This is a genomic window from Natrarchaeobius chitinivorans (assembly GCF_003841505.1).
GTDB lineage: Archaea > Halobacteriota > Halobacteria > Halobacteriales > Natrialbaceae > Natrarchaeobius > Natrarchaeobius chitinivorans.
In genome coordinates, this window is the sequence record NZ_REGA01000017.1 from 1 (window position 1) to 56757 (window position 56757).

At 63.7% G+C, this 56757-nt stretch carries 53 protein-coding genes and 2 pseudogenes; 18 read left to right on the forward strand and 37 right to left on the reverse strand.

Translation table 11 applies throughout. From position 1 onward, the window contains the following. Positions 1 to 187, reverse strand: a pseudogene (locus EA473_RS16560) (IS6 family transposase); the annotation flags it as partial. 50 nt (positions 188 to 237) lie between these two features. Between EA473_RS16560 and EA473_RS16565 the strand changes: the two are divergent. Further along, positions 238 to 849 (forward strand): TRAP transporter large permease subunit, encoded by a 612-nt coding sequence (locus EA473_RS16565; RefSeq protein ID WP_124196765.1) that lies wholly within the window; start codon positions 238 to 240, stop codon positions 847 to 849. A gap of 213 nt (positions 850 to 1062) precedes the next feature. Here the strand turns inward: EA473_RS16565 and EA473_RS16570 are convergent, their stop codons facing one another. The 8 genes from EA473_RS16570 to EA473_RS16600 form a co-directional block, all read right to left on the reverse strand. Then, positions 1063 to 1692 carry an HAD family hydrolase gene (locus tag EA473_RS16570; protein ID WP_124196766.1) on the reverse strand — a complete coding sequence of 210 codons (630 nt, stop codon included), beginning with the start codon at positions 1690 to 1692 and terminating at the stop codon, positions 1063 to 1065. Positions 1693 to 1735: 43 nt separating this feature from the next. Continuing rightward, a complete protein-coding gene (locus EA473_RS22380; RefSeq protein ID WP_165875309.1) occupies positions 1736 to 1888 on the reverse strand; it encodes a hypothetical protein in 153 nt (50 codons plus the stop codon). A 50-nt stretch (positions 1889 to 1938) separates the two neighbouring features. After that, on the reverse strand, positions 1939 to 2328 hold the full coding sequence (gene lwrS, locus EA473_RS16575; RefSeq protein WP_124196767.1) for an LWR-salt protein: 390 nt from the start codon (positions 2326 to 2328) through the stop codon (positions 1939 to 1941). A gap of 7 nt (positions 2329 to 2335) precedes the next feature. Next, positions 2336 to 2617 carry a 4a-hydroxytetrahydrobiopterin dehydratase gene (locus EA473_RS16580; RefSeq protein WP_124196768.1) on the reverse strand — a complete coding sequence of 94 codons (282 nt, stop codon included), beginning with the start codon at positions 2615 to 2617 and terminating at the stop codon, positions 2336 to 2338. A 74-nt stretch (positions 2618 to 2691) separates the two neighbouring features. Next, on the reverse strand, positions 2692 to 4020 hold the full coding sequence (gene hemA / locus EA473_RS16585; RefSeq protein ID WP_124196769.1) for a glutamyl-tRNA reductase: 1329 nt from the start codon (positions 4018 to 4020) through the stop codon (positions 2692 to 2694). Continuing rightward, the gene (locus tag EA473_RS16590; RefSeq protein ID WP_124196770.1) at positions 4017 to 4676 is read right to left on the reverse strand and encodes a precorrin-2 dehydrogenase/sirohydrochlorin ferrochelatase family protein; all 660 of its coding nucleotides are present in this window, start codon (positions 4674 to 4676) and stop codon (positions 4017 to 4019) included. Before EA473_RS16590 ends, hemA begins: the two co-directional genes overlap by 4 nt. A 27-nt stretch (positions 4677 to 4703) precedes the next feature. Then, positions 4704 to 5846 (reverse strand): siroheme decarboxylase subunit beta, encoded by a 1143-nt coding sequence (ahbB, locus tag EA473_RS16595; RefSeq protein ID WP_124196771.1) that lies wholly within the window; start codon positions 5844 to 5846, stop codon positions 4704 to 4706. A 43-nt stretch (positions 5847 to 5889) separates the two neighbouring features. After that, a complete protein-coding gene (locus tag EA473_RS16600; RefSeq protein WP_124196772.1) occupies positions 5890 to 6306 on the reverse strand; it encodes a DUF5778 family protein in 417 nt (138 codons plus the stop codon). A gap of 161 nt (positions 6307 to 6467) precedes the next feature. On the opposite strand from EA473_RS16600, the gene uppS reads away from it, so the two are divergent. Next, the gene (gene uppS / locus EA473_RS16605) at positions 6468 to 7439 is read left to right on the forward strand and encodes a polyprenyl diphosphate synthase (protein WP_124196773.1); all 972 of its coding nucleotides are present in this window, start codon (positions 6468 to 6470) and stop codon (positions 7437 to 7439) included. A gap of 198 nt (positions 7440 to 7637) precedes the next feature. Here uppS and EA473_RS16610 read toward each other — a convergent pair whose 3' ends face one another. The 4 genes from EA473_RS16610 to EA473_RS16625 all read right to left on the reverse strand — a co-directional run bounded on the left by EA473_RS16610 (position 7638) and on the right by EA473_RS16625 (position 10795). Continuing rightward, positions 7638 to 8267 carry a hypothetical protein gene (locus EA473_RS16610; RefSeq protein ID WP_207890205.1) on the reverse strand — a complete coding sequence of 210 codons (630 nt, stop codon included), beginning with the start codon at positions 8265 to 8267 and terminating at the stop codon, positions 7638 to 7640. Positions 8268 to 8273: 6 nt separating this feature from the next. After that, positions 8274 to 9623: an RNA-guided endonuclease TnpB family protein gene (locus tag EA473_RS22385; protein WP_165875310.1), complete on the reverse strand. Its 1350-nt coding sequence runs from the start codon at positions 9621 to 9623 to the stop codon at positions 8274 to 8276. Positions 9624 to 9693: 70 nt separating this feature from the next. Then, on the reverse strand, positions 9694 to 9903 hold the full coding sequence (locus EA473_RS16620) for a hypothetical protein (protein ID WP_124196774.1): 210 nt from the start codon (positions 9901 to 9903) through the stop codon (positions 9694 to 9696). Between the two features lie 286 nt (positions 9904 to 10189). Next, positions 10190 to 10795 (reverse strand): undecaprenyl diphosphate synthase family protein, encoded by a 606-nt coding sequence (locus tag EA473_RS16625; RefSeq protein ID WP_124196775.1) that lies wholly within the window; start codon positions 10793 to 10795, stop codon positions 10190 to 10192. Between the two features lie 164 nt (positions 10796 to 10959). Between EA473_RS16625 and EA473_RS16630 the strand changes: the two genes are divergently transcribed. After that, the gene (locus tag EA473_RS16630; protein ID WP_124196776.1) at positions 10960 to 12291 is read left to right on the forward strand and encodes a DUF92 domain-containing protein; all 1332 of its coding nucleotides are present in this window, start codon (positions 10960 to 10962) and stop codon (positions 12289 to 12291) included. A gap of 119 nt (positions 12292 to 12410) precedes the next feature. Here the strand turns inward: EA473_RS16630 and dnaG are convergent, their stop codons facing one another. Together dnaG and EA473_RS16640 are read right to left on the reverse strand one after the other, a co-directional pair. Next, complete coding sequence (gene dnaG / locus EA473_RS16635) at positions 12411 to 13784, reverse strand: DNA primase DnaG (RefSeq protein ID WP_124196777.1); 1374 nt, start codon at positions 13782 to 13784, stop codon at positions 12411 to 12413. 426 nt (positions 13785 to 14210) lie between these two features. Next, positions 14211 to 15170, reverse strand: a complete 960-nt coding sequence (locus EA473_RS16640) for an ArsR/SmtB family transcription factor (RefSeq protein ID WP_124196778.1) — start codon at positions 15168 to 15170, stop codon at positions 14211 to 14213. A gap of 196 nt (positions 15171 to 15366) precedes the next feature. Between EA473_RS16640 and EA473_RS16645 the strand changes: the two genes are divergently transcribed. The 3 genes from EA473_RS16645 to EA473_RS16655 all read left to right on the forward strand — a co-directional run bounded on the left by EA473_RS16645 (position 15367) and on the right by EA473_RS16655 (position 17946). Next, positions 15367 to 15648 (forward strand): DUF3311 domain-containing protein, encoded by a 282-nt coding sequence (locus EA473_RS16645; protein ID WP_124196779.1) that lies wholly within the window; start codon positions 15367 to 15369, stop codon positions 15646 to 15648. Next, on the forward strand, positions 15645 to 17114 hold the full coding sequence (locus tag EA473_RS16650; RefSeq protein ID WP_124196780.1) for a sodium:solute symporter family protein: 1470 nt from the start codon (positions 15645 to 15647) through the stop codon (positions 17112 to 17114). The genes EA473_RS16645 and EA473_RS16650 overlap by 4 nt, the downstream gene beginning before the upstream one ends. 214 nt (positions 17115 to 17328) lie before the next feature. Next, a complete protein-coding gene (locus EA473_RS16655) occupies positions 17329 to 17946 on the forward strand; it encodes a hypothetical protein (protein ID WP_124196781.1) in 618 nt (205 codons plus the stop codon). A 34-nt stretch (positions 17947 to 17980) separates the two neighbouring features. Here the strand turns inward: EA473_RS16655 and EA473_RS16660 are convergent, their stop codons facing one another. Then, positions 17981 to 18700, reverse strand: coding sequence for a zinc ribbon domain-containing protein (locus EA473_RS16660; RefSeq protein ID WP_165875311.1), 720 nt, complete (start codon positions 18698 to 18700; stop codon positions 17981 to 17983). An 824-nt stretch (positions 18701 to 19524) separates the two neighbouring features. Between EA473_RS16660 and EA473_RS16670 the strand changes: the two genes are divergently transcribed. Beyond that, the gene (locus EA473_RS16670; protein WP_124196782.1) at positions 19525 to 20433 is read left to right on the forward strand and encodes an HFX_2341 family transcriptional regulator; all 909 of its coding nucleotides are present in this window, start codon (positions 19525 to 19527) and stop codon (positions 20431 to 20433) included. Positions 20434 to 20511: 78 nt separating this feature from the next. Here EA473_RS16670 and EA473_RS16675 read toward each other — a convergent pair whose 3' ends face one another. From EA473_RS16675 to EA473_RS16685, 3 genes are all read right to left on the reverse strand, one after another. Continuing rightward, positions 20512 to 21303 carry a sensor domain-containing protein gene (locus EA473_RS16675; RefSeq protein WP_124196783.1) on the reverse strand — a complete coding sequence of 264 codons (792 nt, stop codon included), beginning with the start codon at positions 21301 to 21303 and terminating at the stop codon, positions 20512 to 20514. A 90-nt stretch (positions 21304 to 21393) separates the two neighbouring features. Then, entirely contained in the window at positions 21394 to 22227 is an 834-nt protein-coding gene (locus EA473_RS16680) for a DUF4097 family beta strand repeat-containing protein (RefSeq protein WP_124196784.1), read from the reverse strand. 87 nt (positions 22228 to 22314) lie between these two features. Next, complete coding sequence (locus tag EA473_RS16685; protein ID WP_124196785.1) at positions 22315 to 25641, reverse strand: MMPL family transporter; 3327 nt, start codon at positions 25639 to 25641, stop codon at positions 22315 to 22317. Positions 25642 to 25940: 299 nt separating this feature from the next. Between EA473_RS16685 and EA473_RS16690 the strand changes: the two genes are divergently transcribed. After that, on the forward strand, positions 25941 to 28766 hold the full coding sequence (locus EA473_RS16690) for a valine--tRNA ligase (RefSeq protein ID WP_124196786.1): 2826 nt from the start codon (positions 25941 to 25943) through the stop codon (positions 28764 to 28766). A gap of 79 nt (positions 28767 to 28845) precedes the next feature. Here EA473_RS16690 and EA473_RS16695 read toward each other — a convergent pair whose 3' ends face one another. Both EA473_RS16695 and EA473_RS16700 read right to left on the reverse strand, forming a co-directional pair. Beyond that, positions 28846 to 29385 carry a hypothetical protein gene (locus EA473_RS16695; RefSeq protein ID WP_124196864.1) on the reverse strand — a complete coding sequence of 180 codons (540 nt, stop codon included), beginning with the start codon at positions 29383 to 29385 and terminating at the stop codon, positions 28846 to 28848. Positions 29386 to 29440: 55 nt separating this feature from the next. Continuing rightward, positions 29441 to 30160: a DUF1405 domain-containing protein gene (locus tag EA473_RS16700; protein ID WP_124196787.1), complete on the reverse strand. Its 720-nt coding sequence runs from the start codon at positions 30158 to 30160 to the stop codon at positions 29441 to 29443. A 173-nt stretch (positions 30161 to 30333) separates the two neighbouring features. On the opposite strand from EA473_RS16700, the gene pdxS reads away from it, so the two are divergent. Then, positions 30334 to 31242, forward strand: a complete 909-nt coding sequence (gene pdxS, locus EA473_RS16705; protein ID WP_124196788.1) for a pyridoxal 5'-phosphate synthase lyase subunit PdxS — start codon at positions 30334 to 30336, stop codon at positions 31240 to 31242. Between the two features lie 154 nt (positions 31243 to 31396). Here the strand turns inward: pdxS and EA473_RS16710 are convergent, their stop codons facing one another. The 5 genes from EA473_RS16710 to EA473_RS16730 form a co-directional block, all read right to left on the reverse strand. Beyond that, entirely contained in the window at positions 31397 to 31744 is a 348-nt protein-coding gene (locus EA473_RS16710; RefSeq protein WP_124196789.1) for a hypothetical protein, read from the reverse strand. Between the two features lie 3 nt (positions 31745 to 31747). Continuing rightward, a complete protein-coding gene (locus EA473_RS16715; RefSeq protein ID WP_124196865.1) occupies positions 31748 to 32629 on the reverse strand; it encodes a homoserine kinase in 882 nt (293 codons plus the stop codon). A 158-nt stretch (positions 32630 to 32787) separates the two neighbouring features. Continuing rightward, positions 32788 to 36570 (reverse strand): methyl-accepting chemotaxis protein, encoded by a 3783-nt coding sequence (locus EA473_RS16720; RefSeq protein WP_207890206.1) that lies wholly within the window; start codon positions 36568 to 36570, stop codon positions 32788 to 32790. A gap of 160 nt (positions 36571 to 36730) precedes the next feature. Continuing rightward, the gene (locus EA473_RS16725; protein WP_124196790.1) at positions 36731 to 37996 is read right to left on the reverse strand and encodes an MFS transporter; all 1266 of its coding nucleotides are present in this window, start codon (positions 37994 to 37996) and stop codon (positions 36731 to 36733) included. Between the two features lie 201 nt (positions 37997 to 38197). Beyond that, on the reverse strand, positions 38198 to 38794 hold the full coding sequence (locus EA473_RS16730) for a DUF6149 family protein (protein WP_124196791.1): 597 nt from the start codon (positions 38792 to 38794) through the stop codon (positions 38198 to 38200). A 317-nt stretch (positions 38795 to 39111) separates the two neighbouring features. Here EA473_RS16730 and EA473_RS16735 point away from each other — a divergent pair, with 317 nt between their 5' ends. The 4 genes from EA473_RS16735 (at position 39112) to map (ending at position 43636) form a co-directional block, all read left to right on the forward strand. After that, positions 39112 to 40347 carry an NAD(P)/FAD-dependent oxidoreductase gene (locus EA473_RS16735; protein WP_124196792.1) on the forward strand — a complete coding sequence of 412 codons (1236 nt, stop codon included), beginning with the start codon at positions 39112 to 39114 and terminating at the stop codon, positions 40345 to 40347. Positions 40348 to 40549: 202 nt separating this feature from the next. After that, positions 40550 to 41893 (forward strand): NrfD/PsrC family molybdoenzyme membrane anchor subunit, encoded by a 1344-nt coding sequence (gene nrfD, locus EA473_RS16740; RefSeq protein WP_124196793.1) that lies wholly within the window; start codon positions 40550 to 40552, stop codon positions 41891 to 41893. A 135-nt stretch (positions 41894 to 42028) separates the two neighbouring features. After that, positions 42029 to 42541, forward strand: a complete 513-nt coding sequence (locus EA473_RS16745) for an acyl-CoA thioesterase (protein WP_124196794.1) — start codon at positions 42029 to 42031, stop codon at positions 42539 to 42541. Between the two features lie 195 nt (positions 42542 to 42736). After that, positions 42737 to 43636: a type II methionyl aminopeptidase gene (gene map / locus EA473_RS16750; RefSeq protein WP_124196795.1), complete on the forward strand. Its 900-nt coding sequence runs from the start codon at positions 42737 to 42739 to the stop codon at positions 43634 to 43636. A 249-nt stretch (positions 43637 to 43885) separates the two neighbouring features. On the opposite strand, the gene EA473_RS16755 is transcribed toward map, so the two are convergent. Further along, positions 43886 to 44086 (reverse strand): DUF7835 family putative zinc beta-ribbon protein, encoded by a 201-nt coding sequence (locus EA473_RS16755; RefSeq protein WP_124196796.1) that lies wholly within the window; start codon positions 44084 to 44086, stop codon positions 43886 to 43888. Positions 44087 to 44407: 321 nt separating this feature from the next. On the opposite strand from EA473_RS16755, the gene EA473_RS16760 reads away from it, so the two are divergent. Both EA473_RS16760 and EA473_RS16765 read left to right on the forward strand, forming a co-directional pair. Then, positions 44408 to 44947, forward strand: coding sequence for an HIT family protein (locus EA473_RS16760; protein ID WP_124196797.1), 540 nt, complete (start codon positions 44408 to 44410; stop codon positions 44945 to 44947). Between the two features lie 125 nt (positions 44948 to 45072). After that, a complete protein-coding gene (locus EA473_RS16765; RefSeq protein ID WP_124196798.1) occupies positions 45073 to 45303 on the forward strand; it encodes a hypothetical protein in 231 nt (76 codons plus the stop codon). 94 nt (positions 45304 to 45397) lie between these two features. Here EA473_RS16765 and EA473_RS16770 read toward each other — a convergent pair whose 3' ends face one another. Together EA473_RS16770 and EA473_RS16775 are read right to left on the reverse strand one after the other, a co-directional pair. Then, on the reverse strand, positions 45398 to 46651 hold the full coding sequence (locus EA473_RS16770) for a tRNA (N(6)-L-threonylcarbamoyladenosine(37)-C(2))-methylthiotransferase (RefSeq protein WP_124196799.1): 1254 nt from the start codon (positions 46649 to 46651) through the stop codon (positions 45398 to 45400). 174 nt (positions 46652 to 46825) lie between these two features. Beyond that, positions 46826 to 47845: an AI-2E family transporter gene (locus EA473_RS16775; RefSeq protein WP_124196800.1), complete on the reverse strand. Its 1020-nt coding sequence runs from the start codon at positions 47843 to 47845 to the stop codon at positions 46826 to 46828. Between the two features lie 115 nt (positions 47846 to 47960). Between EA473_RS16775 and EA473_RS16780 the strand changes: the two genes are divergently transcribed. Together EA473_RS16780 and EA473_RS16785 are read left to right on the forward strand one after the other, a co-directional pair. Then, a complete protein-coding gene (locus EA473_RS16780) occupies positions 47961 to 48695 on the forward strand; it encodes a DUF547 domain-containing protein (protein ID WP_124196801.1) in 735 nt (244 codons plus the stop codon). A 294-nt stretch (positions 48696 to 48989) separates the two neighbouring features. Further along, positions 48990 to 49805, forward strand: a complete 816-nt coding sequence (locus EA473_RS16785; RefSeq protein WP_124196802.1) for an HNH endonuclease — start codon at positions 48990 to 48992, stop codon at positions 49803 to 49805. Between the two features lie 113 nt (positions 49806 to 49918). Here the strand turns inward: EA473_RS16785 and EA473_RS16790 are convergent, their stop codons facing one another. The 5 genes from EA473_RS16790 to EA473_RS16810 all read right to left on the reverse strand — a co-directional run bounded on the left by EA473_RS16790 (position 49919) and on the right by EA473_RS16810 (position 53975). Beyond that, positions 49919 to 50647 (reverse strand): nucleoside phosphorylase, encoded by a 729-nt coding sequence (locus EA473_RS16790; protein ID WP_124196803.1) that lies wholly within the window; start codon positions 50645 to 50647, stop codon positions 49919 to 49921. A gap of 144 nt (positions 50648 to 50791) precedes the next feature. Continuing rightward, positions 50792 to 51094, reverse strand: a complete 303-nt coding sequence (locus EA473_RS16795) for a HalOD1 output domain-containing protein (protein ID WP_124196804.1) — start codon at positions 51092 to 51094, stop codon at positions 50792 to 50794. 109 nt (positions 51095 to 51203) lie between these two features. After that, positions 51204 to 52085: a carbohydrate kinase family protein gene (locus EA473_RS16800; protein ID WP_124196805.1), complete on the reverse strand. Its 882-nt coding sequence runs from the start codon at positions 52083 to 52085 to the stop codon at positions 51204 to 51206. Between the two features lie 36 nt (positions 52086 to 52121). Continuing rightward, complete coding sequence (locus EA473_RS16805) at positions 52122 to 52943, reverse strand: DUF63 family protein (protein WP_124196806.1); 822 nt, start codon at positions 52941 to 52943, stop codon at positions 52122 to 52124. A 48-nt stretch (positions 52944 to 52991) separates the two neighbouring features. Continuing rightward, on the reverse strand, positions 52992 to 53975 hold the full coding sequence (locus EA473_RS16810; protein ID WP_124196807.1) for a ribose 1,5-bisphosphate isomerase: 984 nt from the start codon (positions 53973 to 53975) through the stop codon (positions 52992 to 52994). A 71-nt stretch (positions 53976 to 54046) separates the two neighbouring features. Here EA473_RS16810 and deoC point away from each other — a divergent pair, with 71 nt between their 5' ends. After that, complete coding sequence (gene deoC / locus EA473_RS16815) at positions 54047 to 54691, forward strand: deoxyribose-phosphate aldolase (protein WP_124196808.1); 645 nt, start codon at positions 54047 to 54049, stop codon at positions 54689 to 54691. Positions 54692 to 54733: 42 nt separating this feature from the next. Here deoC and EA473_RS16820 read toward each other — a convergent pair whose 3' ends face one another. The 3 genes and pseudogenes from EA473_RS16820 to EA473_RS16830 form a co-directional block, all read right to left on the reverse strand. Then, complete coding sequence (locus EA473_RS16820; protein ID WP_124196809.1) at positions 54734 to 55921, reverse strand: NAD-binding protein; 1188 nt, start codon at positions 55919 to 55921, stop codon at positions 54734 to 54736. A gap of 72 nt (positions 55922 to 55993) precedes the next feature. After that, positions 55994 to 56424 (reverse strand): annotated as a pseudogene (locus EA473_RS16825) (type II toxin-antitoxin system VapC family toxin). Continuing rightward, positions 56421 to 56696, reverse strand: coding sequence for a hypothetical protein (locus EA473_RS16830; RefSeq protein ID WP_124196810.1), 276 nt, complete (start codon positions 56694 to 56696; stop codon positions 56421 to 56423). The pseudogene EA473_RS16825 and the gene EA473_RS16830 overlap by 4 nt, the downstream one beginning before the upstream one ends. Between the last annotated feature and the right edge of the window lie 61 nt (positions 56697 to 56757).

Here is a 56757-nt window from a genome sequence, read left to right on the forward strand (position 1 = left end):
TCCAAATTGCGCCGTGAGAACGGTCAACGCCGAGTAATTCGAGGACTGCAACGACCTCCCGAACCGACAATCCCATCGAATGCAGACGCACCGCGAACACCCTGACGGGTGTCGGGGTGCGCTCGTTCTCCCAAACCTCATCACAATCCACGTCTAAGGTCTCTCTGAGCAGGTTGGCGAGTTGCATTGGACACTTCTCGCCACCACCTGCTCGTTCCTCAAACTCTCATCTAGACAGTGCCCTCCGGGGGTGTCCTCATTATAGCGGCAATTCTCGGGATGATCGTTTGCATATTACTGGGTCTTGGAATGCCGACGACTGCCGCATACACGATCGTCGCGTTGCTGGTCGCTCCCGTCTACGTCAACGAATTTTTCCTGCCGGAGCTAGCCTCTCACTTCTTCGTCTTCTACGCGGCCATTTTAGCTGGTCTGACGCCCCCAATTGCGACATGCGTCGCTGTCGCTTCCGGTATCGCGAAATCGGGCTTCTGGAAAACCTGCGCCGAGGCCATCAAAATCGCGGGTCCACTCTGGATAATTCCGTTCTCGTTCCTGTATCATCCGTATTTCGTCGATGGTAATTTCAGTTCAGCCACACTCATTCTGGCAGGGATAATCCTTGTCGGATCTGTCTCGGTTATTTACGGTCTCAACTATCCCTTCACGTACCGGACGCACACGAATCTCCTCTTTCGAACGTTTTTCGTGGTGTTCGGAGCGATCACTATAGTACACCCGTCAACCTATATACAGGCCCTGGGAATCGGAGCAGTGATTGTATTGACGGCTCTACATAGGTCGAGTACGTTCATCAAGCCAAAAGCAATATCGAAAGAAGGCGTGTGACTAATTTCGACGCCAATTCGTTTTACCTTTCTCCTTCTAACTGCGTATCGAGCAAATCCGTTCGGAAGTGATGGAAAACGAGACACAGATCCATGATGAATAGGATGAACTAGACGCTGCTCGTAGAAATTTTGTCTTCCCGTTGATGAGTCGAAGCCACTCGAGGTCGTCACCTGTAGTGACGGGCTTTCGTGCTCCCTGAACCAACTTGTATTATGGTAGTTCGTCGAACGACTGGACGCGGTAATCGCCGAGGACGCACTGGCCGCGACGGTCGTGTCCGACGCGCTCGACGTGGATGGCGTCGAGTCCGGCGTTCCAGGCCGCGCCGACGTCGTTCGCGCCGTCGCCAGCCAGCACGCCGCGGTGACCGTTGTTCGCGACACCGAGATCGGCCATCACCGACTCTACCGGCTCCGGGTCTGGCTTCCAACCGGTCTGTTCGGTACAACAGAGGCGGGCGTCGAACCAGTCGCCGATACCGACGTTGTCGAGGACGGGTCCACAGAGGAACTCCTGACAGTGGGTGACCAGTCCGATCGGCGCGTCGAGGTCGGCGACGAACTCGGCGTCGTCGTGGAGGTAAGTCTGTTCCGCCCGGACGAGCGGATCCTCCTCGGCGTGAAACGCCTCCCAGAACTCGAGCGGGTCGATTCCCCACGCCTCGAGTTGGCGATCGCGGGACCCGGTCAGGCCGTTCCAGATGATGTCCGCCTCCTGATCGGTAAACTCGCGACCGATCCGGTCGCCGACGCTGTCGAACACCTCCCGGGTGTACGACCACTCGACGTCGACGAGCGTCCCGTCGAGATCGAGCAGCCAGAAGTCGTATTCGGACACCATTGGGGACACAACAGTACGGTGTTCTCGAGTAAATGTCTGTCGGTCAGTCGAACAGGTCGGGCAGTCTGAGGACGGACTCCCGGTCGCCGATATCCGTCCGCCGCCAGCGCTGATACCCGTTCGCCGCCAGCGCTGATACCCGTTCGCCGCCAGTATCGACGCCCGATGCCGGTCGCCGATCCGGCTGGCGATTCACGCTTTCGGTCGACCGAACCGGCCGACTGCGACCTCGAGAACCGGGCGGCATCAATCCGCCTCGGTATCGACGACCCGAATACTCGAGCCGAGGTATTTCGTGAGCACTTCCGAAACTGCGTCGGCGTTGAACGGCTCGAGATCGTCGGCAATCGCCGCTTTCAGCGTCTCGAAGTACTCCTCGTCGACCTGAAGTTCGCGGAAGGAAACGGATTCGACGGGGAGGTCGAGCCACTCCTCGGCGAGTTGGCGGCCGTGTTCTTCGTCACCGACCTCGCCCCGCCAGAGCGTGTTTCGGAAGAACAGCCAGTCGCCGGTGCCCGGTTCGGCCGCCTCCAGAAAGACGGTGACCGTCGTCTCCGCCGTGTTCGGATCGAGAGAGACGAACTCCCGTGCGGGCTCGAGTCGAACCTGTGCCGTGAACACGTACTGTCCGTCCATCTCCGATTCAGGCGTTTCGTTCGGACTCGATCAGCTCCGCCATCTCGAGGTCGTCGTCGGTGATGCCGCCTTCCTCGTGGGAGGTGAGTCGGATCTCGACTTCCTTGTATCCGATGACGATTTCGGGGTGGTGAAACTGGGACTCCGCGATTTCGCCGACCATCTGGGCGAAGTTGACGCCGCGGAGGTAGTCGTCGAACTCGTACGTTCGGACGATTTCGTCGCCCTCGCGGCTCCACTCCTCGGGGAGTCGATCGTCTACGTCGTCGTCTGAGAGTACGTCACCCATGCTCGGTCGGACGGATGCCAGTCAAATAACGATTGTGCCAGCCGCCCCGGCCGGGCAATTAACCGAATCGGCGATCAGTCGTCGTCGGCCGTTCCGATCCGAAGATCGGAGCGACCGTTCGCATCGATCAGCGACGGCGAGCCGCCTTCGTCGCCGAATTCGGGATTGAACAGCTGGAGCGCGGTGTCGATCGTACACCAGTCGTCTTCGGCCGCCGCCTCCCGAAGGCTCCGCGTCGGCGGGGCGAGTAACTGACTCACCAGCGCGTCGGCCATCGATTCGACGACCTCCCGCTGGTCCGGCGTCAACTCCCCGTCGAGTCGCGAGAGCGCCGTCTCGAGCTCTCGTTTTTTGATCCGTTCGGCGGATTCGTACATCGCGGCGATGACCTCGTCCGCGCGGGCTCGCTTGTACTGTTCACAGAGCAGGTCGAATTCGCGGTCGATCATGGCCTCGACCTCCCGGGCCGCGTCGACGCGTTGCTCGCGGGTTTCCTCGGTGACCGACTCGAGGTCGTCGAGGTCGTAGACGGTGACACTCGACAGCGCATCGGTCGCCGGGTCGACGTCGCGGGGCTGGCCGAGGTCGACGATCACCCGGTCGTCCTCGTAGCCTGCATCGCCCATCGCGACGTGGGCCGGTTCGAGTATCGGTTCCCTGCTGTTGGTTGCCGTGACGACGACGTCGGCGGCGGTCACCATGGTCGCGAGGTCGTCGAGCGAAACGGCCCGGGCGTCCGTCTCGAGCCCATCGATCAGATGCGTTGCGTTGGAAACGGTCCGGTTGGCGACGACGAGTTCGTCGACGTCGGTCTCTGCGAGGCTGCGTGCCGCGAGTCGACCCATCTCGCCCGCACCGACGACCACCGCACGCGCCCCCGCGAGCGGGACGGTCTCGGCGGCGAGCTTTACTGCGGCGGAACCCAGCGAGACGACACCCTCGTTGATCTCCGTCTCCGTCCGCGCGCGTTCACCGACGTGGATCGACTTCGTGACGGCGGCCTCGAGCATCGAGCCGATTCCGCCGGCCGCCCGGGCGTCTTCGTAGGCGGTTCGGACCTGACCGCTGATCTGGTCTTCGCCGATGATGACCGACTCGAGACCCGCCGCAACGCGAAGCAGATGTTCGAGACTCTCCTCGTGGTCGGTGAGAACGACGGCCTCGTCGTCGACAGCGGAGAAGAACTCCTCGAGGGTGGCCCGGCCGACCGCGGCGTCGGAGCCGACGACGTACGCTTCCACGCGATTACACGTCGAGAGGACGTAGGCTTCGTCGATTCCGGGAACCGAGAGCAACCGCTCGACGCCAGCGCGCTGACTCTCGGGGCTCGCAGCGGCGAGTTCGTCGACGGATGCGCTGTCGTGAGAGACGCGTGCAGCCGTGACGACGCCCGAGGGGATCACTGGCGTTCACCTCCGTCGGGGAGTTGCTCGTCGAGTACGTCCTCGATCACTTGCCGGTTGTTGGAAGCACCGCTACGTAAAGCTGTCCAAACCGCCGGATCGTTGACGACGTCGGTGACGATCCGCCGCCGATGGTCGGGATCGACCTCTCGCGCTTTGAGCTCCGATCGAAGCGCCCCGCACAGCGTCGCCATCTCGCCGGCCCCCGAAATCGACTCCTCGAGTTCCCGTCGGAGGTGCTTGCTCACTGCGGGTGCGGTCCCACCGGTCGCGACCGCGACGACGACGGGATCGTCCCGGACCGTCGCCGGCACGACGACGCTGCCGGGATCACGTCCGCTCGAGCGATCCGCCCGGTTGAGGAGCGTTCCGCGGTCGGCGGCGGCGGCGGCGATCGCGTCGTTGACCGCCTCGTCGTCGGTCGCGGCGACGACGAGCGCCGGTGCGGTTCGCTCGATCCACGACGCCACGTCGTCCGGACCGGGTTCCGCCCGGATCAACTCGGCGGAGCCGAACGATCGCTCCCCGAACGTCGGGCTGACGACGACGACGACGTTCGCCTCGCGGGCGAACCGACGGGCCTTCCGCGCGCCGACCGGTCCGCCCCCGAAGACGAGCACCGTCGCGTTCGTGAAATCGTGAAGCAGTGGAATCATCGGATAATCGCTACTCGGTGGGCGTCGCTACGCCGATCTCGTGTTGGCGTCCGCCCGCTCGGCCAGCCGAATGCCGGTCTTTTTCAGAATTTGGGTCGAAAACAGCGAGTCCCAGTCCTCGTCGGTGACGTTCCAGTGGTCGGCCATCGTCTCGCGGACCTGTTCGATCCGTCGCTCGCTTTCGGCCTCGCTGCGGCCGTGTGTCATCGCGAAGAAGTTGTACGGCCAGACCCCCTCGTGGCGCGGCCGTTCGTAACAGTGCGTGACGAACGGCAGCGACGCGATCTCGGGACCGACGTCGCCGACGAGATCGTCGGGAACGTCCCAGACCGTCATCCCGTTTTCCGTGTAGCCGAGGGCGTAGTGGTTCGGAACGACGCCGATACGACGAATCTTCCCCTCGAGGTCGAACCGTGCGATCGTCTCGAGCACCCAGTCGGTCTCCTGGCCGATCGCCTCGGCGACGTCGGCGTAGGGCGTCTCGGTGAGCGAAAGACCGTCCTGAATCTCGAGGACGAGGTCGCGTTCGGCGGGTGAGAGCCTCGAGTCACCGCTCGCCGTGACGGCGGGTCCCATGCCGGAGCAGTCGATCCCCGCGGCGTCGTTCCTCTCCAGTTCGCCGCCACGGTCCTCGGCCCCGGCTCTGGCCGCGTCCTCGCCGTCCGCGGTTCCGGATCCGGAGAGCGGCCCGTCGACGTAGAACTTCGCCTCGACGCGGAACTCCCGTTGCTTGGGCAGGTTGTACGTCTCCCGGCCGGTCTCGTCTTCGATCTCCTCGAGGACGGCCTGAACCCGCGTCTCGTCGGCGACGCTCACGACGAACCAGACGTTCAGGTGGGGGTGTTCGCGCTCGTAGTTGTGTGCGACTTCCCGGTGGGCGTTGACCCGTTCGACGATTTCGTCGAAGCGGTCCTCGGGGGCGTGCATGGCGACGAGTGTCGCCGCGCCGCCGATCTCCTGGGCGTTGACGAGCGGCCCGAATCGGGAGAGGACACCGCGATCGTCGAGGTCGCGAATCGTCTCGAGCAACCCCGTGGCGTCGATGTCGACGCCCCGCTCGCGCATGGCCGCAGCGGCCGGGCCGAACGGCCGCTCGACGACGGGGAATCCGCCCTGATAGGCGTTGACGACCGCCCGCTCACGGCGCGTGAGGTCGAGGTCGGTGTGCATACGAACGTTTCGGCAGTCCCGGGACATAAGCGAACCGGACCGGTTACTCGCCTTCGACGCCGGTGACGTCGTAGCCCAGATCCCGGACGTCCTCGAGGATCGCCTCGTGGTCCGCACTCGCTTCGTAGTAGACGACGACGTCGAACGACCCTTCTCGCAGGAGTTGCTGACACTCCCAGACGAACTCCTCGTCGTCGAGGGTCAGCCCCTGGTGCTGGTTCGAGGAGAAGTCGGGATCGTCGTTGCCCGAGTAGACGTAGCACTCTTTCGGATCGTGCCCGGAGTGTTCGGCGACGATATCTCCCACGTCGATCGTCGCCTGCATCATCTGTACGTCCTCGCTTCCGTCGTACTCGGTGTGAAGAACCAGCCCGTTGAGTTCGATCTCGCCTGGCTCTAAAAGTGCTTTCGTCCGCCGGTAGAGGTCGTCGTCGATCGGACTCGAGTTCGCATCAGCCATCGCGTAAACCCAGGCCGCCTGTACTGATAGCCGTCACGATTCGGCGGTGTCCGGTTCGACGGTGGCGCCGTCACTCGTCGATGGGGTTGGTGTGTTGACGGTTATCAGTGGCGGAGATTGACACACAAGACACATAATCGTCGGTATCATCAAGTCGACCGATGAGGCGGTGGTTCCGGCAGTACGTCGATGCGGCCTACGAGCGGTTGCTCTCGCGTGAAATCTCCGGCGCGCCGACACACGTGGCGGTGATTCAGGACGGCAACAGACGGTACGCTCGTCGCAACGGGGGAGATGCCCACGACGGCCACCGCGCCGGCGTCGAGACGACCGAACGCATCCTCGAGTGGTGTAACGACGTCGGGGTCGAGGAGTTGACGCTCTATACGTTCTCGACCGAGAACTTCGATCGGCCGGCCGAACAGAACGAAGCGCTGTTCGATCTCCTCTGTGAGAAACTTCGCGAGTTCGCCGACGCCGAACAGGTACACGAACACGAGATCTGCATACGCGCGATCGGCGAGACGGAGATGCTTCCCGAACGCGTCCAGAACGCGGTCGATTACGCCGAGCGTCGCACCCGCGAGTACGACCGGTTCGTCCTCAACATCGCACTCGCCTACGGCGGCCGCTCGAGGCTGCTCGAGGCCACCCGCGGCGTCGCCGCCGACGTCGAGGCGGGCGACCTCGAACCCGACCAGATCGACGTCGAGACGATCGAGCGGCGGCTCTACGACCGACCGGTCCGTGACGTCGACCTGATTATCCGGACCGGCGGCGACGAACGCACCTCGAACTTCCTGCCGTGGCACGCCAACGGCAACGAGGCGGCCGTCTTCTTCTGTACGCCGTACTGGCCGGAGTTCTCGAAAGCCGACTTCCTCCGGGGAATCAGAACCTACGAACACCGGGCCGAGTCCTGGCGGCGAACCCGCGCTCGCAGGGCACTCGCCCTCCTCGCTGCGGTGAGCGAACCGGACCTGCCGGAAGCCCGCTCGATCGTCGACCGCTTCCGGGACTCGCTGCCGACCGCCGAACGCTCCGACCTCGAGGCCATCGAACGCGCCGACGCCTCGAACGAGAACGGGCAAGGAGTCGAGGGGATCGACTCGAGCGGACGGGCGGCCGACTGATACCGATCGCTGTCGCTGTGTCCCGGAGCGACCGCGGGACAGCGCCCGATCGCTTCGGACCCGACTGACAGCAGTCCGTCCGAGACGGTCCGATGGACTCGTGGCTCGGTCCAACCGCGACCGCCCGGCGACCCCACCGGCGAGACGGCCCAGCAGATCGCATCACAGTACGAGAACGTCTCACAGTACGAGAACGTCTCACAGTACGAGCAACAGTACTCCGTACGCGGTCGCACCCACCGCGAACGGCCAGAATCGACTCTCCCGCGTTCGAGGAAGTTCGTCTTTGATCGAGTTGAAGACGATGCCGCCGGTCAGCAGGCCGAGCAGGGTCGTGAACGCGACGTCGGAAAGCGCGTACGCCGCACCGACGCCGGCACCGAGGACGACCGCCGCCGCGAGGACCCACTTGCCAAAGCGGCCATACAGGTCGCGGTGGTGGTGTTCCATCGCTTCGTCGTTTCCGAAGAGGTGAAGCGCCATCGCGATTCCAAACAGCGCGACGTTGTCGGTTCCCGTCTCGCCCCGGACGAGCGCGTAGCCGATGAACGCGTTGTAGACGGCGAAGCCACCGACGTGTACCCAGAAGACCGGTTCCTCCGTGAACGACCCCAGTTCGCGCCCGAATTCGTGAGAGCGCGACAGCGCCGCAAGCCGCTCGAGGCCGTAAAATAGCGCGAGTCCGACGAACGCGACGGCGTAGACGTGGTGTGCCGCAAGCGACCAGACGAACAGCGTGACGCCCTCGAGTGCCTCCTGGCGCTCGTCGAGTTCGGGCAGCAAGTGTACGAACGCGTGAAGTACCGCGGGCGCGGTGGCCCGCGGCATCCGTGTCTACCCCTCGCTGGGCGCAACGGACTTTAATTCCCTTCGCACTTGCTCCCCGCTGGAAGCTTGTGCCGCCGTTCCGCGGCGATTAACACCCGAATCAAATATTGGTCCGTGAGGGTCGGCCCCTCCACCAGGGCCCGATACCGTCCGTCTCACCTTCGTTACTCGCGGAAGGGTGTTGAGAGACGGCACAGTCTCATCTCTATCCCACAGCCACTCCTGACATACGCACACTGCTGCTTTCCGATCTGCATGATCCTGGAACGAACACGCCGTACACTTGAACCGCTTCTTCCTGCGGTTTGTACGAGCTTTGTGCAAGCACTCAGTGCATGGGCAACGCTGACTCGTGTATTCAGGATCGACGTCTTGGCTTGGGATGGCGTTCCAAGCGGCTTTGTACGTGATGAATTCGCGTAGTTTAGCGAATGGGAGGCTGTGGAGGCGTCGATTCATTTTGGTGCCGTAGTCGATGTCGTCTCGCATGTCTTTGAGGTCTTCAAAGACAACAACCGGTGTATCGAACTGCGAGAGCCACTCGACCACGTCCCGTGAAACCTTGTGAAGCTGATCGTGAACGAAGTCCCGTTCCTCAGTCTGCACGACCGCATCCATCGCACTCTGTCCCGCCTCTTGCATACGCTTGCGTTTCGTGAAGAACTCGTGACGCACACGCTTGATATCGGGATATTCGATGACCGTGGAATCGATGACGCCGTCTTCACGGGTCATGGCGGCGAGTGCGATGCAGTCTTCGTTGATATCGACACCGACGATCGTTTCAGCGGTATCTGGTGAGGCAACTGTGTGCGTTTCGTGAGTAGTGGTGACGTGAAGCCGCCATTCGTCGTGTTTGTACACGAGTTCGGCAGTGCCGACACGCCAGTCAACGCTGGTAAGTGCAGTCTTTACTCGTTCGAGGTGATCTGGGCTGCCCTGGAGGGTGCCGCGAACGAAGTGCCGTTTCTTGTAACTGATGCGGAACTCAACCTCTCCATCTTCGTTGAGTGTGAGGGCGTACCCTTCATTGTGATTCATCCGCACCGGGTACGGCTCATCGATGTATGTTCGCGGCCTGCCCCAGTCAAGGCGATCGTTGTCTTTGTGTTCGTGGTAGGTTTCGATCTCTTGGAGAGCCTTCTCGATGAGTTGTTGGGTGGTGTTTTTGACGTGGATAGCGCGTTCAGTGACGGGATCTTCGATGTCGTCCCAGTTCCACCCTTGCCGGTCGAGGCGGTTGACTTCGTTACGGATGCGTCTGGCTTCAAGCGACGCCTCACGCAAGTTGGCAGGCTCACCCTCGGTAATGTCGAGACCGAACGACAGCGAGCGGGTGAGTGCTACCTCTTGCATATGTCTATCATTGTGATAACCCATTGTAAAACTACAGATCCGCAGTGAGAGTTGCACTGAGTGACGGCATTCAGCCCCGGGCACGGTGGCCCAGGGCACTCTGCCTGTTACCTCTGTAGACGATCGAGACGCCTCCGGTCAGCGAGAGCAGGTTCTCCCTCGAGAGACCGACCGAATCGGGGAGCTCGTCGGGCAGCAGGTGGACGGTCGCGACGATCGCCACGAGAACGACGACGAGAATCGTCTCGCTGTCGACCGCCGTCGCGAACGCGGCGGGCATCGTTCGCAACTGTCACCGTGAAGACTGCTTTCGCTTACGGTGCACCTGCCGGGTGGACGCCGGGCTCGACTTCGGACCGTCCCGACGTCGTCCGGCATATCGTCGGTGTCGGATTCGCGGATCGACTCGAGACGATTGAGAGGCGGCACTTCGAGTGCCGATGATGGTACTTGAACTGCCGCTCGAACCGACGCGAACCCCGACTGCCGCTCGAATCGACGCGAACCCCGACTGCCGCTCGAATCGACGCGAACCCTGACTACCGGCGGATTGATACGAAATTCGATCATCGGCCGAACCGTCGCGATCGGTTGCAGTACTCCCTGACGGCTCGCAGGAAGTCCCGTCTCCGAAAGTCCCGCCAGTTGACGTCCGTGAAGTACAGTTCGGAGTAGACCGACTGCCAGATCATGAAATCCGAGAGCCGTTCGGCCCCGGTCTTGACGACCAGATCCGGTTCCGAGGGGAAGACGAGGTGTTCTTCGACCCGTTCGTCGTCGATCTCCTCGGGATCGATCTCCCCGGCCTCGACGCCCTCTGCGAGCGTCCGGACGGCGCTCGTAAACTCGTGTTTGCCGCCGAGACCGATACCGATCTGTATCGGTGCGTCCGCCGTCGTCCGGTCGTCCGGGCCACGGACTGCTACGTCACGCGGCGCGTCGATCTCCTCGAGGTCGCCTCGCAGCGCCGGAACGGCTTCGGCATCGAGGACGCTGACGTAGACGGTTACCCGCGTCGCGTACTCGAAGGCCCACTCGAGACAGTCGGCGAGCGTCTCGTAGCCGCCGGGTTCGAGCAGATCGCGCTCGGTGATGACGAGTGCGACGTGATCGGGGGGGTCCCCCTCGTGGCGTCGAATTCGACGAGCGAGGTAGCGTTCGTACAGTCCCACGCCTTCGCTTTCCCGATCCGAAACTATACAGGTTCCGGGACGTGTCCGCCAGCTGGTTCGTCGGTGAGAACGAAAGGGGCCAACAGATGCGCTGAAACGGACTAAATCGACGCGGCTCCCGTTCGGGAACCTTCAAGTAACCGCCACAGAAAGACACCGGTATCGTGACAACATCCGTTCGACGAGCCGCCGTCTTCGCGGCGCTCTGTACGCTTTCGCTCGTCGTTCCGCTGTTCGGACCGGTGGTGGGAGCCGCGGTGGCTGCGGTCACGCTACTGGGTGCGTTCGCCATCACCGACGGTCCGCTGTTCGACCTCCTCGCCTACCCCGGCGATTACGAAGACAACCGGCTCTACGGGCTGATCACGTTCGTCCTCGCCGGAATCGCACTCGGGCTCATCGCGGTAACGTCGTCGATGTCTCTCGCCGTCTTCGTCGGGACCGTCTTCCTCATCGGCTACGGCAACGTCGCCGAACAGATCGCTCGAACGCGTACGGACCACGACGTCGTCGTCGTAACCGTCTTCTGTCTGGCCGCGACGGCCGCCGCGGTGGTCGGTCACGCGGGAACGCTAGCGATCGAAAACGTCCCGCTCGAGACGGTCGCACCGACGATCGTCTTCCTCGCGGCCAGTGGCGCGTTACTCGCCGCCTTGCTCCGCGACGTGTTGTTGCTCTACGACGATCCGGTCGTCATGCTGTCGGTGGGGCTTCTCCTGTGGCTTCTCGCCGAACTCGAGCCCGCGATCGGTTCGCTCGAGATCGTCGCCGCGATCGCGGTCACCATCGCGCTGGGATACGTCTCGTATGCGCTCGATACGGCGTCGGTCGCGGGGATGTTGACCGGCGTCCTCCTCGGACTGGTGACGATCGTCCTCGGTGGCTACGGCTGGTTCGTCGTCCTCATCGCCTTCTTCGCGCTCGGGGGGCTCTCGACGAAGTTCAAGTACGGCCGAAAGGAGGATCTCGGCGTCGCCGAGGACAACGACGGCGCACGCGGAAGCGGCAACGTTCTGGGTAACGCCGCCGTCGCGCTCGTCGCCGTCCTCGGATACGCCGCCAGTTCCGCGTTGCTTCTGCCCGGAAACCCCGATCCCGGTCTCTTCCTGTTCGCGTTCGCCGGCTCCGTCGCGACCGCGATGAGCGACACGTTCTCGAGCGAGATCGGGAGCGTCTTCGAGACGCCGCGGTTGATCACGACTCTCGAACCCGTCGAACCGGGTACCGACGGCGGAGTCACCTGGCAAGGCGAGGTCGCGGGACTGGTCGGGGCCGCGATCGTCGCCGCGATCTCGTACGCACTGTTTCCGGAAGTCGACGCCGTCGGGGGGGCGATCATCGTCGCCGCCGGCTTCATCGGGATGACCGTCGATAGCCTCCTCGGGGCGACCCTCGAGGGGTCGGTCCTCGGAAATCAGGGCGTCAACTTCCTCGCGACGCTTTCGGGTGCGCTGGTCTGTGCGGTTCTGGTCCTCGCGTTCGCCCTCCTCGGCTGATACGGATTCCTGTCCCGATGTCCCGGCACATCCGCCGCCCGGGTCGCAGTTGCACCGGAACTGACGTACAGCAAACCGTATGGGGCCTTCTGGCCAGCCACCGCGGTGAAAACGGGATATCAGGACTTTTTCGGCGGCTTCTTTGCAATCTCGTCGATCGCGTGGACTCGAACACTCGTCGGCCGTTTGGTGAACTGACCGAGCGATCGTGCCACGATTCGGTCGACGCCCCGGTCGGCGGCGAGGTCGAGCAACTGCTGGTTGAGGATGCCGTCTACCACGAGCGTGTCGGGGACAGGTTCGGTCTCCTCGAGCGAATCGTAGGTGTCGTTCGCGTCGATTTCCTCGAGAACGGCCCCGTCGTCGCCGACGAACCGACAGCGGTCGGTTCCCGATCGGATCACCTCCGTCGCGTGCTCGTAGACGGTCGACGGAACCGAATCACCGTTCTGGTCGCTTTCGGCCGCAGAGTCGGCGGCTTCGACGTCCGAACTGTCGGCGGACGTCGTCCGCGGTCGTGACGTCCCGGGTGCAACGGATTCCGTCCGCGATCGGCCGGAATCGTCGGCGTCGGAATCGACCGATTCCTCGTCGATGGTCGGCGGCGAGACGACCTCGGAGTCGGTCGGTGCCGGTGCCGGCGTCGCGCTCCCGTCGGTCGCCGCGACCGCCTCGCGAGGATCGTTGAGTTCAGAAACGCTGTCGTAGGGGACCTTGTTCCGGAGGGCGGCGAACAGCTGGTGGTGGTCGAGTTCCTCGACGGATTCGTCGGCGGGCGCAAACGCGACGTAGTCGACGTCGCCGACCTGTGACAGTTCCTCGAGGATGAGGTCGCCGCCCCGGTCGCCGTCGAGAAACGCCGTCACGGTCCGGTGGCGGGTGAGTTCCGCGACCGCGTCGGGTACGTTCGTTCCCTCGACAGCGATGGCGTTTTTCACGCCGTATTTGAGCAGCGTGAGGACGTCCGAGCGGCCTTCGACGATGATGATGGCGTCGCTGTCGGTCACCCGCGGGCCGGCCGGAAGGCCCTCGTACTCGGTGATGTCCTCGACGCGAACGTGCTGGCGGACCTCGGCCAGTATCTCTTCGGAGCTCATTACGGTTTCGTCGAATCCCGCTCGAAGCAACTCCTTCGCGCGATCGACGACCTCCTTTCGTTTCGCCGCACGAACGTCTTCGATCTCGGTCACTTCGAGGTCGGCCCGGCAGGGCCCGACGCGAGTGATCGTCTCGAGGGAGGCCGCGAGCGTGGCCGTCTCGACCTTATCGAGGCTGGTCGCGATCGTGAGGTGACCGTGTGAGTTCCCCTTGGTACTCGAGATTTCGACGTCGATGCGGCCGACCCGTTGTGACTGGCGGAGATCGCGGAGATCGAGTTCGTCGCCCAGCAGACCTTCGGTCTGACCGAAGATAGCGCCGACGACGTCGCTCCGCTCGACGACCCCGTCGGCCCTGACGTCCGCGTGAATGAGATATTTCGTGGTGTCTTCCATTGGAGATCAGCCCCTGGGAGGCTCGTCGGCCTGCCGTACCGAGTTGCCGGTGTAACCGCCGGATGGCCGTGGTCCCACCGGCAACGACGGGCAGCAGTCCGCTATCGATAGCCCGGTTGGTGCGTACAGAGACTGGTTTGTGTAGAATATGGACCGTGAGATGCAAATAGCTGTTGACCTCCGGAAGAAATCGACCGATCAGTACGTCGGTCGATATAGTAACAACTGGGACTATTCACACCCTGATCGCACAGCTCACGGGTCACTCCGTTCCCCGCTCGCCATATCGCGGTTCTCGCTCGTTTCACTCGCTCACGGGTCACTTCGTTCCCCGTTCGCCGTTGCGCGGTTCTCGCTCGTTCCACTCGCTCCGAACCGCGTACGCTCCGAACCGCGTACACTCCGAACCGCGTTCTCCTCGTGCGATCAGGGGCGCATTGCCTTCCAGTGGCTACTATACCAGTACCAGTAGATCGTCACGGCGAGCAAGACGACCAGCCCGCCGAGAAAAAACAGCAGTCCTGGCGGGATCGTTCCGACGACCGCGTCCGTGGCCTCAGCGCCGCCGTCGACGAACGTTCCGTCGTCGGCTGCTGGCTCGGGTCCTGTATCGAACTCTACCGTCGGCTCTCCGTCGTCGGCGTCGGCTGTCGGCGCCTCTTCGTCTTCCTCGAGTGCCGGCTCGGCGTCCGCAGCGTCGGCGTCGTCGGCGGACTCGTCTTCGGGGGCATCCTCTGCGTCGACGTCGTCCGCTTCGTCGTCGGCTTCGGAGATGCCGAGTTCGTCTTCCTCGTCGGCCGGCTCGTCAGCGCCAGAACTGTCCGCTGGCTCCTCTTGTCGGTCCTCAGCGTAGAGATACTCGTCGCGACTCGCTTCGTCTTCGTCGGCCGTCGACGGCGCGCTTTCGCCTGCCGAGGGAGCGGAATCATCGAGCAGGCTTTGTCCCCCGGCCCACCGACTAACGCCGTACTGGACCAGCAGACTCCCGCCGGCGAGCGCGCCGATACCGCCGATCAGCCGAGAAATCGCGGTTTTCAACTGCGAGGCCGTCGACTCGTCGCTCGTGACGATCAACGGCCCGTCCGTGGTCGCGTAGACGCTCATCTCGTTGCCCCGCGACGAGTACCACGTATCGATCACCTCGATGAGACCGGCCTCCTCGAGGTTCTCCAGGTGATACCGAACGTTCTGGATCGAGGAGTCGATGGCGTCGGCGACGTCACTCGGCGTCCCGGGATCCTCGTCGAGTTGCGCGTAGATCCGTCGAGCCGTCGTCGACGAGAGGGCACTGAACACCGCGTCGGCGTCTTCCCCCTCGAGATCGACGATACGTGGCTGCCCGTCCCGGGCAGTCGTCTCGGAGCGAAATGGAAACAGACGGGCCATGTCGACTTCGGCTGTCAGTCTCTGTCCGACCCCTATACGCTTTTTCCTACGTGAAAGAGCGGTTTTAGCTATCAGGGAGTGGCTACTCGTCGGTGCGAGGCCCTCGGATCGACGCTCATCCGTCCCGACGGATCGGTATCTTCGACGTCGGTGGTCGAACGAAACGGTTACACACGATAGGTACCGACTGACTCGCATGCGCCGGCGAGAACTCGCGGGGTGGGCAGCCGTCGGAATCGTCCTCTGTACGTTCGCGATTCCGTGGTTCCTGTGGGGTGATGGAACCGTCATTGCTGGCATTCCGCTGTGGCTCTGGTGGCACATCGGCTGGATGGGACTCGCCTCGGTTGTCTTCTGGCTGTTCGCCAGCCGCGCGTGGGGTATCGGCATCGAAACCGAGCCGAGATCGGCGTCCTCGCGCGACGACCGCGGCGGGGATCGATCAGCCACGACGGCTGCCGGGGGTGACGAGGCGTGACGCTCGCGATTCAACTCGGGATCATCGTCGGCTACCTCATGCTCGCGCTGGTCGTCGGACTGGTCGCCTACCGGGTGAGCGAGCGGACCGCCGAGGACTTCTACCTCGCGAGTCGGACATTCGGGACGATCGTCCTCCTGTTTACGACGTTTGCAACGCTTCTATCGGCGTTTACGTTCTTCGCCGGCCCGAACATCGCCTACCACGAAGGTCCGGAGTGGGTCCTCGTCATGGGGTTGATGGACGGAATCATCTTCGCGATCCTCTGGTACGTCATCGGCTACAAACAGTGGCTGCTCGGGCAACGGTACGATTACGTCACTCTCGGGGAGATGCTCGGCGATCGGTTCGCCTCCCGGGAACTTCGCGGACTCGTCGCCGGCGTCAGCCTGCTCTGGCTGTTCCCGTACGTAATGCTCCAGCAGGTCGGCGCGGGAACGGCCCTCGAGGCACTGACGGAGGGAGCCGTCCCCTACGCCGTCGGCGCGGGACTGATTACGGCGTTTATGATCCTCTACGTCGTCGTCGCAGGGATGCGCGGCATCGCCTGGACCGACACGCTCCAGGGGGCGTTCATGCTGGTAACCACCTGGGTCGCGATGATCTGGGTGCTCGCCGTCGTCGGCGGTCCCGGCGCGGCGACGGCGGCGCTCGAGGCCGAGGCCGCACACCACCTCGCGCTGGGAAGCGATCACTACACGGTCCAGTGGATGCTCTCGACGGCGATCGTCATCGGCTTCGGCGTCGCGATGTTTCCGCAAGTCAATCAGCGCTTTTTCGCCGCCGGCTCCCGGACGGTTCTCAAGCGATCGTTCACCCTCTGGCCGATCCTCTGTGTCTTGCTTTTCGTCCCTGCGTTCATGCTGGGTGCGTGGGGACGCGGCCTCGACGTTACTGTTCCGGAGGGTGGAAACGTCCTTCCTGTGATACTCGCCGAGTTCACGCCCGTCTGGTTCGCCGCGCTGGTCATCGCGGGCGCGATGGCCGCGATGATGTCCTCTTCGGACTCGATGTTGCTGTCGGGATCGTCGTACTTCACGCGCGATCTGTACCGGCCGTTCGTGGACCGAACCCTTACGGACCGCCGCGAGGACCTGCTCGCCCGCGTCGGCGTCGTGATCTTCGCGACGGCCGCCTTCGGCGCGAGTCTCCTCAATCCGGCGACCCTGTTCGAACTCGGGGACGCCGCTTTCAGCGGCTTCGCCCAGCTCGCATTACCCGTCCTCGTTGCACTCTACTGGCGGAAGACGACTCGAGCTGGCATCACGGCGGGGATTCTCGCGAGTCAGCTCTTTTACCTGGCGAGCCTGTTCGTCCCAGCCGTGCCCGGTTCCTACGCGGGGTGGACCGCTGGCCTCGTCGGCATGGGGATCGGCCTCGTCGTCACTGTCGGCGCGTCCCTGCTCACGTCCCCCGCGGCCGAGGAACGGCGGTCGATCTACTTCGACGAGCTAGGGGCGGACTGATACGGTTTACTGTACGTCATTGCCGGCGCACCCGCCACCCGGGTGGCGGGTGCGCCGGTACACAGTTACAGTACTCCGTATGATACAGTCCGCTTAACGATTTGTCGTACACCCGCAGGACGGTGCGCGGGCACATCAGAAGGGGCCGACAGTATCTGCCCGAGCAATCGCCACATCGCCAGACCGAAACCCGTCCGTCCACTACTCGAGTCCGATGACGCGTGATTTGCCGGAGTCACTCGCCGAGACGTGGACGCCGCTTGGGACCCGAGTCGGAGAATCGAGCGTTCTCGTCGTTTCGATCACCGCGGAGACGACGCTGTACGAACCCGTCGAACCGTTACCGCTCGCCGACGCCGTCACGAGTGACGTTCCGCTTCGATCGCTGTTCGCGGTGGACCTGTCGTTCTCGCCGTCCCTGTCGTCGGTCGGCGTCTCCCCCGAGTCGGTCCACTCGACCGCTGCGTCCAGAGCCAAATCGCAGTTCGTCGACTTGCTCGAGGACGACGGAGTGGCCGTCGAGGGCGTCCGCGACGACCTCGAGTTCGAGGGGCCAAACGGTAGTCAGGGAACGTGGTTCGTTCTCGACGTCGTCTACCCCGTCGACCCCGCGGTGACCGTCGACGGAACCGAGTGCATCCGCGCTGAGGGCCACGTTGCCGTCTGGCCAGCGGAGACGACCTACGGAGTCGCCGGCGGGACACTCCCCCTCGAGACGGTCACGCTCGACGGTGATTCGACCGAGGATCAGCGACCGAGTACGGATTCGGCTGCCGTCGACCCCGAACGCGACCGGGAAGTCGTCTCGACGCTCGTCGACGGTCTCGAGTGAGTTTCGACCGGGTTCGATAGCGGAGTAAACGCAGCTAGACCTGGATTTCTCCCTCGTTGATCCGCTCTGCGGTCTTGTAGGCGTCGTAAATCGTATAAATTGCGACCAGGGGGAACGTGACGAAGCCGATGAGCACGAAGACGAGGAGGACGTTTACCGCCTGAATCAGTCCGAACGCGATCCCCTTGCCGACCTGTCCGTTGTATATCTGTCCCGCACCGGCGGCGATCGGAACGAAAAAGCCGATCCCCGAGAGCAACGCGGCGACCCCCGGATCCTTCTCGGTGGACCCCGCCGATTTCTTCTGTTCGACCCCGCAATGGGGACAGATCCGCGCCTCCGCCTTGATGATCTCACCGCAACTCGAGCAGTACTGTTCGTCCGGCCGGGGCTCGTCGCGTCCCCCGTTCCCACTGCCTCCCGACTGCGCGGTTACGTCCTCCGACTGTGCCGCTTCGTCATCTGACTGCGCGGCTTCCTCCTCCGGCTGCGCCGTCTCGTCCGTCTCCTCGGCGACATCGGCCGTCGACTGCACACCGTCGCCGACTGCCGGTTCGCTTTCGGCACCGTCGGCCGTTCGGTCGTCGTCCGAGCCGTCGATAGCTGGTTCGTCATCCAGGCTGTCGATAGCTGGTTCGTCGTCACCGCCAGCGTGGATCGAATCGCTGTCAGTGTCGTCGACTCTCGAGTCGGCGACTCCGTCGTCGCCCCCGTTCGCGTCCCCATCCCGTCGTTCCTCGACTTCGTCTGGCATTTCGATCGTTCCTACTCGACGACTGATCCATAAACGTTTGCCAGAACTGATATATGATAGAACCTGTACGGTCCGTACGTCCGTTGGATCGTCTCTCTGACGTCTGCTCCTCGACTTCTCTCACACTGGTTGATTGCACCCTCTCCGCTGGTGAACTGTAGTGGCCGCTGGGCGTTACTGCGCGCCTGATCGCCAGACGGATCGGCGATCGGTGTGTGAACCGTTTCAGTTGTTACTATACACAACTGTGCTGATCGTTCGTCGAGGAGTCACAAAGACAGTATACGATCCGTTCTCTGACATTCGCTTTTGTTACTGAGGGCTGGGACTACACTTGAATTCGGCGTGGTGCTTGTACAACGCTTCTAGTACCGGCCTGACGTCACCGAACCTCGGTCCTCTTTCGACACGGTCTAACTCTCTGTTCCAGTTGATAAAGCCGTAATCGTCTAACTTCGGTAGATGTTTGTGACGATATTCGATCCGGTCTAGGTTGCCAGGCGGCGTATCCAGATTATTTGGCAGATCTGTCTGAGGTGCCTCATTTAGTAGCGAAAACAATAGGTTGCGTCGCGTTTCGTTCGATATTGCGTCATATAACTCGTCCTGATTGGCACACATACAAACATCATCATTATACACACACATAGCCATTTCTATACCTCGTAGTAATTTCACCATCCCGTAACTGTTCGAATCCGCTATCCCATTTTGAACCGAGTCACAAGACGGTCCGGGCCGCGGAGACGGCAAACAGCGACGGTCGGTAATCGAGTAGTCGAAAGTCTGGTGATATTTATACGCCCCGAGTCGCTGTATCACGTATGCAGACTCACATCGTCCCGGTCGGCTTCGACTACGACCGGCTGATCGCCCCGCTGGTCCGCGATCAGATCGACGTCGACAGCGTCATTCTCCTCGAGGGCGCGGTCGGGAGCGAGGCTAACGTCGAGTACTCCCGTCACCTCTCGACGAAACTCGAGACGGACTTTCGGAACCTGCTGGGTGCCGAGACGGACCGGTTCGTCCTCGAGGACGTCTACGACTACGACGAGGCGTTCGAACAGGCATACGAACTCATCACGGCCGAACTCGACCGCGGGAACGAGGTGTGGGTGAACGTGGCAGCGATGCCTCGAACCGTGAGTTTCGCGTTCGCCAACGCCGCCCACTCGCTGATGGTCGAACGCGAAGACGAACGCGAATCGATCCACACATACTACACCGCCCCCGAGAAGTACCTCGAGACCGAACTCGCCGAAGAATTGCGCGAACAGATCGCCCTCCTCGAGGACCTCGACATCGACGACAGCGAGGGGATCGAAGACGAACGCATCGGGACCCGCCTCGAGAGCGCCCGCGACCTGCTCGCGGAGTTCGACGAGCGCGGGACGACGATCGGAGCGAAAGAGATCGACGGTCGCCACATCGTCGAGTTGCCGGTCGCCTCGTTTTCGAACGTCAAACCCTTCGAGGAACTCATCCTCTACAAACTCGGCGAGGACGGTGAGTTCGCTTCGGTCTCTGAACTCGCCGAGTCGCTCGCGCGCGAACTCAACGAGGAGTACACCGACAGCTTTCGCTCGAAGGTCATCTACAACGTCGACCGACTCGGGCCGGGCGGCAAGGGGTACATCGAGCGCGAAGAACACGGGAAATCTTACCGTACACGCCTCTCGAGAATCGGGGAACTGTGGGTCCGAGCGCACTCCGACAGCGGCCTCGAAGGTTGACATCCGCCCCCCTCTGAAGAGACGGGGCTTTCTCCTTGCCTTTCCGTATACTGTGGGGCCGAGCTCTGTGAAGATCGGTCACTCAGAGAGCGACCGCGCGACGACCGCGAGGGGATCGTAGCCGTCCTCGAGAGTTGTACGTGCGAACCATCCCCAGACGCGGGCGAGGCCGTTGAGGGCGTGCAGCGTCGCGAACAGAAGGGCGACGCCGAGGACGGCGGCGAGCAGGGCTTCCGGAAGCGTCGAAATCCGCCAGTAGCCGAGGGTAAACACGGCCTCGACGCCGACGAGCAGGTAGTTCCAGCCCAGATAGAGCGTCTGGTGGATCTCGGGGGCGCGATCCGAGACGACGCCGACGTACAGCCCCGGTCGGTCGTAGTAAAACGGAAGCATCACCATGCTCACCGCAGTCGACAGCCCCGTCGTCACGAGGACGAGCGAGACGACGCCGAGAACGAACTTCACGGGGACGTAAATCAGCGACGACCAGGTTTTCGGTTCGGTGAGCAACGAGACGAGCAGATCCCGGTGTCGCTTTCCGTCTAACTCGGTTCCCGGTTCTATCTCGAGGTCGAGTAGCGCCGCCGTTAGCCAGCGTTCGAAGCCGGCGACCGCGAGCGTGATGCCGACCGTAAGGAGGAGGATGGGGATTCCGATCGGAAGTCCGACGATGGAGAGCGAAAAGCCGATCCCGACCGAGACGCCGATCGTGACGACCACGAAGTATGCGAGTCCCAGCGGAAACGCGAGCACGAGGTACGCGAGGTTGAGATACGTCTGCCGTCGAAGGGGTACCGCGACGAACCGTCGGATACCGGCACCGATCCGGCCGGATCGATCGTCGGCGTGTGTGGTCGCGGCACCTGACATTCGATGGTGACTGCCCGGCGTGAGCAAATAAACGTTCGGCTCGAGCGTCGTGCCCGGCCGATGTAGTCGGCCTCGAACGAGGAAAACGGCTCAGCTGAGGGAACCGAGCGTGATCCGGCCGGTACTCGTCTCGAACCGAAGCGTCGGGCCGCCGTCGCCGAGCGTTCCCGTGACGAGGTCGCTCCCCTCCGCCGCGTCGGTCAACTCGAGGTCGTCGACGTCGATCCTTCCGGTACTGGTGGTGACGTGGAGGTCCGCGTCGATCTCCGGATCGATCGCGGCCTCGATACGTCCGGTGCTGGTCGACACCGTCGTGTCGCCGTCGATCGCCGGAACGTGAGCGTCGACGCGACCCGTACTCGTGGTCACGTCGTGGAGCACGTCCACGTCGCGGATCGTCACCCGACCCGTACTCGTTCGTGCGCCGACGGCCCCGTCGACGCCGTCGACGTCGACCCGGCCGGTACTCGTCTCGACGGCCAGATCGCCGGTGACGTCCCTGACGGTGACGCGGCCGACGCTGGTCCGAACTTCCTCGAGCGGGAGATCCCGGGGCAGTTCGACCTCGAGGTTCATCGACGGCTCACTCTGGAACCACCCCTCGCGACCCTCCCACTCGGGGCCGATTACGAGTCCGTCGTCGGTGTGATCCGCACGGAGGCGTAACTCCTCGAGATCTGTCCGGATCGAACTCGATTGCTTCTCGGCGTCGACGGAGACGTCGTCGCGGTCGCGGCCGGTTACCGAGACGGTACCGACGTTGCCGTGGACGAGGACTGATTCGGCGTCCCCGAGCGAAATCGTCTCGGTTTGCTCGAGGCGCTGTCCGACCAGCGGGGTCATACTGCTACAGCCGGCGAGCGCCGCGAGACCGGTCGTCGCGACGCCGCCGAGGAGGGCTCGTCTGGTTTGCTCTGCGGTCATATGCGACACGACGGGTGCACGAACCGTTAAAACGGGTGGACGACTGGCGACCCGCCATCCGACCACCAAGCTATATATATGCCGATCTCACCTTCCGGCCGACCGCCAGCCGAGGAACCGCTCGCGAAGCACCAGCAGACACGGTAACACGGTGAGACAGGCGACGAACGCGAAGACGATACTCACGCCGGTCACGATCCCGAACCGCTGCAGCGGCGGGGCGAGTGCCAGTGCGAGGACACCGAACCCCGTCGCGGTCGTGGCCGCACTTCCGAGCAGGGCACCACCCGTCCCGGTGACCGTCGCCTCGAGGGCCTCTTCGACGGCTTCGTCTCGGTCAGTACCTTCCCCGTCACTCGTGGTCCCATCCCGGGAATCGGCTCCGCCGACCCCTCGTCGTTCCCGTTCGACGACGAACCGCTCGCCGAGGTGGATGCTGTAGTCGACGCCGAGACCGATCGCCAGGCTCGTGATGACGGCCGTCTCGCTGTTGAACGGGACGTCGAGCAGGGCCATCGTTCCCAGCAGCCACGCCAGTGCGATGACGACGGGCGCGAGCGTCACGAGTCCGAGCGAGAGCGCCCGATGGCGCACCCAGTAGAGGATCGTGAGGAACGCACCGATGACGACGAGCGTCACCGCGAGCGCCTGCACCAGCGTCTCGAGCAAGGCATCCTGGACGACGGCGGTGGTCACGGGACCGCCCGTCGCGACGGCCGTTACCGGCGCGTCACTGCTGTCAATCGTCGTGTCGCTGCTATCGAACGCAGTATCCCCTCCGTCGCTCGCTCCCGAACCCGTCTCGGATTCGATTCCGCTTGCGAGCGCCCGTACGTCGTCGGCGACGGCCTGTGCCGACTCGTCGCCGCGGACGCTGACGATCAGGCGAGCGGACTCGTACTCCCCGTCTTCGGTCCGGTCGAGTACTGTCGATGCTTCATCCGAGTCGGCCTCGTACAGCAGGTCGTACAGCCCCGCAAGATCTTCGTCGGGGACGCCGTCGCCGGTCGTGTCCCGTTCATCGAGTCCGTCGGCAACCGTCTGGTCGTCGTCGGCGACGGCCTCGAGGACAGTGAGCGGCCCCTCGACTGCCGCCGTTCCGTCACTTCGGGCGTCGATGGTGGCGTCGTCTCCCGTTTCGGCGTTCTCGCGAGCGTCCTCGATCGCGGCGAGCGTCGTCGGGTCGGTCACGTCCCCACGTATCAGTATTTCCGCCTGCGAGTCGGGATCCTGGAAGTTGTCGGCGAGGTACTCGGCGTCGTCCGCGATCGTGTAGGTGTCCGGCGCGAGCGGGCCGGGCAGCGATTTCGCCCAGTCGGGCCCGTCCTGGGGGAGGAAATCGGCCTCGTTAAACTCGGTGTCGATCCCGGTCGCGCCGTACGCGCCGCCGACGGCGAGTAGGAGGGCGACGAGGACGACCGCGAGCGGTGCCCGTCGGGCGAAGACGACCCCGCTCGAGAGCACTCGATTGATCGGTCCCGGCGTCACTCCGAACGCCGGTTTCGCGCGGGTGCGGTCGGACCGCTTCTCGAGCAGGCCGTCGACCTCAACTTTGAGCGCCGGGACGAAGACGCCGAACGCGACGAACGTCGCGAAGATGCCGCCCGCCGCGAGGATCGCGAAGTCACGAATCGCCGGCAACGGACTGACCACGTTCGAGAGGAACCCGACGCCCGTCGAGAACGTGGCCACCGCGAGCGCCAGGACGACCCCGCCCAGCCCGAGTACCATGCCGGCACGGACACCTCGAGCTACCCCGTCAGTCACCTCCGACGACCGACCGTCATCCCTTGCCGGTGCCTGGCCGCTCGAGTCCTCTCTCAGCCGACTGTCCGAGTCGTCTGGGACACGATCTGCCGAGTCCGGGTTCAGTTCTGGGCCACCGATCTCGAGCGTCCCCGCCCTCGCCTCCCGGTAGCGCATGACGACGTGGAGGGCGTAGTCGATCGAGAGCCCGATCAGCAGGAAGGGGACGGCGATCAGCAACTGGCTGGTCGGGATCTGGAGCCATCCCAGCAATCCGGCGAGCCAGGCCATCACGACTCCGATACCGGCCAGACCGATCACCACGTCGACGACGTCCCGGTAGGTGATCGCGAGGATGGCGAGGACGGCCACGAGCGCGACCGGCGTGATGATCGCGAAGCTGTCGCCGACGGCGCTCGACGTCGCCGCGTCGGTGATCGCCTCGCCGAAGACGAAGCCGTCGTCGAAACGCTCCTCGAACAGCGACTGAACCTCGAGTTGGGCCTCGGCGGCGGGTTCGGAGAGGTCGTCGTCAGCGGCTTCTGACGGGTCGTCGTCCCCAGCCTCGGCACCGCCGTTGCCGGTTTCGTCCCCGGCAGATTCGCCCTCCTGGAAGAAGAACGTAATCCGTGCGTCCGCGGAAGTGTCGCCCGGTTCGTACCCCTGTGGAACGAAAACGGTTGGATCCTGGCCGCTGCCGGCGTCCGAATCGGGGTCGAGCACGTCCGCGAGGAGTTGTTCGACCGCCTCGTCCGACCGATCCTCGAGGGCGGCGATCTGTTCGTCGAGCGTCGGACCGTCGTCCTCTTCGAACGCGTCGCGTTCCGCCTCGAGCGCCTCGAACTCCTCTTCCAGCGTCTCGAACTCCTTTTCGAGGAGGCCGACGGTTGCGGCGGCGTAGACCCCTTCGATGGCTTCCGTCGTCTCCTGGTACTCGGCGGTTTCCTCCGGTTCGTCGGTCGCCTGTTCGATCCCGAACTGCGCGGACTCGAGCCCGCGAATCTCTCTCGTGAGGTTCTCGTACTCCGCAGCCTTCTCGTCGTCGAGTTCCGCCGCCTCGGTCGCGTTCTCGACGGCGGTCTCGAACTCGGCCTCGAGTTCGGCGGCGCTTTCCTGGTACGCCGGATCGCTCTCGTCGGTCGTCGCGTTCAGTCGTTCGTAAGCGCGCTGGATCTCTCGAACGTCGTCGAGTCCCGCTTCGAGGGCGTCGCTTCGGGCCTCGAGTTCCTCGCCGCGCTCACCGAGTTCCTCGCCGCGTTCCTCGAACTCCTCGATCCGATCTTCGGTGTGTGCCGCGGTTGCGACGACGTTTTCCACGCCGACGAATCCGTCGTCGTCGAGCGTCTCGGTTACCGACTCGTTCTCGCGGGCCTCCGCCTGGAGCGCCAGCCCCTCGAGCAGCGACTCTCTGGTGAGAACGTCGCCCCCGTCCTCTCGGACGACCAGTTGGGTGACGATCCTGTCGTCGGTCTCGTAGTTCTCCTCGACGTACTCGAGAGCCGCCTGCTCCTCGGAGTCGGTTTCGAACTCGCCGATACCGGCGTCTTCGGTCTCGTTGACGACCGCGCCGGCACCGACCAGCGCCGTGAGGAGGAGGACGACGGCGACGACGATGGCGCTCCGTCCGACCACCGCGTTCGCGTACCGATCGGCGAGATCACGACCCATCGACGGCGTTCCATCGACGTACTCGCTGGATCGGCTTCGGTCCGTTCATCCAGATGTGCTCCAGTACGCCGACGGATAACGCTTCCCCCAAACGGACGGATTTCACCGACCAGGCGCCCGTCGACACGGCACGACCCCGAGGACCGACGAACGCGAAACACCTAACACGGATCCCCGGAGTATGAGCAGGTATGAACGTCGCCGTCGTGAGAGATGGCGGAGCCGTCTCCGAACCGCAGACCGCAGTTTTCGTAGGGGCCTCGTAGCCCCCCACTCACCACCCCGTTTCGACGGATGTATTGTCGGCGACCAGCATTCATCGACCAACGACCAGTACCAGACATGATCGATCTATCACGCAGACGGCAGAATTCGATGCACCGACGACGCCCCACGCGGGCGGTGAGAGCATGAGTATGGACGCGCCGGAGCAAGCGGACGACGGCGGCGATGGGCCGTCGCTCGAGGGCGGCTACGATCCCGAGGCCGTCGAGTCCCGCTGGCAGCGACGGTGGGTCGACGAGGAGACCTACGCCTACGAGGGCGATGCGGAACGCGACCCGAACACCGTTTACGCGATCGACACGCCGCCGCCGACGGTGTCGGGCAGCCTTCACATGGGTCACCTCTACGGTCACACGCTGCAGGATTTCGCCGCGCGCTTCCAGCGGATGGCCGACGGCGACGTGCTCTTTCCCTTCGGCTACGACGACAACGGGATCGCGAGCGAACGGCTGACCGAACAGGAACTCGACATCCGCCACCAGGACTACGAGCGACGGGAGTTCCAGGAACTCTGTCGCGAGGTCTGTACGGAGTACGAGGCCGAGTTCACCGACAAGATGCAGGATCTGGGCTGCTCGATCGACTGGTCGAGTACGTACAAGACGATCGAGCCCCGGGTCCAGCGCATCTCCCAGCTCTCCTTTCTCGACCTCTACGAGAAGGGGCGGGAGTACCGTAAGAAAGCGCCGGCGATCTGGTGTCCGGAGTGCGAGACGGCCATCTCGCAGGTCGAGATGGAAGACGACGAACGCGGATCGCACTTCAACGACATCGCGTTCGAGGTGGCCAGTGACGGCACGGACCGCAACGAGTTCGTCATCTCCACGACGCGACCCGAACTGATCCCCGCCTGCGTCTCCGTTTTCGTCCACCCCGACGACGACGAGAATCAGGACCTCGTCGGCGAGGAGGCGAGAATCCCGATCTTCGGCCACGAGGTGCCGATCATCGCCGACGAGCGCGTCGACATGGAGAAAGGCAGCGGCATCGTCATGTGCTGTACCTTCGGCGACCAGAAGGACATCGAGTGGTACCAGGCCCACGACCTGCCGCTTCGCGTCGCCATCGACGAGTCCGCCACGATGACCGACCTGGCGGGCGACTACGAAGGGATGTCGACCGAGGAAGCCCGCGAGGCCATCGTCGAGGACTTAGACGAGGAGGACTACCTCCGCGACCGCTGGGAGATCACCCACGCCGTCGGCGTCCACGAGCGCTGTGACACGCCCGTCGAGTTCCGCGTCTCCAAGCAGTGGTACGTCGAAATCTTAGATCACAAGGATGAGTACCTCGAGGCCGGCCGGGAGATGGAGTGGTACCCCGAGAAGATGTTCACCAGGTATCGCCACTGGATCGAGGGCCTCGAGTGGGACTGGCTCATCTCCCGCCAGCGCGACTCGGGCATCCCGTTTCCGGTCTGGTACTGCGAGGAGTGCGATCACCCGATTATGGCCGATCGGGAGGACCTTCCAGTCGACCCGCTCTCGGACGAACCGCCGGTCGACGCCTGTCCGGAGTGTGGCCACGACGGGTTCGAGGCCGAAGAGGACGTCTTCGACACCTGGGCGACCTCCTCGCTGACGCCGCTTATCAACGCGGGCTGGGACTGGGACGCAGACGCCGAGGAGTTCGCGATGGAGAAGCCGGAACTGTACCCGTTCGACCTCCGTCCGCAGGGCCACGACATCATCTCGTTCTGGCTGTTCCACACTATCGTCAAGTGCTACGAACACACCGGCGAGGTGCCGTTCGACGCGACGCTGATCAACGGCCACGTGTTAGACGAGAACCGCGAGAAGATGTCCAAGTCCAGAGGGAACGTCGTCGCACCCGACGAGGTGCTTGCCGACTACCCCGTCGACGCGGTTCGCTTCTGGGCGGCCAGTGCCGCCGTCGGCGACGACTTCCCGTATCAGGAGAAGGATCTGCGCGCCGGCGAGAAACTCCTCCGGAAGCTCTGGAACGCCTCGAAACTGGTCGACACGCTCGCGCCTGCCGATCCCGACGAACCCGACGAACTCGAGCCGATCGATCGCTGGCTGCTCGCGGAACTCGACGACGCGATCGAAACGCTGACGGCCAACTTCGAGAACTACGAGTTCGCCAAAGGCCGGGATCGACTGCGAACGTTCTTCTGGAACACCTTCTGTGACGACTACCTCGAGATCGCCAAGGGGCGAGAGGACAACCCCTCGACCCAGTACGCGTTGCGGACGGCACATCGAACGTTCCTCGAGCTGTGGGCCCCGTTCTTGCCCCACGTGACGGAAGAGATCTGGCAGGCCGTCTACGCGGACGGCGAGGAGCGTCGCGTCTCGGAGAGCTCGAGCGGCGAGAGCGAGCCGCGAGACCGCCTCGAGAGCATCCACACCCGCGACTGGCCCGAGCCGCAGGGGCACGAGGCCGACCTCGAAGCAGGCGAAACCGCGATGGAAGTGATCGGTGCGCTCCGCCGGTACAAGAGCGAGAATCAGCTTCCGCTGAACGAACCGCTCGAGACGGTGTCGGTGTTCGGACCCGTCGGCGGTTTCGAGGACGCGATCCAGAACGTGATGCACGTCCAGAACCTCGACTTGCTCGAGACGGAACCGGAGGTCACCACGGAGATCGCGTCGATCGACCTCGACTACTCGACGCTCGGACCGAAGTTCGGCTCCGCGGTCGGGGACATCGACGCCGGTATCGACGCCGGCGAGTACGAAATCGACGACGACGGGGACGTCCTCCGCGTCGCCGGCGAGGAACTCGAGAGCGACCTCTTCGAGGTCGAACGCGAGCGCACGTACTCGGGGGCAGGCGAGATGCTCGAGACCGACTCGGCGGTCGTCGTCGTCGAGTAAGATCGTCGATTTTCGGGATAATCGAGCGAACGGTTTTCGGAGACGATCGAACGATTTTCGGGGGCGATCGAGCGAACGGTTAGTTATCGGAGTCGGAGTCTCCATCGTCGCTATCGGAGTCGGAGTCAGCATCACCGTCGTCGCTATCGGAGTCAGTGTCCCCGTCGGAGTCAGCATCACCGTCGTCGCTATCGGAGTCGGTATCAGCGTCGGTGTCGCCGTCGAAACCAGTATCACCCCCGCCGTCTGCGTCGGTCGAGCGCGGACTACCGGTGACGCTCCTCGAGTCGTCGTCCGTCCTGCGGCCCCGTTCGGTCCGGGCGCTGTCGCTCGAATGTCGCCTACCGGTGGCTTCCGGACGGTCTCGCTTCGATTTGCTCGGGCGGACACCGACGTCGACGCCGAGCGTGTAGAGGACGACCGGTGGCAGGACGTAGGACGCGATTGCCACCGCTGCAAAGATCGGATCGACGAAGACGAGCAGGCCGAAAATGGCGAGCGCTGCCGCCGACGCGGTGTGGATCGGAGTCGCCGTATATGTCCGGTAGTACTCCCAGAGGCCGCGAATCCAGCCCGCCACCGTCGGCCGCTCGCCTCGGTCGATCACTCCCAGGGGCATACTCACAGTTGGGCTTCGACGACCAAGAGCCCCCGTCCAGCCGGCGGACAATCGGTCAGACGTCCCGGCGGTGTACTCGAGCGAGGGCGAGTTTTAGTTTCTCGACGCGGATCGCAAGCGCGAGAAAGAGCGCGAGCAGCGTAAACGTCACCTCGCCGGCGGCGACGACTCCCAGCGCGTCCGCGCCGAGGAACATCGGCGTGTCCTGTCCGACGGGAATCGTCGTGTGGTGGACGCCGTGTGGCCCCTCGACGATCGGAACGAAGTAGTCGACGATCAGGTTGCTCGAGTACCACAGAAGCGCGACGGCGACTGCCCGAACGGGGAAGTCGGTGATACGGTGGAGGACGAGCGCCTGGACGACCATCCCGAGGTGACTCCAGAAGAGAAACTGGTACATAAGCGGGTGGAGGTAGGAGTAGGCGTCGGAGAAGACCAATAGCGTGTAGGGCGTCCAGAGGCCCAGAATCACGTTTCCGAAAAACGCCAGTGCCGTCAGCCACGGCAGTTCGTAGCCGAGTTTCCAGGCTGCAATCGCGAGTGCGATCAACAGCGTCGCCATCGGACTGTCGGGAACCCAGGGCCACATGATCGCCGGCGTCTCGGCGAACTGGCCCGAGTAGTACCAGAAGCCGAAAACCGTCCCCGCGAGGTTGACCGCGACGACGAGCCACGCAAACCGCAATCCGAGGTCCTCGATCCGTTTCGGGACGGGTGCGAGGTATCTCGGCAGCGGATCGCGCGCCGGGAGGTCGCGTCCCCTCGAGTCGGTCATCGTCCGGCGCGACGGACGGCGGACGCAAAACGATAGCGATTACGACCGTTCGGCTCGAGACAGGTTTGCGTTTTCGCCAGCCTGTTTTGGAGTGACAGGCGACGTGCGTCGCCGGTCGTGGGTCCGTGAGGAAACACGACACGCGTAAGTGGAACGGATCCTAACGCCGGAGTATGCCAGAGGATACTGATCTCGAGGAACTGCGACGGGGAACCGACCTCGTCAAGCGCGGGTTCGCACAGATGCAAAAGGGTGGCGTAATCATGGACGTCGTCGACCCCGAGCAGGCCAGGATCGCCGAGGACGCCGGCGCGGTGGCAGTTATGGCCCTCGAGGCGGTGCCCGCCGACATCCGCAAACGCGGCGGCGTCGCCCGGATGGCCGACCCCGCAGACGTCGCCGAGATCGTCGACGAAGTGTCGATCCCCGTCATGGGCAAGTCCCGGATCGGCCACGTCAAGGAGGCCCAGATCTTGGAGGCCGTCGGCGTCGACATGATCGACGAATCCGAGGTGCTGACGCCGGCCGACGACGCTTACCACATCGACAAACGCGACTTTACCGCCCCGTTCGTCTGTGGCGCGCGCAACCTCGGCGAGGCGCTCCGTCGGATCGACGAGGGCGCGGCGATGATCCGGACCAAGGGCGAAGCGGGCACCGGCGACGTCAACCAGGCCGTCCACCACCAGCGTACGATCAAAGGCGAGATCCGCAAGATCGAGGGGATGACTCACGAGGAACGCGAAGCCTACGCCCGCGAGATCGAAGCGCCCGCCGAACTGGTCCACGAGACTGCCGAGATGGGCCGACTGCCGGTCGTGAACTTCGCCGCGGGTGGCATCGCGACGCCTGCCGACGCCGCGCTCATGATGCACCACGAGTGTGACGGCATCTTCGTCGGCAGCGGCATCTTCGGCGCGGAGAATCCGCCGGCGATGGGCGAGGCGATCGTCGAGGCCGTCAACAACTGGGACGACGCCGAGGCGCTCTCCGACATCTCGAAGAACCTCGGCAAGGGGATGAAAGGCGACGCGAACGTCGATCTCCCCGAAGAGGAGAAGATGCAGGGCCGAGGCGTCTAATACGGATTACTGTCCCTGTGTACCGGCGCACCCACGACCCGGGCGGCGGGTGCGCCGGCAATGACGTACAGTAAACCGTATAACACGGCGACGACTGTCTGCTCGAACCGAAGCGTCGTTTTCACGGTTATTTCGGGGACCGAATACGATGCGGTCAGCTCTGCGAACTCGTCCTCGATCGACGGACCGTCACGAGAGCCAGAAATACCAGATACGTCGTGAGTGCGCCGCTCACTGCTGAAAGGACGTGCGAGGGTGCGACGGTCGCGCCGCCGACGATCGTAGCGAGAGCGGTGACGACCGCAGCGACCTGTACCGGTCGCGACTCCCATCGCCGCCGGATCGGTTCGGGGTTTCGAGCCGCCACGACCTCGAACGCGACCGTTCCGAGGCACCCCAGAACGGCTGCAGAAACTGAAACCGACGCCTCGACGAGGACGAACGCAGCCCACGCCGCGAAAAGAACGATCACCGCGAGTGCGGCGTCCGTCCTGTGGCTCATACGCTACTCGCGATACAGTCGCGCACTCTCGCCGACGTGGGTCTGGTACGCCCGGCTCTCGATGCCGACGGCGTCGAATGCGTCGAGCATCGCCGAGGCAACTGCCCGACGACTCGAGCGCCGACAGACGGCCAGTACGCCCGGACCGGCACCGCTTACGGTGACGCCGGTCGCACCCGCCTCGAGTGCGGCGTCGCGCACGCGGTCGTAGCCGTCGATGAGTGCGGCGCGTTCGGGCGTGACGATCTCGTCGTCCATGCCCCGGCCAACGATCGCCGGATCGTTTTTCGCCATCCCGACGGCGAGCGTCGCGGCGTGACCGACGGTGTCGACGACGTCTTCGATCCCCGCTCGATCGGGAACGACCTCGCGCGCGTCCCGCGTCGAGACGGTCGTTTCCGGGAGACAGGCGACGACGGGAATGGAGGCGTCGACCTGGGTCACGTCGTCGCGAGTGACGATCGTGAACCCGCCGAGCAAGGAGGGGGCGACGTTGTCCGCGTGCGCTTCGCCGGAGACGAGCGCCTCGCCTTCAGCGGCGATCGGAACGAGTTCCTCGCGCGAGAGTCCGCGATCGTAGAGCGCGTTGAGCGCAACGGCGGCACCGGCGGCGCTCGCCGCGGACGAGCCGAGGCCCGAAGACGGACGAACGCCCTTGTCGATTCGGATGTGTGCCGGCGCGTCGAGCGCATCGGCGACGGCTCCGACGGTGTTTTTCTCCGGATCTTCGGGGATGTACTGGCTTCCGACCCCGGTAACCGAAATCGTCGTTTCCGAAGCGCGTTCGACGCGAACGACGTCCGCGGGCGCTCCGAGCGCGACGCCGAAGACGTCGAAGCCGCTCCCGAGGTTCGCACTCGTCGCTGGGGCCCGCACGGTAAGCATGCGGATTTCTTGCCAGAGTGCAGGCAAAAAGGTAGCGAACGACGACGGCAACGCCGGGACGACTGTCGATCCGCTCGAGGACGTCCACGAGAGTCGGCGCATCGTCTTGCGGCCGATCCCGACGTTACCGGACAGACGTTCGGCCGCTGGCGACGTCGCTACTCCTTCTCGGTCGTCTCTCCGAACGTGAACACATCGTCAGCGTTTTCGAACTCTCCGCCGTCGTCTTCGGATTCGTCGCCTTCCGGGTCGGGTTCGGTGTCGCCGTCTTCGGACTCGACGCTCTCGTCGGCGTCACCGTCGAACTCGGCGTCGTCTTCCGTTTCGGATTGGGTGTCTCCGTCGAGTTCGACGTCATCGTCCACCTCGAGTTCGCCTTCGCCGGTTTCGACGGCTGTCTCTTCTGTCGCCGGAATCGACGACTCGTCGCCTGGTTCCGAGTCAGAGGCGTCGTCGCCCGGTCCGAGAGCGAGCGGATCGTCTTCTGTCTCGGTATCGACCGACCCGTCTGCGAGCGGATCGTCTGCCTCGGGCGTAGCCGTGTCGTTTTCCGACTTGGGTACGAGTGGGTCGTCATCCGGACCGATCGCAAGGGGATCGTCATCCGCACCGCCGGTCAACGGATCGTCTTCCGATTCGGTGCCTTTCGACTCGGGTGCGTTCGGATCGTCGTCCGTATCGAAAGCCAGTGGATCGTCTTCCGATTCGGAACCTTCCGAATCAGCCGCAAGCGGGTCGTCAGTCGACCCGGCGGCAAGCGGGTCGTCAGTCGACCCGGCGGCAAGCGGGTCGTTTTCCGCCTCGAGACCTCCGGGGTCGTCCTCGAGTTCCTCATCGCTCGGCCCAGGATCGGCCGGCTCGTCACTCCAGTCCGGGTCGCCGAGATCCCCGGCTTGCAGTGGATCGTCGATCGTCGGTGCCGTGTTCGGCTGGGCCGACGTCTTTTCGTCGCTCGAGTCGTCCTCTGGCTCCGGGTCGAGGTCGTCGTCACGATAGCCGAATGCTTCGTCGTCGACCGGCTCGTCACTGAGCGCTTCGTCGTCGACCGACTCGCCGTCGTCATCGCCTCGAGAGAGATCGACGGGGCCGCTTCCGAGCGGATCGGCAGCCTCGATCGGTTCGTCAGGTGTCGCTTCGGGAGTCGATGAATCTCTGGTCACCTCGCCCGCGAGATCCTCGGTCGGTGGCTCCGCGTCGAACGAGACGGATTCGTCGTCGAGGTCGAGTCGGTCGGCTTCCGACTCCGATTCGTCGGTCGGACTGGCATTCGACTCGAGTGGGTCCGACTCCGGTCGGTCGGCTGTGAAGGTAATTCCCCCCTCGAGATCTTCCTCCCCGATTGAAATTGCATCGGCTACGGGTTCATCGGCGTCAGTTGCAGCTTCGTCGGGATCGGGTACGGGTTCATCGGTGTCAGGTGCGGCTTCGTCGGCGGCGCTGTCCGCATCCGCCACGTCGACGGAGGGAGAAGCGGCGTCGCCGTCATCGACACCGTCGCCCGTATCGTCGTCGACAGCACCCTCGTTGGCCCCGACCGCGTCTTCGGAATCGGCCACGACATCCCGCAAGGCGTCGGCGGGTCGGATTTCGTCGGCGGCGGCGCTTTCGCCGGTTGCCGTATCGTCCGAAACGTCCGCGACGGTTTCTCCGGGATCGACCTCGAGGTCGTCCTCGTCGACGTCGGTGTCGAATCGATCGAGGATTCCTGCTAGTTCCGTCGACTGTTCGGCGAGTCTCGAGGCCGACTGACTCACTTCGGTCAGCGCACTCTCCTGTGCTTCGGCCGCGGAGGCGGCGGTCTCCGACCGCGTGCTCGTTCGTTCGGAAATCGTCGCCACGTCGTCGACCATGGCGACGACTTCCTGGGTCGACGCGGCCTGTTCTTCGGTCGTCGCGGAGATTTCCTGTACCCCGCTGTTGGTCTCCTGGGCCAGATCGGCGATCTCCTCGAGGGCCTCGACGGCTGCCTCGACCTGTTCGCTCGCGTCTTCGATGTGCGCACTGGTTCCTTCGACCTCGGCCGCCGATAGTTCGGTCCGCTCGCGGATCGCCTCGAGTCGCGCTTCGGCTTCGTTCGCCGCTCCGGCGACGTCCTGGGAGAGGGCCTTGACCTCTCTCGCGACTGCCGAAAAGCCTTCTTCGTTCTCCCCGGACGCCGAGCGCGAGGCTTCGATGTTCGCGTTGAGCGCCAGCATGTTGGTCTGGTGGGCGATGTCCGAAATCGTCGCGATCAGTTCGTCGATCTGCTGGACTTCTTCTTCGAGTCGCTGAATTTCGGCGACTGCGCCTTCGGATTCGCCTTCGATCTCGTTCATCGCCTCGATCGCCGCGCGTGCGGCCCCACGCCCCTCTTTTCCGGTTTCGACCGTCCGCTCTGCGATGTCTGCGACGTCGTTTCCTGTCGCCGCGATCTCTTCGGTCGTCGTCGAGAGAACGCTCATCTCCTGGTTGACTGCCTGCAACGACTGGTTTTGTCGGTCGGCGTTGTCGGAAATCTCCCGGACCGAGTCGGTGACCTGCTGGGAGGTGGCCCGAACCTCTTCGCTCGAGGCCGTTACCTCCTCGGAGGCCGCCGAAACAGACGCGGCGAACTGGTTCAGTTCCGCGACGGTTCGTTCGACCTCCTCGATCATCTCGTTGAACTCCGTCGCGATCGCGTCCATCGCGTCGTCCTCGGCGTCGCCGTCCATCCGCGCCGTCAGGTCTCCCTCCGCAGCCGTCGCCAGTACCTCGCTGTACTCGTCCGCGCGTCGCTCGAGGCGGTCGTTGACCTGGGCGAGGTGCTCGCGTTCCCGTTCGGCGTCTTCACGCGCCGCGTGCGCGTCGTCGATCTGCTCGGTCAGCGACGTCTGTACCGATTCGAGTTCGGCGGAAAGACGGCCGATACCGTCGATCCGTTTCGTCTCGAACGCGACGTCACGGTTTCCGTCCGCGACCTCGGCCGCCTGTGCTCGGAGACGGCCGATCGCCGACGACGTGTTTCGCCCGAGGACGATACCGACCAGCCCGAACAACAGGATACCGACTCCTGCGCCGATGGCCCCCCACTCGTTGACCGCAGCGACGAAGCCGTACGCCTCGCTTTCGGGCGTGTGAGTGAGAACGACCCAGTCGGTGCCGTCGACGACCGCACCACTCACGACGTAGCCTTCGTCTCCGTACCCGTAGTTCTCGAGAACGCTCGCGCTTCCGGCGGACGCCTGTCGCACGTACGTCCCGTCTCCCCGCGCCCAGCCCGGATCGCCGCCGTCGTACTCGAGACCGAACGCCTCGGAGCCTGCACTGTCGAGGACGATCCGATCGTTTCCGTCGACGACTACCGTCGTGGCCGAGCTTCCGTCCGCGAGCTGGCTCCCGTAGGATTCGACGTCGACCGTGTAGACGACTGCCCGATCGTTCTGGCCGGAGGCAGCGAGGACGTAGGTCACGACGGCCGTTTCCTCCTCGAGACCGTCGTCGGTCAGGTACGGACTCGACGTCCAGGGGTCGTCGGTCGGTGCCCCGGTTGCGGCGTCGGCGTCGACGCCGTCGAGGTCGTCGAGTGAGCGGTCGCCGAGTTCGTCGGCGGTGCTCACGAGCACCGTCCCGTCGGTCGTGTCGACGTAACTGAGCGCGACGGCGTCGTCGCCGAGGCGTTGTTCCCACTCGAGGAACTGCGCCTCGATCGCGTCGGTATCGTCGCCCGCGATGGCGTCCGACGAGGCGACCATCGAAACCGTTCGGTCGTTCCGTTCGTGCCACTGCTGTAGTCCCTGTGCGTCCCGTTCGGTAACGGAGAGCTGACTCGACTCGGCGCGCTGTTCGACGTCGTCCGTGACGACGGCGGCCGCACCGAATCCGAGGAGGCCAACCGACAGACCGACGAGCAGGAAGACGATCGCAAATTTGACCGTGTACCTGCGTCGGATCGCTGCCGGTACCAGTCGTCGAAGGAAACTCATGGATATCGAACGGGTGAGGGCGTCGGCACATAAATGGTAATCCACGATTATCAGCTCCGATAATCGATCGCGTTCGAACGGGGTGCTGGCGTTCGTCGGCGGGGATTCTCGCCGATCGGATCTGTCGCGGGTGCGCCGTAAATCGGTACAGCAATCCGTATCAGTCGTCGGCTTTCGCTTCGGGACCGTGTTCGGCCCAGAGAAAGCGGTGGAGTCCGGCGGCCAGCGTCGCCGACAGCAACGCACCGGCGAGGGCGAAGCCGGCGATCAGCACGAAAAACGCCGCGAGGGAGAAGTCCTCGAGGACGAATCCGGCGATCGCGATGCTCGCCGCGCCGAGGCCGAACTCGCCGAGGTAGGTGTACCCATAAGAGAGCCCCCGCGTGTCCGGCGGCGTGTACACTGCAACGGCGTTCTGGTAGAACGGCTGGATGGCAAAGAGAAAGAAGCCGAAGACGCCACAGAGGGCGACGATCGCGCCGAGACTCATCGAGGTAACCGGCACGAATGCGAGCGCGAGAATCGCGAGTACGGCGAAGAGGCCGACCAGTCCGCGGGCCGGTGCGACCCGATCGGTCAACTTCCCGCCGACGTACTGGCCGGCCATGCCGACGACCAACAGGCCGACGTAGATGTAGTCCGCCGGTTCGATCCCCTCGAGGCCCGCCGGGAGCGCGAGGTCACCCATCGCGGGCAACCCGTGAAGGATTTCGGGGAGATACGTCAGCATCCCTCGGTAGTAGAGTCCTTCGAAGGTGACGACGACGAAGACGATCGCGAACGCGCTCGCGAACAGCGCACGCGAGTTCGAGACGAGTTCCGACGGCGAGAGCGCTTTCGACGACGCGGCGTCGACCTCGTCGTCGACGGCCCCGGTCGGATCGAACTGCGCGCTGACCCCGTACAGACACGCGAGGAATCCGGGGACGGCGAGAATCGCCGCGACGAACTGCCACTCGAGGGCGATCAACAGCGTGGCGGCGACGAACGGGCCGAGGGCGATACCGACGTTGCCGGCGATGCCGTGCCAGGCGAACACCGTCCCGCGGTCCTCGACGCCGGTGCTGATGAGCGAGAGGCCGGCGGGGTGGTAGACGCTCGCGGCGATGCCCCACAGGACGAGGCCGAGGGCGATGGCGTATATCGAACTCGCGAGCGCGAGGACGAGAAACGCCAGGCTCATGCCGGCGAGACAGGCCAGAATGAGCCGCTTCGTCCCGTATCGATCCGCGAGGACGCCGCCCGGCAGCGCGCCGAGGCCGAACGGCGCGTAGCCGAGCGCGACGACGAGGCCGAACAGCGCCACGCTCACGTCGAACTCGGCCAGCCAGACGACCAGAAAGATCGGGATCGACGTTTCGAACCAGTGAACGAGCGCGTGACCTGCCATCGTAAATCCCGCGATCGACCGATCGTTCTCGTCCATGCTCGAGTCGTTGTGGAAAACGGAACGCCGGGGCTACTTAGCCGCTTGGAAACGTTGTTTTCACGCCAGAGGACACTCTCGGAATCGCGTCCGAAATCTCGCTCGGACCGCGGCGCGTCTTCTTCCCGTTCGGTTCTGTCCGTCGTTGCCGTATGAGCGCGACCTGTCCCCGCTCCCACCGGTATCTCGGTACAATCCGCCTCACTCGTCCGCGTCGGGAGCGTCCTCGACGCCGACGGCCTCGGAGACGTCGACGTCGTTCGGCTCGTCCCGCCCGCCAACGACGAGTTCGCCCTCCGCCGTCTCGACGTAGACGTCGTCCGCGAAGCCGCCTTCGGCGTGGGGGTGTTCGGGGTCCTCGAGCCGTTCCGGTGTCGACGGCGCGTCGGGCAGTCCCTCCGGCGGCGCGAACTGCCCCAGCGGCTCGTCGATCGTGATATCCCAGCGCTCGAAGAACTCGCGGTACCGATCGTAGTGGGCCTCGAGTTCGTCGGCCGGGAACTCCATCATCTCCGTCCAGCCGTGGTTGTAGAAGTCGAAGTTCGCCTGAACGTGGGTAATTTCGCGCGCCTCGGCTTCGGAGTAGCCGTCCTGCAGCGCCCGGAGGTACGTATCGACCGTCGCCTCGAACAACGCGTCGAGGTGGTCCTCTCGCTCGTCGGCACGGGCCGGATCCGCCTTCCCGAGAAACACCCTCGTGTGAAGCCGAACCAACCCCGACCTGGCGACCGACCGGACGACCGGCGTCTCGAGTGCCTTTTGCGACGCGAAGTGGCGAGCGTTCTGGCGGAGTTTCATATCGGCGTCTTGGGCAAGGACGGTAAAGAGCGATTCGCTCTCGCGAGCGAGCCAGCTGTTCGAGCACTGCTGCGTGTGGACAACCCGCTTTGATTACCGTACTCGAGGGGGGTGCCACCACGGGACAAACCGGAAATATTCACGCAGTCCTCCCGGAGAGTTTACAATATCGAGAAATACCCTTGAAGGAGCGACTCTCGAGTGAAATCGTAGTCTTACGTTCGGTTTCGGCGAACGATCGTCAACAGGAGGCGGGTTGAGAGGTGAAATGAAAGAGATAGCAACCCACTTTAACCCGCATTACGAACGATCCGGATATGAGCCAGTACGTTATCATCGGTGACGGGATCTCGGGCAGTTCGGCTGCCGAGACCCTACGGGAGGAGGACCCGGAATCGGAGATTACCGTCATCACCGATGAAGGGGAGCCACTGTATAACAGAATCCTCATCAAGGAACACGCGAAGGGAAAGCTCCCCGAAGCACCGATCTCGATCCACGAGGAGGAGTGGTACGAGGACCGCGACATCGAACTCTCGCTTAACACCCACGTGACGTCGATCGATACCGACGAGAACGTCGTCCACACTCACGAGGGTAACGATTTCGACTACGACAAACTGCTGGTCGCGACCGGGGGAACGCCGACCCAGCTTCCGGTCGAGAACAGCGACGCCGACAGCATCCACCACTTCTGGACGTTTCAGGACGCCCGTGCGATCCGCGAGAGTGCGCAAGCGGCGGATCGAGGCGTTATCGTCGGTGCCGGACTTCTCGGGATCGACTTCGCGGCCGTCTGTGGCGCACAGGGCGTCGACGGCAAATACCTCATGCGCGGCGACCGATGGTGGCGCTACGCGCTCTCGGGAGACGGCGCGGAGATCATGCACGAGGGGATGCGCGACGTCGGCGTCGAACCGATCTTCGACAGCGGCGTCGATCGCTTCGAGACGGACGACGACGGACGCGTCACGGCGGCAGTCGACCCGAACGGCGACCGCTACGAGTGCGATTTCGCCGGGGTCGCAATCGGTCTGACGTTCAACACCGAATTTCTCCGAGGCGCCGGTCTCGAACAGGAAAACGGGATTATCGTCGACGAGTACATGCAGACGAGCGTCGACGACGTCTACGCTGCCGGCGACATCACGCGCTTTTACGACGTGTTGCTCGGAGAGCAAGCCCAGAACGGTTCGTGGGGGTCGGCAAAGGAGCAGGGCCGGGTCGCTGCGATCAACATGGCTGCCGACGCCGACGAAGAGGCCTTCGAGTGGGTCTCGTCGTACTCGATCACGCACTTCGACTTTCCGTTTCTCTCCTTTGGCCACCCGACGCTTGGCGACGAACACGCCGAACGGCGCTACAGCGACACCGAGTGGCGACGAATCGCCTTCAAAGACGGGAAGATCGTCGGCGGCGTCCTCATCGGCGACCTCTCGCCACAGAGTACGTTCAAACAGCTGATGCGTGAACAGCGCGAGGTAGCCGATCAGGCCGAACTCCTCCTCGAGAAATCGGTCAACCTCGACGAACTGGCGCCGACCCAGAGCTAGATCGGGTCATAGAGCGCACGCGTCGTCGGCTGTCCGATGCGGCTTTTCGATCGTCCGATGGTACAACGTGGCTTCTGTTCGATGCGGCTTTTCGATCGGTTCAAGCGAGGACGACGAGCGTCGTCGCCGGTGAAACGGGCCTGCGAGTGCAACGCCGGAAACGATACCCGTGGCCGGAATACGTTCGTGAGATTCGGTCACAATGAGTACGAAAACGCCGAGTGAGGAGGACATTCTCAGACCGATTCGACAGACGTCGACGAAGTACTACGTGTTGCTTGCGGTCGCGGGACTCGCGTTTGCACTGTTTCTCGTGGGGTGGCTCTACCAGCTCTACGAGGGCATGGTCGTAACGGCGCTTTCTGACTGGGGGACCGGCGGCGGCGTGACGTGGGGGGTGTACATCGGGGCGTTCATCTGGTGGGTAGGGATCGCCCACGGTGGGATCATCCTCTCGGCAGCCGTCCGTCTGCTGGGCATGGAGCGATACATGCCGGTGGCTCGGCTGGCGGAGTTGTTGACGCTCGCGGGGCTCTCGGCGGCCGGCTTTTACATCGTCGTCCACCTCGGTCGACCCGATCGGATGGTGACGAGCATCATCGGCCACTACCACATTACGATCCACAACTCGCCGCTGGTGTGGGACGTGACCGTCATTACGGCGTACTTCGTCCTGACGGCGACCTATCTCGGACTGACGCTTCGGTACGACGTGAGCCGACTGCGCGGGGATCTTCCGGATCACTTCAACCCGATTTACCGGGGACTGACGATCGGATACACCGAAAAAGAAGACGAGATCGTCCAGCGGATGGTCTGGTGGCTCGCGCTCGCGATCATCATTATGGCCCCGCTGTTGCTCCACGGCGGCGTGATTCCGTGGCTGTTCGCCCTGCTCCCGACCTACCCCGGCTGGTTCGGCGGCGTTCAGGGCCCCCAATTTCTGACCATCGCGTTGACTTCGGCGATAAGCGGCGTCATCCTCCTGTCTTACTCCTTCCGCCGGGCGTACGACTGGGACCACATCATCACGAACGACATCTTCCGCGGACTCACGCTGTGGCTCGGCTTCTTTAGCCTGCTGTTTCTCTGGCTTCAACTCCAGCAGGTGACGACGGGAACGTTCTTCCCGCCGGTCGATCTGGGCTACGCCTGGCTGGCGACTCTCACGCACCCGGTCTACATCGTCTCGATGGGACTCGTGGCTGCCGTCCTCGCGTACATCTTCGCACAGACCGTCCGGCCGTCGCTGTTCTCCAGGGGTCGTGCGGTCGTCTGCGGCGTCGCAATTCTGACGGCGACGCTCCTCGAGAAGATCCTCTTCGTCGTCGAAGGGCTGATGTACCCCTCGTTCGACATCTACTACGCAACACCCGGCGTCTACTTCCCGAGTTTGATCGAAATCGCGTCGGTCATCGGAACGATCGGGATGGTGATTGTGTTTTTCTTGCTCGTCTCCAAGGTGGTTCCGGTCGTCGAACTCCACGCGATCGAACACCTCCGTGCGGATCACGACCACGATCCCGAGGAGCAACGACACGACTAATTCGGATCGTCGTTCCGACGCCGCGGGAATCTCGATCGGTCGGCGACTTCTGCCTCGAGACGCCCGTGTAAACAAACACACCTTCACAAAGACAAATCAGGTAGTATTTTGTCGGTTCTCCGTCGATGGCCACACATGCCAACCCAACAACCGGTCAGAGAGGAAACACCGCTTCAGGACTCGTTTACGGAGATGAGTGAGATACTGATGCCGAACAACACGAACAACCTCGGGCGAGCACTCGGTGGGTCGGTCCTCCACTGGATGGACATCTGCGGTGCGATTGCCGCGCGGCGATTCTCTCGGTGCCAGGTAGTTACGGCCGCGATGGACCACGTCGATTTCATCGCACCGATCGAACTCGGGGATATCGTGACGATCACCGGCTACGTGTTCGATACGGGGCGAACGAGCATGGACGTCAAGGTCGACGTACGCGCCGAACGTCCGATAGAGGGGGAGCGAAACGAAGCAGCGACGTCGTTTTTCAGCTTCGTCGCGCTCGACGACACCGAGACGTCGACCGCAGTTCCGGCGCTTCGCTGTCCGACGGAATCCCAGGCAAAACTCCGAGAACACGCACTCGAGCAGCGACGCGAGCGTCGGCGAACGCTCGCGGAGACGACCGCGGACAAAAGCGATACGTGAACCGGGCGAGTCGAGGACCCGGGGCTGATACCGTCTGACAGAACTATTCGATGATCGGTCGCTCTCTTGTGGCCGTCTCCGATAGTGACGGCCGCGGATTGGCGACCGACGTCCACTGACTTCTGTCCAACAGTATGAATCGGCATCGAACGGGGGAGCGCAACCTCTTTTTGTCGACCGGTACAACCCCGGTGCATGACCGAATCCGAGGTGGACCTGACGTCCGAGCAGTACGAAAAACACCGCGAAGCGGGCGAAATCCTCGCGCAGGTGCGCGAAGAGACGGCCGAGCGCGTCGAGGTCGGCGTGACCCACCTCGAGATTGCGGAGTACGCCGAAGACCGCATCCGGGAACTCGGCGGCAAGCCCGCGTTTCCGGTCAACATCTCGATCGACGAAGAAGCCGCCCACGCGACCCCGTCGATCGACGACGACTCGACGTTCGGCGAGGAGATGATCAACCTGGACATCGGGGTCCACATCGACGGCTGGCTCGCCGACACCGCGATCACCGTCGACCTCTCGGGCAACCCGGAACTCGCCGAGGCACCCGAACAGGCCCTCGAGGCAGCGATCGACGTCATCGAACCCGGCGTCGAAACCGGCGAGATCGGGGCGGAAATCGAGGACGTCATCGACGGCTACGGCTTCAACCCCGTCGTCAACCTCACCGGACACGGACTCGGCCACTGGGAACAGCACACGAGTCCGAACATCCCGAACCGCGCCGTCTCGCAGGGTACGACCCTCGAGGTCGGCGACGTCGTCGCCATCGAGCCGTTCGCGACCGACGGCGGGGGCAAGGTCAGCGAAGGGGCGAGCGAGGAGATTTTCTCCCTCGAGCGCGAGGGAACGGTTCGTAACCGCCAGGCGCGGGATGCGCTCTCCCAGATCACCGAGGAGTTCCGAACGCTGCCGTTTGCGACTCGGTGGCTCGAGACCGATCGAGCGGAGATGGCGCTTCGTCGACTCAAACGAAGCGATATCGTCCACGGCTATCCGGTCCTCAAAGAGGACGACGGCTACCTCGTCAGCCAGAAAGAGCACACGATCATCGTCACCGAAGACGGCTGTGAAGTGACGACTCGGAACTGACGGCTCGGAACTGGCCAGGCGGTAGTACGGTTGGCGGCGAAAGAGCAGCGCAATTTGTGGATTTCCCCACTGGGACGGTCTGCGATGAGTCGTTACCGGCCGATCCCACAACGGCCGGCGATCGACCGGCAATCACTCCAGCAAACCGTATGATACTGTCGGGGATTTCGATGGGGGTGGAGGAAATCGGCCGAAAAAAGCACGGGAGACCGGGGGTGGCAACAGGGACGGCGGTTCAGACGCCTGCGATCAGGCGTTGTTCATCCGCTGGCTCGTCCGGTGGCCACACTGTTGACATTCGCTAACGCGGTACGGTTCGCGGGAGAACTGCGCGTTCTCTTCTTTTCTGCTCTCGGTTCGAATCTGCACCGAAACTTCGTGAAGAGTATCCAGGTCACAGCTCTCACAGTGTTCGGTCATCCCGTTGAATGAGTCATCTGTCGTTGCCATTATCGAATTCTTCCGATAGGATTGTCTTAAACCCATGCTTACTATCGAATCGTGAGCCGACCCCGTTCTCGTCGCCCCCTCCCTCAAAACACGGCATGTGAGCGCTTCTTACCGTTTAAATCGAGTTTTAATGACTCATTAACCACACTCTCATAATTGACAATCCGGTAACTTTGTATCATACGTCGGTCAGTAGCTGATGATAATTCCTAATGAAGATAATTATTACTTATTAGATGTGTTCGATCGGCCTCTCGATAGCACGTCCCCACCGACACAACAGACCGCATCTGTTTAGGACTCCCTCGAGTGGTATCGAGTATGGATCAGGTGTTCGCACCGTGGCGGATGGACTGGATCAGACGCGAGAAGAAAAACCCGGACGTCGAGGATTGCGTCTTCTGTGAGCTCCCCGAGTGGGACGACGACCGCGAGAACCTCCTCGTCGCACGAAGCGATCACGCGTTCGTCCTCCTGAACAACTACCCGTACAATCCGGGGCACGTGATGGTGATTCCACGAGAACACACGGGCGACTACGGTGACCTGACCGACGAACAGTTGCTCGATCACGCCCGTCTGAAACAGCGGACGTTCGCCGCTCTCGAGGTCGCACTCGAGCCCGACGGCTTCAACGCCGGTCTGAATCTCGGCGAGGGTGCAGGTGGATCGATCGGCGATCACCTCCACACTCACGTCGTCCCCCGCTGGCACGGCGACACCAACTTCATGCCTGTCCTGAGCGATACGACGGTGATCGTCGAAGCCCTTGAGGAAACCTACGACCACCTCCACGAGGCGTTCGCGGAACAGGATGGTGCGGTCGTTCCGGACGAGGAGTCGGCGGTCGTCTTCGATTGATCGTCGCTCGATACACCGCCGTCACACTATCGACGGCACATCGCAGTCACACCATCGACGTCTCCCCACGGTATCTGTCACAAAACGAGCCGAAATATATGGCTGTACTCGACTGATCACACAGCTTGGGTTTCGAATCGCCGCGATCGAAACCCATCGGACTGGCACAATTCGTTCTCGGGGCGCTCGTCGTCGTGATCAGTGCCTACGCTATCGTCACGTCGTATCCGTTGCTGGGTGCCCTCGCGGTGGCGATCGTCCTGCTCGGATATTTCCTGATCCAGTTGCTCATCGAATTCGTTCGCCTCTTCCGTCGGATGGTCGTCGCCCTCGAGCGGATCGCGGAGAACTCTTAGAGCGTGTGAGGGTCGTGCGAGCGCTGTATCCCGCCCCACTCACTCGGCTTTGCCTCGCTCCTTGCGGACGGGGGCTTAGCCCCCTATAATTCGGCTAAACGGGCTCGCCGAAGGCGTACATCGTCTCGTGAGCCGTCACCTCGAGATCGACGAAGTCGCCGGGCTCGAGGCCGTACTCGTCGGCGTTCTGGACGATGATCTGCCGGTAGGCCGAATCGCGACACTTGACCGAGTCGGCGGTGCCTTCCTCGACGACGAGACAGTCCTCCCGACGCTCGCCGACCATCTCGGCGTGGGCCTCGCCGACGATCTCTCGCTTCGCGGCGCTCATCTCCTTCGATCGTTCCTTCTTGATCGTCCCGCCAAGCCCCTTCATTTCGGCGGCGTCGGTCCCCGGTCGCTTCGAAAATCGAGTGACGTTGACCTTCTCCGGTCGCGTCTCCCGGAGCAACGCCATCGACTGGGCGTGGTCGTGATCGGTTTCGGTCGGGAAACCGACGATGAAGTCCGTCGAGAGCGTCCAGTACTCGAGTGCGTCGTCGAACGTCTCGACGACCTCGAGGTACTCCTCGACCTGGTGCTGGCGGCGCATGTCGCCGAGGACGTCGTCCGACCCGGACTGGACGGGTGCGTGCAGGAAGTCGTAGAGTTCGTCGTGTGCGGCGAAGACGTCGGCGAGCTCCCGGCGGATCCCGTGGACGCCTTTCGGGTTTGCCATCCCGACCCGGACGCGAAAGTCGCCATCGATCGCACAGACGCGCTCGAGCAGTTCGTGGAGTGTGCGCTCGCCGTCGTCCCAGCCGTAGACGCCGGTGTCTTGACCCGTGATGCGGATCTCTTTCGCGCCGGCGTGGATCAGCGCGCGGGCCTTCTCGACGTTCTCCTCGATCGGCGGCGAGTCGATCCGTCCCGTCGCGTGCTTCGTGATACAGTACGAGCAGTCGGACAGACAGCCCCGTGCGATCGGGAGGATGCCGACGACGCCGTCCAGGACGGGTTCGGCGTCGGGCGTCGTCGTCGGACACTCGCCGTTGGTGACCGCCTGGGGGACCTCGTCCCAGTGGAGCACCTGGCCGTCGACGTCGCTCCGTCGAAACTCCTCGCCCTGTGCGAGGGCCATACAGCCCGTGATGAAGAGATCCGCGGTCTCGTCGGCCAGCTCCTCGGCCCGACGGAGCATGTTTCGCTCGGTCTTCTCGACGACGGTACAGGTGTTGAGGATGGCGACGTCGGCCTCGTCGGGGCCGTCGACCCGGTAGTGGCCCGCATCGCGGAGCCGCCGCTCGATCTCCCGGCTCTCCCCGCGGTTCGACGTACAGCCGTACGTTTCGATGTGATACCGGGCCATGCTCGGTAGTCGTCGGTCGTACGTCGGTTGCGAGGAGCCAAAAGCCCGACGGATCCACGCTCGAGACGGGCCGAGCGTTCGACGCCTCGTCCGTCCGAGACAGCCACCAGTTCGAACGCGCCTCGAGTCGCCGGACCCGTTTTCACAGTAACCCGTATCAGTTGCGTCTCCGACCTACGTCGGTTCACCGTCGTCTCCGAGTCGGTCGTAGTGTTCGTCGAAGACGTTGATCGTGGCGATCAGGGCACCGATGATGACGGGACCGAAGAACAGCCCCATAATGCCGAACGCGTAGATACCGCCGAGCACTCCGAGGATGATGATCGCCGGACTGAGATCGGCGTACCGGTCGACGACGATCGGTCGCAAGTAGTCGTCTGCGACCCCGACGACGATCGCGCTGTAGATAGCGAGTGCGATCGCTAACAGCGGCTCTCCGGTCGCGAGGAGGTAGACCACTGCGGGGCCCCACACCAGAAAGGCACCGATCAGTGGAACGAGCGAGAGGATCACCATGACGAACGTCCAGAACGCGGCGTTAGGAATCCCGGTCGCAAACAGCCCCAGCCCGGCGATAACCCCCTCGATAATCGCGATCAGGACGTGACCGGCGAGGACGGCCCACATCACCTCGTCGAGTTCGCCGTAGAAGTCGTCCTGGACGTCCGACGGAAGCGGTGTTCGGTCCCGAATCCACTCCATCAGTTGGTCTCCCTCCTTGAGCAGGTAGTAGAGTACGAAAAGCGCCAGTCCGAAACCGATCAACGTGTGCGTAAACAGTCCGAACCAGGCCGTCGTCTGCTCGACGATGACCGTTCCGATCTGTTCGGCCGATCCTGCGATCGTCTCGGTCACGTCGACGTCGACCCCGATTTCCGCTTCGATCCACGCTTCGAGGTCCGCGATCCGCAGGTCCTGCGGGTCGACGGTGGCGAGTATGTCCGCGGCGTCGTCGGCGATCACTACCGCGACGAGGACGACCGGGACGATGAACCCGACGACCGCGAGGGCGACCAGCGCGAACGCGGCGATCGTCGGCGAGCTCACCCGCTCGAGTCGGCGCTGGAGCGGGTAGAGAACGAACGCCAGCAGGAGCGCTCCGAGTACGTACTGGAGAAACGGAACGACCAGTTGCCACGAGAGATACGCGAAGATCGCGACGAGAACGAGGAGAAATCCCTTGCTCCGATTCACACGGGATTCGACCACGTTCGAGAGGATAAAACCGGCTGGGATTTATCCGGAAACGAGACTGTCGTATTCAGGCGTCACACTCCTTCAAGGGGCTGGTTCGCCAATGTTAGGTCGAATGTCGACTCAGCTCGATCCGCTCTCGCTCTCGGCGGATCTGTTATACACGGTGAAAACCGAGGGCGAAGCCGACTGGTTGCGAGAGCAACTCGCAACGCTCGAGCGACCACGGCTGAGACGAGCGCTCTCGAGTCGCCAGGCGAAACTTTCCTTCTGGCTCAACTGTTATAACGCGTACGGACAGGTGTTGCTCGAGGAGGAGTCGACGCTGCTTTCCGGCAGCGTCCTCGATCGCTGGAAGTTCTTCGCCCGCGACCGGATTCCGGTAAGTGGCATCTGGCTGAGTCTCAACGACGTCGAACACGGACTCTTGCGCCGGTCGAAACTTCCCTGGGGCTTTGGCTACCTGCCACGGCCGTTCCCGTCGTCGTTCGAACGGCAGTTCCGACTCGAGGAGTGTGATCCCCGAGTCCACTTCGCGCTGGGCCGTGGCGGCGAGAACTGTCCGCCGATTACGGTGTACTCGCCGGCAAACGTCGACGAAGAACTGGACATCGCCGTCGAGTGGTACCTGGAAGAGAACGCCGAGTACGATCCCGACGAGGGCGTCGCGACGATCCCGCGGGTGTTTCGACGGTACCGGGGCGACTTCGGCGGAAAACGCGGGATTCTCGAGTTTCTCCGGGAGTACAACGCGATCCCCGACGAGGCGACGCCGTCGCTGACCTACGCTCGATCCGATCGCGCGCCCGACTTCGACCTCGATCTGGAACTGGACGACCTGCGGCCCTGATCGACGACTCCTGGTAACTGGCTGACTCTCCAACGGGGCGGCTACGGTCGAGTTCTCCCTCGAGTCGGTTGCGCCCGGATCCTCCCTCGAGACGGTTGCGCCCGAGCCCTCTCTCGAGATATAGTAACCACTGAACGTCATTGCACACCCGATCGCCAGACGGATCGGCGATCGGTGTGTACATCGTTTCAGTTGTTACTATAGTTACGACCGGGATCGTGTGCCGAATCCGGACGGAACGACAGACCCGGCTCAGCCGGAGTACTTTTGTCGGTTCCCCGTCTTCGCTCGCTCGTGACTACGAGCAATCGACACGGCGATCCGGACGCCGTGTTCGACCGCGACGAACACACCTGTCGGCGTTGCGGAACGACGGCCGACGAGGACCCCCAGGGGCTTGCGCTCTATCCGGTTGGAGACGTCTCCGAAACGGGAACCGTCCACGAGAGTTCCCTCGTGACCGTCTGCTCGCCGTGTTTCAGCTCCCTCCGATCGACGCCGGACGCCGACGTGGTACTCGACGGCGACGAACTCTTCGACCTCGTCCGGGAGACGACCGAACGCCAGGGCGTGACGGTCTCTGCGGTCGCCGCCTTCGCGTCGCTCGCCACGGAGCTTCCGCACGACCTCGAGGCCGCCGTGTCGTCCGACGAATCGGCGTCTCCCGACTCGAGCGATGCAGTCGCGGACGAGTACGTCCAGGCCCGGCGCGAAGTTCTCCTCGCGATCGACTCCGTCGACTCGCGTCTCGATCGATTCCACGCCCTCGACGATTCGACCCTCGAGGACGTCGTCGCAGACGCGGTCGTGGCGTTTACCGGGGCCGGGACGAAACTCCAGTCGGAACTACGCGGCATCGTCGCGCTCGGCGAGGGCGTGGCCGCTTCGCTCGAGCGCTGCCACGGTTGTTTCGAGGCGCTCGAGGACGACGTCGATTCCTGCCCGACGTGTGATCTCGGCCGTCGCGACGTGAGCGACTGGGCCGGGGAAGACGGTGTGGAGTTCCACCGGCTGTTCAACGCGATCAACGACACCCTGCTTGCGGCCTCGGAGACGACGAAAACGTTGACGACGAAAACGACCGCCGTCGCCGAACAGCTTCGGGGTTGATCGTTCCCAGACGACGGGTTGGCTCGAGGGCGTGAGCACCCGTCGATCTGATCCAATTCTCGGGTTCTCGAGACAGTCCGGAGCGATCGTGTACCAGCGTATCGTCAACGGTGTTACAGCGTCGTCGTCGCCTCGAGGGCGATGTCGATGGCGCGACCGACGTTGTCTTTGGCCTTCTCGGGAAGTTCGTCGTCTTCGGTGTCGGTCCCTTTCTGGGTGCCTTTCACGAGGTTGCCGTCGACGGTACAGATCGCGCCGGCGCGGAGGCCGCGGCGGCGAGCGATCGTAAAGAGCGCGGCGGCTTCCATCTCGATCGAGAGCAGGCCGGCTTCTTCCCAGTCTGCGACGTACTCGTCGGTTTCGGCGTAGTAGGCGTCGTCCGAGACGATCGGGCCGACGTGGATCTCTTCGCGGTTTTCCTCCGCGGCGTCGACCAGCGCGGAGAGCACGCCGTAGTCGGGGACGGCCGGGTACTCGGCGTTCTCGTAGCGTTTCGTCGTTCCCTCGTCTTTCGCGGCTCCGGTGGCGACGATCATGTCGCCGATCTCGATCTCCGACTGGAGCGCGCCGGTCGTTCCCACCCGGATGACGGTGTCGACGCCGACGTTCGCGAGTTCCTCGAGGGCGATCGCTGCCGACGGACAGCCGATCCCCGTCGAGCAGATGGTCAACTCCGTCCCCTCGTAGCTCGCGTTGACCAGCTTGTACTCGCGGTTTTCGGCGATCGTCTCGGCGGTATCGCAGTGGTCGGCGATCCGGTCGACGCGTCCGGGGTCGCCAGGGACCAGCGCGATATCGTTCAGTTCGCCCTCCTCGACCAGCAGGTGCGGTTGCGTTCCCATACGCCGCGTTCCGTGGGTGACGAGAAAAAAGGTTCGAGAGAGCCGGATCGGTCGACGCGTTCGGACGGGCTGCTGTCGTGAATCGGTACCGCCGCACCCGGCCTGTATCGTGAGTGTACCGATAAATCGGTACAGTGGTCCGTATCAGTCGCTCGAGGACACCTCCACGCGACTGGGCTCGACGACGACCGTCGCCCCCTCGACGTCGAACTCGATCCGCCGAACGGTTCGCTCTCGCCCGTCGTTGGTCCCCGAAAACAGCGAATCGAGCGCCTCCGGATCGACGTACTCATAGAGGTGAGTGGACGATCCGAGGACGTCTTCGCCGCGATACTGCGCCAGCGCGGTCGCAACGGCGATGCTGGGCGGTTCGTCCTCCCCACGTTCGTACTGGACGCGTCGACCGTACGCGCCCCGGTCTGACTCGCATGTCCTTCGTTTCGTCATGTCTCTCCGTCACGTCTCCGTGACTGTCTATCAGAACGGCCAACGGCTCGGCCCATATAGTTACCGTCAGACGACACGTTCTGAGAAGGTTGAGAGGCGGTACCGCATGTCAGTACCGGGACTCGAGAAAGGCGTCGACTGCCGCCGCCGTCGGCGCGCTTCGCGCACCCTCCTCGCTCGCGGTGAGCGCACCACAGGCGTTAGCGTACTCGAGTGCGCGTTCGACGTCGCCGTGTCCGAGTATGCTGGCGATGAATCCGGCGGCGAAGGCGTCTCCGGCCCCCGCGGTGTCGACGGTATCGACGTCGAACCCCGGATGGACGTACGATCCGTTGGGGGTGTGCACGTTCGCACCGTCGGCTCCGTGTTTTACGACGACCGTCCGATCGCTGAAATCGGAGTCGACGTACTCGTCCTCGAGGAGGGAAGCGACTTCCCTGTCGTTTGCGAACACGATGTCCGTCATCGCGAGCGCCTCGCCGTAGTCCCGATCGCCCAGTCGCCGTCCGGGATCGAAACTGACCGTCGAACCCGTCTCGCCCGCGATCGTGGCGATTCGCGCCGCCGTATCGGGCCGCTGGCTCGTGAGGTGGACGTGGTCGGCGCGTTCGACTCGAGAGGCGTCGACGTCGCCGGGACCGACCGCTTCGTTTCCCCCGTCGTTTCCGAGAACCGCGACTTCGCCCTCGTCGTCGACCAGGAGGTATTTAACCGCGGTGTCTGCCCCGGAGACGACGCGGAGTCCGTCGAGCGAGACTCCGGCGGTCTCGAGGTCCCGGCGGGCGAGCAGTCCGTTGTCGTCGTCGCCGAGGCTGCCGATGATGCCGGTTTCGACGTCGAGACCGGCGAGGGCGGCAGCGACGTTCCCCGCGCTTCCGCCGCCGGACTGGCGCTGGGAGCGGATGGCAGCCTCCCCGTCGGGTTCGGGAAGTCTGTCGACGCGAAGCGTCACGTCCCAGTTGACGTGGCCGGCAGTGAGGACCCGTACCATTCGATTACCGGAACGTCGGTCGCCGACGAGAAAAACCTAGGCGATCATGAAGAGGAGAACGTTGTGAACCCCCGGACCGAGGCCGATGGCCGCGATAAATGCGAGGACGATTCGTGCCTGTGCGGGGTCGACCTCGACGTACTCCCGAAACAGTCCGAGGATGACCAGCGCGAGGGCGACTTTCACCGCGACGAACAGCCAGCCGGCCCCGATGTACTCCGCCGTCGGGAGCGCTTCGCCGGCCTCGAGGATCAGCCGCGAGGCCGGAACCTCCTCGTGCGCCCCGAGGAGGTCGTAGCCTACGGCCGTCGAAATGCCGTCGAGCGTGTGTCCGAAAACGACGAGCGCGCCCGTCGCGCCGGTCGTCGCGGCGACGTCGGTAAACCAGAGCCCGAGCCCGAACCACGCGAGTGCAGTGACGACGACCGAGAGAACGACGATGGCGATGAGCCAGAGCGGTCGGAAGGTTCCAGACCCGACGGCTCTCGCGACGAGCAGGGACACTGCGCTGACGAAGACGACGGCACCGATTCCACCCAGGAGTCGCTCGCTCGACCGCCGAAGCCCCGCCTCGTAGAGGAAGATGCCGACGATCCAGACTACGCCGGCGAGAGCGGCGGTCACCAGATACACACTCGGCGTCGCGAACAACACCGAAATCGCGTCCGGATACATCTCGAGGCGGTAGAAGACGTGCAACGTCGACCCGACCATCATCCACGGCGCGAACGCGAGGACGGTTCGATCGGTCACCGGCGGCTCGAGCGACCACAGGAGCGCCACGACCCCGAAGAGGACGGCCAGCAGCGGAACGAGGAGGTACCACGGCGGAAGCACGAACCCCTCTGGAAGTACCATATCGGCAGAGGAACCCGCCGGTGGCTAAATGTTCCGATTATCGACCGTTCAGGTTTCCCACGGCTCGCCGATCGTTTCGCCGAACAACTCCCGCATGAGCGTCACGATACTTTCCGGCGGGAACTGACCGCGCTCGGTCACGATCGCGTCGACGTGTCTCGGCGGGGTCACGTCGAACGCCGGGTTTTCGACTGTCAGGCCGTCGTCTTCGGATTCCTCGAGCCCCGTAATTTCCGTTCGTTCGTCCGGCGCGAGCACTTCACTGTCCTCGCGCATCTCGATGGCGACTGTGTGGCCGGTCATCGTGTCCGGGTGCAACTTGATCGTCTGGGCGGCGACCATCACCGGCACGCCTCGTTCGCGGGCGTTGACCGCGAGGCCGCTGGTTCCGATCTTGTTGATGACGCTGCCGTCGGCGGCGATGCTGTCCGCACCGACGAGGACGTGATCGGCGTCGTCCAGGTACCGACGGGCGGCGTTGTCGACGATCAACGTCACCGGAACGCCCCACTCCCGCAACTGGCTGGCCGTAATGTGGCCCTGCTTTCTCGGTCGGGTTTCCTTGACGATCGCCTCGACGTGTTTGCCCGCCTCGAGTGCGGCCTCGATACACGACAGCGCGTCGGTCGAGTGGCAGTGGGTCATCACCACGTCGCCGTCGCGCAGACGGTTCGCGCCGATCTCACCGAGTTGGGCCTGTGCCCGTTCCAGGTCGCGCTGGAACGTTTCGGCCCTGTCCACCGTCGACGCTCGGAGTTCGGAGACAGTCTCGCCGTCCATTCCCTGAAGGACGTATCGCAGGGCGTTGGGCAGGCTGACGGCCGTCGGGCGCGTCTCGTAGAGCCGTCTGGCGGCGGCTCGCATCCCGCTTCGGAACGCGTCGGGACTCGAGGCATCGGAACGGGTTGCTTGCGTCGCGAGCGCCTCGGCGGCCGCGTCGGCGATCGTCGCAGCGCCCCGGATCCGCATGTCGGCGATGTCGGCGGCGGTCGAATCGACGACGGGTTCGACGCCGGGCGGTTCCTCTCCCATGCGACCGTCTTGTGCGTCTGAGACCAAAAGGGATCGGTCGGCTTTTTGATCGTCCGGCGAGTCGGTCCGCTATGGATCGAAGCGAACTCGCCCCCCTGATCGACCACACCGTCCTCGGACCCGAGACGTCGATCGGTGACGTCAGAGACGTCCTCGACGCCGCCCAGGACCACGGCATGAACGCCTGTATCCCGCCGTACGCCATCGAGGAGGCGGCGGAGTACACCCCTGACGTGACGCTCGCGACGGTCGTCGGCTTCCCACAGGGTCAAAACAGCCGGGACGTGAAACGGCGAGAGGGGGTCCTCGCGTGGAAAGCGGGGGCGGACGAACTCGACGTCGTGATCAACGTCGGCCGGCTGAAAGCGGGCGAAGACGACGTCGTCCGGGCCGAACTGGCAGAACTCGTCGCCGCGGTTCCGACTCCCGTCAAGGTGATCCTCGAAACCGCGTTGCTCACCGACGAGGAGAAACGTCGGGCCTGCGAGGCCGCCGTCGCCGCCGACGCCGCGATGGTCAAGACCTCGACGGGCTTCGCTGACGGCGGTGCGACCCTCGAGGACGTCGAACTGATGAGCGAGTACCTCCCCGTCAAGGCAAGCGGCGGCATCGGCAGCTACGACGAGGCGATTGCCATGCTCGAGGCCGGCGCGGAACGGATCGGTGCCTCGAGCGGCGTCGCAATCCTCGACGGTTCGCCCGAGAACTCGGCGTAATCGCGCGGATCGCGTCGACCGCGCCAATTCCCGACCGTCCGGTCACTCGTCCGAGAGGATGCGGTCGATCACGTCGGAATCGTCCCCACCCAGCGCGGATCGCACGAGCAGATGCCCGCCGAGCAACGCCGGGCTGATGACGACGTCCGCACCTGCGCGCTCGAGTTTCCTCGTGTTCTCGCGGTCGGTCGCGGCGGCGACGATGCGCGTCTCCGGGGCGAGCTGTCTGGCAGTGAGGATCGTAAACGCATCCTGTGCGTCCTGATTCGTCGCGACCAGGATCGCGGCCGCCCGTTCGATCTTGGCGCGGTGGAGTGGGCTCTCGTCGCTCGGGTCTGCCGTCACCACCGGTACGTCCTCGTCCGAGAGCGCGTCGGCCGCGTCGTGGTTCGTGGTCACGACGACGAACTCTCGGTCGTTCGCGGCGAGTTCGTCGACGATCGGTTCGGTCAGTTCGCCGTAGCCGAGCACGAGGACGTGCTCGTTCAACAGTTCGAGTTCTGATTCGGTCATCTTTCCGAGGGTTTTCGCGATTCGCGTCTGGATCGCCGGCCCGACGAGCACCCCGACCGCAAGGCCGAAACTGGAGACGCCGAGGACGAGCACCGACATCGTAAACAGCTGTCCCTCGGTCGAATCGAGGTGCGGCGTGACGTCGCCGTAGCCGACGGTACTCGAGGTGATCAGCGTGAAGTAAAAGGCGTCGAGAAGCGTGTCGATGCCGTCGAACTCACCGCGGAGCGCGTACGCGCCGATCGTTCCGTACGCCTGGACGCCGACGAGGGCCGCGCCGGCGGCGATCTGGGTCGTGTTCAGCGAGAGCGGCTTGGTAAAGTGATCACGGGTGAGCAACAGGATCGGAATCGAAATGAGCGAGAGGGCGATCAGCGGCACCGAGTACTGGCTCACCTGCAGGAATCCCTGCGCCGCCGTCAGCGGGAGCAGGAGGGTCGTCGCCCACCATCCCACGCGCAGTCCGCGCCGGAGTGCAAGGGCGCTTGCGACCATCAAAAACCCGGTCACCGCACCGGTGAAACGGGCCGTTCGCTGAACGATATCCGGAATGAACGGATCGAGCGGATCGTACGCCGGCTCGACGCCGATGTTGAACACCGCCGTCGCGACCGAGAGCAGGGCCACCGCCAACGCGAGCCCGATCGCGGCCCGCGTCGTGAGTACCCGCCGCCAGTTTTCGGGGAGCCACGCCTCGAGCGACCGGCCGTCGACCATACCCCCTCTTTCGCGTCGACGGCAATGAAGTCGGGTGGTTCGTGGCGGTTCGCTCGAGGGACGCGGACCGAGTCACATCGTTTCGGGATCGATCCGATCGACGAGGCCGTCGAAGTCGTCGTCGAAGCTCACGACGTGGTCGATTCCGTGACGCGCCACCAGCGCGACGGTGGTCGCATCGGTGAAACTCAGCGCCTGATCGTCGTATCGTTCGAACACGTCGACCGCGTCGGCGAAGGCAGCAGCCGTGACGCGAAGCATCTCGTAGGTTTGCGGATACGGATCGACGCCGCGCAATCGATCGCCGAGCCGTTTTGCCGGCTCGAACGACTCGCCCCGGGTCAGCGTAAGCGTGACCGACTCGTCGTAGACGTAGTCGCTGACGTACGGCTGGCCGAACTCGCCGTCGTACACGCCTCGAGCGCGGTGGTCGCCGCGGTGTGACGGTACACGTCCCTGTCGTGGTCAGCGTACAGAACACCCGTGTCGACGTGCACCGTCATCCGTAGAGTATCTCGTCGATGTCTTCCTCTCCCGTTTCGACCCCGGAACTGAATCGCCCGCGCTGCATCGTCTCCTTTTCACCATCCGAAAGTGGCACTCGTGATTCGCGAAACGAGTCGATAACGGCCTCGCGGGATTCGTAGGCATCGTCGATCAATCGCGTCAGCAGCTCTTGTTGCGTGACGCTCGATCCCGTTTGAATCCGGATCTCCGCCTGCAACTCTTCGAGTCTGGATTTCGCGTTTTCGTCGACTTTTACTGCCGTCGCCATGAATACTAGTTCCATCCGAAACTGAGTAACTCTTTCTACCACCGAGACGATCGGTTCCAGC

What these genes read in the sequence shown, in the direction of transcription:
- EA473_RS16645 (WP_124196779.1), top strand. Translation starts at nt 15,367, where the DNA reads ATGCGCCGGCGAGAACTCGCGGGGTGGGCAGCCGTCGGAATCGTCCTC.
- EA473_RS16610 (WP_207890205.1), bottom strand. Translation starts at nt 8,267, where the DNA reads ATGCCGCGGGCCACCGCGCCCGCGGTACTTCACGCGTTCGTACACTTG.
- EA473_RS16675 (WP_124196783.1), bottom strand. Translation starts at nt 21,303, where the DNA reads ATGTCAGGTGCCGCGACCACACACGCCGACGATCGATCCGGCCGGATC.
- EA473_RS16640 (WP_124196778.1), bottom strand. Translation starts at nt 15,170, where the DNA reads ATGGCCCGTCTGTTTCCATTTCGCTCCGAGACGACTGCCCGGGACGGG.
- EA473_RS16730 (WP_124196791.1), bottom strand. Translation starts at nt 38,794, where the DNA reads ATGAAACTCCGCCAGAACGCTCGCCACTTCGCGTCGCAAAAGGCACTC.
- EA473_RS16715 (WP_124196865.1), bottom strand. Translation starts at nt 32,629, where the DNA reads ATGCTTACCGTGCGGGCCCCAGCGACGAGTGCGAACCTCGGGAGCGGC.
- EA473_RS16680 (WP_124196784.1), bottom strand. Translation starts at nt 22,227, where the DNA reads ATGACCGCAGAGCAAACCAGACGAGCCCTCCTCGGCGGCGTCGCGACG.
- EA473_RS16600 (WP_124196772.1), bottom strand. Translation starts at nt 6,306, where the DNA reads ATGGCTGATGCGAACTCGAGTCCGATCGACGACGACCTCTACCGGCGG.
- ahbB (WP_124196771.1), bottom strand. Translation starts at nt 5,846, where the DNA reads ATGCACACCGACCTCGACCTCACGCGCCGTGAGCGGGCGGTCGTCAAC.
- EA473_RS16790 (WP_124196803.1), bottom strand. Translation starts at nt 50,647, where the DNA reads ATGGGAACGCAACCGCACCTGCTGGTCGAGGAGGGCGAACTGAACGAT.
- map (WP_124196795.1), top strand. Translation starts at nt 42,737, where the DNA reads ATGACCGAATCCGAGGTGGACCTGACGTCCGAGCAGTACGAAAAACAC.
- nrfD (WP_124196793.1), top strand. Translation starts at nt 40,550, where the DNA reads ATGAGTACGAAAACGCCGAGTGAGGAGGACATTCTCAGACCGATTCGA.
- EA473_RS16590 (WP_124196770.1), bottom strand. Translation starts at nt 4,676, where the DNA reads ATGATTCCACTGCTTCACGATTTCACGAACGCGACGGTGCTCGTCTTC.
- EA473_RS16720 (WP_207890206.1), bottom strand. Translation starts at nt 36,570, where the DNA reads ATGAGTTTCCTTCGACGACTGGTACCGGCAGCGATCCGACGCAGGTAC.
- EA473_RS16655 (WP_124196781.1), top strand. Translation starts at nt 17,329, where the DNA reads ATGACGCGTGATTTGCCGGAGTCACTCGCCGAGACGTGGACGCCGCTT.
- uppS (WP_124196773.1), top strand. Translation starts at nt 6,468, where the DNA reads ATGAGGCGGTGGTTCCGGCAGTACGTCGATGCGGCCTACGAGCGGTTG.
- EA473_RS16820 (WP_124196809.1), bottom strand. Translation starts at nt 55,921, where the DNA reads ATGGTCGACGGCCGGTCGCTCGAGGCGTGGCTCCCCGAAAACTGGCGG.
- EA473_RS16760 (WP_124196797.1), top strand. Translation starts at nt 44,408, where the DNA reads ATGGATCAGGTGTTCGCACCGTGGCGGATGGACTGGATCAGACGCGAG.
- EA473_RS16570 (WP_124196766.1), bottom strand. Translation starts at nt 1,692, where the DNA reads ATGGTGTCCGAATACGACTTCTGGCTGCTCGATCTCGACGGGACGCTC.
- EA473_RS16710 (WP_124196789.1), bottom strand. Translation starts at nt 31,744, where the DNA reads ATGAGCCACAGGACGGACGCCGCACTCGCGGTGATCGTTCTTTTCGCG.
- deoC (WP_124196808.1), top strand. Translation starts at nt 54,047, where the DNA reads ATGGATCGAAGCGAACTCGCCCCCCTGATCGACCACACCGTCCTCGGA.
- EA473_RS16700 (WP_124196787.1), bottom strand. Translation starts at nt 30,160, where the DNA reads ATGACCGACTCGAGGGGACGCGACCTCCCGGCGCGCGATCCGCTGCCG.
- EA473_RS16580 (WP_124196768.1), bottom strand. Translation starts at nt 2,617, where the DNA reads ATGGGTGACGTACTCTCAGACGACGACGTAGACGATCGACTCCCCGAG.
- dnaG (WP_124196777.1), bottom strand. Translation starts at nt 13,784, where the DNA reads ATGGAAGACACCACGAAATATCTCATTCACGCGGACGTCAGGGCCGAC.
- EA473_RS16810 (WP_124196807.1), bottom strand. Translation starts at nt 53,975, where the DNA reads ATGGGAGAGGAACCGCCCGGCGTCGAACCCGTCGTCGATTCGACCGCC.
- EA473_RS16660 (WP_165875311.1), bottom strand. Translation starts at nt 18,700, where the DNA reads ATGCCAGACGAAGTCGAGGAACGACGGGATGGGGACGCGAACGGGGGC.
- lwrS (WP_124196767.1), bottom strand. Translation starts at nt 2,328, where the DNA reads ATGGACGGACAGTACGTGTTCACGGCACAGGTTCGACTCGAGCCCGCA.
- EA473_RS16795 (WP_124196804.1), bottom strand. Translation starts at nt 51,094, where the DNA reads ATGACGAAACGAAGGACATGCGAGTCAGACCGGGGCGCGTACGGTCGA.
- EA473_RS16670 (WP_124196782.1), top strand. Translation starts at nt 19,525, where the DNA reads ATGCAGACTCACATCGTCCCGGTCGGCTTCGACTACGACCGGCTGATC.
- EA473_RS16620 (WP_124196774.1), bottom strand. Translation starts at nt 9,903, where the DNA reads ATGCCCGCCGCGTTCGCGACGGCGGTCGACAGCGAGACGATTCTCGTC.
- EA473_RS22385 (WP_165875310.1), bottom strand. Translation starts at nt 9,623, where the DNA reads ATGCAAGAGGTAGCACTCACCCGCTCGCTGTCGTTCGGTCTCGACATT.
- EA473_RS16685 (WP_124196785.1), bottom strand. Translation starts at nt 25,641, where the DNA reads ATGGGTCGTGATCTCGCCGATCGGTACGCGAACGCGGTGGTCGGACGG.
- EA473_RS16770 (WP_124196799.1), bottom strand. Translation starts at nt 46,651, where the DNA reads ATGGCCCGGTATCACATCGAAACGTACGGCTGTACGTCGAACCGCGGG.
- EA473_RS16805 (WP_124196806.1), bottom strand. Translation starts at nt 52,943, where the DNA reads ATGGTACTTCCAGAGGGGTTCGTGCTTCCGCCGTGGTACCTCCTCGTT.
- EA473_RS16755 (WP_124196796.1), bottom strand. Translation starts at nt 44,086, where the DNA reads ATGGCAACGACAGATGACTCATTCAACGGGATGACCGAACACTGTGAG.
- EA473_RS16725 (WP_124196790.1), bottom strand. Translation starts at nt 37,996, where the DNA reads ATGGACGAGAACGATCGGTCGATCGCGGGATTTACGATGGCAGGTCAC.
- EA473_RS16830 (WP_124196810.1), bottom strand. Translation starts at nt 56,696, where the DNA reads ATGGCGACGGCAGTAAAAGTCGACGAAAACGCGAAATCCAGACTCGAA.
- EA473_RS16800 (WP_124196805.1), bottom strand. Translation starts at nt 52,085, where the DNA reads ATGGTACGGGTCCTCACTGCCGGCCACGTCAACTGGGACGTGACGCTT.
- pdxS (WP_124196788.1), top strand. Translation starts at nt 30,334, where the DNA reads ATGCCAGAGGATACTGATCTCGAGGAACTGCGACGGGGAACCGACCTC.
- EA473_RS16780 (WP_124196801.1), top strand. Translation starts at nt 47,961, where the DNA reads ATGTCGACTCAGCTCGATCCGCTCTCGCTCTCGGCGGATCTGTTATAC.
- EA473_RS16745 (WP_124196794.1), top strand. Translation starts at nt 42,029, where the DNA reads ATGCCAACCCAACAACCGGTCAGAGAGGAAACACCGCTTCAGGACTCG.
- EA473_RS16695 (WP_124196864.1), bottom strand. Translation starts at nt 29,385, where the DNA reads ATGCCCCTGGGAGTGATCGACCGAGGCGAGCGGCCGACGGTGGCGGGC.
- EA473_RS16735 (WP_124196792.1), top strand. Translation starts at nt 39,112, where the DNA reads ATGAGCCAGTACGTTATCATCGGTGACGGGATCTCGGGCAGTTCGGCT.